This window comes from Streptomyces sp. NPDC050625 (assembly GCF_040654755.1).
GTDB lineage: Bacteria > Actinomycetota > Actinomycetes > Streptomycetales > Streptomycetaceae > Streptomyces.
In genome coordinates this window covers 177672-233709 of sequence record NZ_JBFAIQ010000010.1, presented here as the reverse complement: position 1 = coordinate 233709, position 56038 = coordinate 177672, and the positions used below count along the sequence as shown (strand labels likewise).

At 72.0% G+C, this 56038-nt stretch carries 52 protein-coding genes (1 of these 52 running past the window's edge); 25 read left to right on the top strand and 27 right to left on the bottom strand.

Features of this window, described 5'->3' with window-relative positions:
- The 4 genes from AB0I54_RS24075 to AB0I54_RS24060 all read left to right on the top strand — a co-directional run.
- On the top strand, window positions 1–2987 hold the 3' portion of the coding sequence (locus AB0I54_RS24075) for a bifunctional nitrate reductase/sulfite reductase flavoprotein subunit alpha (RefSeq protein WP_363298180.1). The gene continues 1102 nt to the left of window position 1, outside the view; 2987 of the gene's 4089 nt are visible here — the last part of the coding sequence; its start codon lies off the left edge, out of view; the stop codon is at window positions 2985–2987.
- Window positions 2988–3196: 209 nt separating this feature from the next.
- Window positions 3197–5308 carry a molybdopterin cofactor-binding domain-containing protein gene (locus tag AB0I54_RS24070; RefSeq protein ID WP_363298179.1) on the top strand — a complete coding sequence of 704 codons (2112 nt, stop codon included), beginning with the start codon at window positions 3197–3199 and terminating at the stop codon, window positions 5306–5308.
- Window positions 5309–5339: 31 nt separating this feature from the next.
- Entirely contained in the window at window positions 5340–5810 is a 471-nt protein-coding gene (locus AB0I54_RS24065) for a (2Fe-2S)-binding protein (RefSeq protein WP_363298178.1), read from the top strand.
- 125 nt (window positions 5811–5935) lie between these two features.
- On the top strand, window positions 5936–6817 hold the full coding sequence (locus AB0I54_RS24060; RefSeq protein WP_363298177.1) for an LLM class F420-dependent oxidoreductase: 882 nt from the start codon (window positions 5936–5938) through the stop codon (window positions 6815–6817).
- A 65-nt stretch (window positions 6818–6882) separates the two neighbouring features.
- On the opposite strand, the gene AB0I54_RS24055 is transcribed toward AB0I54_RS24060, so the two are convergent.
- On the bottom strand, window positions 6883–7440 hold the full coding sequence (locus tag AB0I54_RS24055; RefSeq protein ID WP_363298176.1) for an NAD(P)H-dependent oxidoreductase: 558 nt from the start codon (window positions 7438–7440) through the stop codon (window positions 6883–6885).
- Window positions 7441–7540: 100 nt separating this feature from the next.
- On the opposite strand from AB0I54_RS24055, the gene AB0I54_RS24050 reads away from it, so the two are divergent.
- Window positions 7541–8245, top strand: coding sequence for a TetR/AcrR family transcriptional regulator (locus AB0I54_RS24050; RefSeq protein ID WP_363298175.1), 705 nt, complete (start codon window positions 7541–7543; stop codon window positions 8243–8245).
- An 89-nt stretch (window positions 8246–8334) separates the two neighbouring features.
- On the opposite strand, the gene AB0I54_RS24045 is transcribed toward AB0I54_RS24050, so the two are convergent.
- Window positions 8335–9471: an NAD(P)/FAD-dependent oxidoreductase gene (locus AB0I54_RS24045; RefSeq protein WP_363298174.1), complete on the bottom strand. Its 1137-nt coding sequence runs from the start codon at window positions 9469–9471 to the stop codon at window positions 8335–8337.
- Window positions 9472–9491: 20 nt separating this feature from the next.
- Window positions 9492–10175, bottom strand: a complete 684-nt coding sequence (locus AB0I54_RS24040) for a TetR/AcrR family transcriptional regulator (RefSeq protein WP_363298173.1) — start codon at window positions 10173–10175, stop codon at window positions 9492–9494.
- A 144-nt stretch (window positions 10176–10319) separates the two neighbouring features.
- On the opposite strand from AB0I54_RS24040, the gene AB0I54_RS24035 reads away from it, so the two are divergent.
- Window positions 10320–11366: a LacI family DNA-binding transcriptional regulator gene (locus AB0I54_RS24035; protein ID WP_363298209.1), complete on the top strand. Its 1047-nt coding sequence runs from the start codon at window positions 10320–10322 to the stop codon at window positions 11364–11366.
- 105 nt (window positions 11367–11471) lie between these two features.
- On the opposite strand, the gene trxA is transcribed toward AB0I54_RS24035, so the two are convergent.
- On the bottom strand, window positions 11472–11852 hold the full coding sequence (gene trxA / locus AB0I54_RS24030) for a thioredoxin (protein WP_363298172.1): 381 nt from the start codon (window positions 11850–11852) through the stop codon (window positions 11472–11474).
- A 119-nt stretch (window positions 11853–11971) separates the two neighbouring features.
- Here trxA and AB0I54_RS24025 point away from each other — a divergent pair, with 119 nt between their 5' ends.
- Window positions 11972–13402 carry an NAD(P)/FAD-dependent oxidoreductase gene (locus AB0I54_RS24025; protein ID WP_363298171.1) on the top strand — a complete coding sequence of 477 codons (1431 nt, stop codon included), beginning with the start codon at window positions 11972–11974 and terminating at the stop codon, window positions 13400–13402.
- Window positions 13403–13412: 10 nt separating this feature from the next.
- On the opposite strand, the gene AB0I54_RS24020 is transcribed toward AB0I54_RS24025, so the two are convergent.
- The 6 genes from AB0I54_RS24020 to AB0I54_RS23995 form a co-directional block, all read right to left on the bottom strand.
- Window positions 13413–14066 carry a peptide deformylase gene (locus tag AB0I54_RS24020; RefSeq protein WP_363298170.1) on the bottom strand — a complete coding sequence of 218 codons (654 nt, stop codon included), beginning with the start codon at window positions 14064–14066 and terminating at the stop codon, window positions 13413–13415.
- A 136-nt stretch (window positions 14067–14202) separates the two neighbouring features.
- On the bottom strand, window positions 14203–14550 hold the full coding sequence (locus AB0I54_RS24015) for a tetratricopeptide repeat protein (RefSeq protein ID WP_363298208.1): 348 nt from the start codon (window positions 14548–14550) through the stop codon (window positions 14203–14205).
- Window positions 14551–14633: 83 nt separating this feature from the next.
- Window positions 14634–15080, bottom strand: a complete 447-nt coding sequence (locus tag AB0I54_RS24010; protein ID WP_363298169.1) for a MarR family winged helix-turn-helix transcriptional regulator — start codon at window positions 15078–15080, stop codon at window positions 14634–14636.
- The gene (locus AB0I54_RS24005) at window positions 15077–15571 is read right to left on the bottom strand and encodes a MarR family transcriptional regulator (protein ID WP_363298168.1); all 495 of its coding nucleotides are present in this window, start codon (window positions 15569–15571) and stop codon (window positions 15077–15079) included. The genes AB0I54_RS24010 and AB0I54_RS24005 overlap by 4 nt, the downstream gene beginning before the upstream one ends.
- 92 nt (window positions 15572–15663) lie before the next feature.
- A complete protein-coding gene (locus AB0I54_RS24000) occupies window positions 15664–16629 on the bottom strand; it encodes a pirin family protein (RefSeq protein ID WP_363298167.1) in 966 nt (321 codons plus the stop codon).
- 142 nt (window positions 16630–16771) lie between these two features.
- On the bottom strand, window positions 16772–17101 hold the full coding sequence (locus AB0I54_RS23995; protein WP_363298166.1) for a TfoX/Sxy family protein: 330 nt from the start codon (window positions 17099–17101) through the stop codon (window positions 16772–16774).
- 164 nt (window positions 17102–17265) lie between these two features.
- Here AB0I54_RS23995 and AB0I54_RS23990 point away from each other — a divergent pair, with 164 nt between their 5' ends.
- Window positions 17266–18171, top strand: coding sequence for a LysR family transcriptional regulator (locus AB0I54_RS23990; RefSeq protein WP_363298165.1), 906 nt, complete (start codon window positions 17266–17268; stop codon window positions 18169–18171).
- A gap of 9 nt (window positions 18172–18180) precedes the next feature.
- Here AB0I54_RS23990 and AB0I54_RS23985 read toward each other — a convergent pair whose 3' ends face one another.
- A complete protein-coding gene (locus AB0I54_RS23985) occupies window positions 18181–18726 on the bottom strand; it encodes a GNAT family protein (RefSeq protein WP_363298164.1) in 546 nt (181 codons plus the stop codon).
- A 2-nt stretch (window positions 18727–18728) separates the two neighbouring features.
- Complete coding sequence (locus AB0I54_RS23980; RefSeq protein ID WP_363298163.1) at window positions 18729–19256, bottom strand: HD domain-containing protein; 528 nt, start codon at window positions 19254–19256, stop codon at window positions 18729–18731.
- A gap of 56 nt (window positions 19257–19312) precedes the next feature.
- Between AB0I54_RS23980 and AB0I54_RS23975 the strand changes: the two genes are divergently transcribed.
- Window positions 19313–19987, top strand: a complete 675-nt coding sequence (locus AB0I54_RS23975; protein WP_363298162.1) for a hypothetical protein — start codon at window positions 19313–19315, stop codon at window positions 19985–19987.
- A 7-nt stretch (window positions 19988–19994) separates the two neighbouring features.
- Here AB0I54_RS23975 and AB0I54_RS23970 read toward each other — a convergent pair whose 3' ends face one another.
- A complete protein-coding gene (locus AB0I54_RS23970; protein WP_363298161.1) occupies window positions 19995–21878 on the bottom strand; it encodes a glycoside hydrolase family 47 protein in 1884 nt (627 codons plus the stop codon).
- 401 nt (window positions 21879–22279) lie between these two features.
- Between AB0I54_RS23970 and AB0I54_RS23965 the strand changes: the two genes are divergently transcribed.
- On the top strand, window positions 22280–22645 hold the full coding sequence (locus AB0I54_RS23965; RefSeq protein WP_363298160.1) for a cupin domain-containing protein: 366 nt from the start codon (window positions 22280–22282) through the stop codon (window positions 22643–22645).
- 66 nt (window positions 22646–22711) lie between these two features.
- Here the strand turns inward: AB0I54_RS23965 and AB0I54_RS23960 are convergent, their stop codons facing one another.
- A complete protein-coding gene (locus AB0I54_RS23960) occupies window positions 22712–23683 on the bottom strand; it encodes an NAD(P)-dependent alcohol dehydrogenase (RefSeq protein WP_363298159.1) in 972 nt (323 codons plus the stop codon).
- A 129-nt stretch (window positions 23684–23812) separates the two neighbouring features.
- Between AB0I54_RS23960 and AB0I54_RS23955 the strand changes: the two genes are divergently transcribed.
- Window positions 23813–24112 (top strand): hypothetical protein, encoded by a 300-nt coding sequence (locus AB0I54_RS23955; RefSeq protein ID WP_363298158.1) that lies wholly within the window; start codon window positions 23813–23815, stop codon window positions 24110–24112.
- A 442-nt stretch (window positions 24113–24554) separates the two neighbouring features.
- Here AB0I54_RS23955 and AB0I54_RS23950 read toward each other — a convergent pair whose 3' ends face one another.
- The 3 genes from AB0I54_RS23950 to AB0I54_RS23940 form a co-directional block, all read right to left on the bottom strand.
- A complete protein-coding gene (locus AB0I54_RS23950; RefSeq protein ID WP_363298157.1) occupies window positions 24555–25529 on the bottom strand; it encodes a D-cysteine desulfhydrase family protein in 975 nt (324 codons plus the stop codon).
- Between the two features lie 84 nt (window positions 25530–25613).
- The gene (locus AB0I54_RS23945) at window positions 25614–26972 is read right to left on the bottom strand and encodes a VWA domain-containing protein (RefSeq protein ID WP_363298156.1); all 1359 of its coding nucleotides are present in this window, start codon (window positions 26970–26972) and stop codon (window positions 25614–25616) included.
- Window positions 26969–27826: a MoxR family ATPase gene (locus tag AB0I54_RS23940; protein ID WP_363298155.1), complete on the bottom strand. Its 858-nt coding sequence runs from the start codon at window positions 27824–27826 to the stop codon at window positions 26969–26971. The genes AB0I54_RS23945 and AB0I54_RS23940 overlap by 4 nt, the downstream gene beginning before the upstream one ends.
- 220 nt (window positions 27827–28046) lie before the next feature.
- On the opposite strand from AB0I54_RS23940, the gene AB0I54_RS23935 reads away from it, so the two are divergent.
- On the top strand, window positions 28047–28949 hold the full coding sequence (locus AB0I54_RS23935) for a hypothetical protein (RefSeq protein ID WP_363298154.1): 903 nt from the start codon (window positions 28047–28049) through the stop codon (window positions 28947–28949).
- A 40-nt stretch (window positions 28950–28989) separates the two neighbouring features.
- Here AB0I54_RS23935 and AB0I54_RS23930 read toward each other — a convergent pair whose 3' ends face one another.
- From AB0I54_RS23930 to rhaI, 6 genes are all read right to left on the bottom strand, one after another.
- Entirely contained in the window at window positions 28990–29631 is a 642-nt protein-coding gene (locus AB0I54_RS23930; protein ID WP_363298153.1) for a lactate utilization protein C, read from the bottom strand.
- Window positions 29628–31124: a LutB/LldF family L-lactate oxidation iron-sulfur protein gene (locus AB0I54_RS23925; protein ID WP_363298152.1), complete on the bottom strand. Its 1497-nt coding sequence runs from the start codon at window positions 31122–31124 to the stop codon at window positions 29628–29630. The genes AB0I54_RS23930 and AB0I54_RS23925 overlap by 4 nt, the downstream gene beginning before the upstream one ends.
- On the bottom strand, window positions 31121–31876 hold the full coding sequence (locus tag AB0I54_RS23920) for a (Fe-S)-binding protein (RefSeq protein ID WP_363298151.1): 756 nt from the start codon (window positions 31874–31876) through the stop codon (window positions 31121–31123). The genes AB0I54_RS23925 and AB0I54_RS23920 overlap by 4 nt, the downstream gene beginning before the upstream one ends.
- A 72-nt stretch (window positions 31877–31948) precedes the next feature.
- A complete protein-coding gene (locus AB0I54_RS23915) occupies window positions 31949–33397 on the bottom strand; it encodes an FGGY-family carbohydrate kinase (RefSeq protein ID WP_363298150.1) in 1449 nt (482 codons plus the stop codon).
- The gene (locus AB0I54_RS23910; protein WP_363298149.1) at window positions 33394–35433 is read right to left on the bottom strand and encodes a bifunctional aldolase/short-chain dehydrogenase; all 2040 of its coding nucleotides are present in this window, start codon (window positions 35431–35433) and stop codon (window positions 33394–33396) included. Before AB0I54_RS23910 ends, AB0I54_RS23915 begins: the two co-directional genes overlap by 4 nt.
- Before the next feature lie 113 nt (window positions 35434–35546).
- Window positions 35547–36707 carry an L-rhamnose isomerase gene (gene rhaI, locus AB0I54_RS23905; RefSeq protein ID WP_363298148.1) on the bottom strand — a complete coding sequence of 387 codons (1161 nt, stop codon included), beginning with the start codon at window positions 36705–36707 and terminating at the stop codon, window positions 35547–35549.
- 261 nt (window positions 36708–36968) lie between these two features.
- Here rhaI and AB0I54_RS23900 point away from each other — a divergent pair, with 261 nt between their 5' ends.
- The 10 genes from AB0I54_RS23900 to AB0I54_RS23855 all read left to right on the top strand — a co-directional run bounded on the left by AB0I54_RS23900 (window position 36969) and on the right by AB0I54_RS23855 (window position 47727).
- Window positions 36969–38486: a sugar ABC transporter ATP-binding protein gene (locus AB0I54_RS23900; protein WP_363298147.1), complete on the top strand. Its 1518-nt coding sequence runs from the start codon at window positions 36969–36971 to the stop codon at window positions 38484–38486.
- Window positions 38483–39523, top strand: coding sequence for an ABC transporter permease (locus tag AB0I54_RS23895; protein WP_363298145.1), 1041 nt, complete (start codon window positions 38483–38485; stop codon window positions 39521–39523). The genes AB0I54_RS23900 and AB0I54_RS23895 overlap by 4 nt, the downstream gene beginning before the upstream one ends.
- Window positions 39516–40505, top strand: coding sequence for an ABC transporter permease (locus tag AB0I54_RS23890; RefSeq protein ID WP_363298144.1), 990 nt, complete (start codon window positions 39516–39518; stop codon window positions 40503–40505). The genes AB0I54_RS23895 and AB0I54_RS23890 overlap by 8 nt, the downstream gene beginning before the upstream one ends.
- Window positions 40506–40535: 30 nt before the next feature.
- Window positions 40536–41618, top strand: a complete 1083-nt coding sequence (gene rhaS, locus AB0I54_RS23885; protein WP_363298143.1) for a rhamnose ABC transporter substrate-binding protein — start codon at window positions 40536–40538, stop codon at window positions 41616–41618.
- Window positions 41619–41635: 17 nt separating this feature from the next.
- Window positions 41636–41956: an L-rhamnose mutarotase gene (locus AB0I54_RS23880; protein ID WP_363298142.1), complete on the top strand. Its 321-nt coding sequence runs from the start codon at window positions 41636–41638 to the stop codon at window positions 41954–41956.
- A 17-nt stretch (window positions 41957–41973) separates the two neighbouring features.
- Entirely contained in the window at window positions 41974–43317 is a 1344-nt protein-coding gene (locus tag AB0I54_RS23875) for a BNR repeat-containing protein (RefSeq protein WP_363298141.1), read from the top strand.
- Window positions 43318–43395: 78 nt separating this feature from the next.
- Window positions 43396–44421 (top strand): LacI family DNA-binding transcriptional regulator, encoded by a 1026-nt coding sequence (locus AB0I54_RS23870; protein WP_363298140.1) that lies wholly within the window; start codon window positions 43396–43398, stop codon window positions 44419–44421.
- A gap of 97 nt (window positions 44422–44518) precedes the next feature.
- Entirely contained in the window at window positions 44519–45820 is a 1302-nt protein-coding gene (locus AB0I54_RS23865) for an alpha/beta fold hydrolase (protein ID WP_363298139.1), read from the top strand.
- Between the two features lie 127 nt (window positions 45821–45947).
- Window positions 45948–46841, top strand: coding sequence for an RNA polymerase sigma factor SigJ (gene sigJ / locus AB0I54_RS23860; protein ID WP_363298207.1), 894 nt, complete (start codon window positions 45948–45950; stop codon window positions 46839–46841).
- A gap of 55 nt (window positions 46842–46896) precedes the next feature.
- Window positions 46897–47727, top strand: a complete 831-nt coding sequence (locus AB0I54_RS23855) for a pentapeptide repeat-containing protein (RefSeq protein ID WP_363298138.1) — start codon at window positions 46897–46899, stop codon at window positions 47725–47727.
- Here the strand turns inward: AB0I54_RS23855 and AB0I54_RS23850 are convergent.
- The gene (locus AB0I54_RS23850) at window positions 47689–49233 is read right to left on the bottom strand and encodes a cytochrome P450 (RefSeq protein WP_363298137.1); all 1545 of its coding nucleotides are present in this window, start codon (window positions 49231–49233) and stop codon (window positions 47689–47691) included. The genes AB0I54_RS23855 and AB0I54_RS23850 overlap by 39 nt on opposite strands.
- A 118-nt stretch (window positions 49234–49351) precedes the next feature.
- On the opposite strand from AB0I54_RS23850, the gene AB0I54_RS23845 reads away from it, so the two are divergent.
- Together AB0I54_RS23845 and AB0I54_RS23840 are read left to right on the top strand one after the other, a co-directional pair.
- Window positions 49352–49957 carry a TetR/AcrR family transcriptional regulator gene (locus AB0I54_RS23845; RefSeq protein WP_363298136.1) on the top strand — a complete coding sequence of 202 codons (606 nt, stop codon included), beginning with the start codon at window positions 49352–49354 and terminating at the stop codon, window positions 49955–49957.
- A gap of 81 nt (window positions 49958–50038) precedes the next feature.
- Window positions 50039–50764 (top strand): DUF2470 domain-containing protein, encoded by a 726-nt coding sequence (locus AB0I54_RS23840; RefSeq protein ID WP_363298135.1) that lies wholly within the window; start codon window positions 50039–50041, stop codon window positions 50762–50764.
- Here the strand turns inward: AB0I54_RS23840 and AB0I54_RS23835 are convergent.
- The 3 genes from AB0I54_RS23835 to AB0I54_RS23825 all read right to left on the bottom strand — a co-directional run bounded on the left by AB0I54_RS23835 (window position 50732) and on the right by AB0I54_RS23825 (window position 54470).
- Window positions 50732–51976, bottom strand: coding sequence for a lactonase family protein (locus AB0I54_RS23835; protein WP_363298133.1), 1245 nt, complete (start codon window positions 51974–51976; stop codon window positions 50732–50734). The two genes, AB0I54_RS23840 and AB0I54_RS23835, sit on opposite strands and share 33 nt — an antisense overlap.
- 115 nt (window positions 51977–52091) lie before the next feature.
- Entirely contained in the window at window positions 52092–53156 is a 1065-nt protein-coding gene (locus AB0I54_RS23830; RefSeq protein ID WP_363298132.1) for a hypothetical protein, read from the bottom strand.
- Between the two features lie 60 nt (window positions 53157–53216).
- On the bottom strand, window positions 53217–54470 hold the full coding sequence (locus tag AB0I54_RS23825) for an FUSC family protein (protein ID WP_363298131.1): 1254 nt from the start codon (window positions 54468–54470) through the stop codon (window positions 53217–53219).
- Window positions 54471–54668: 198 nt separating this feature from the next.
- On the opposite strand from AB0I54_RS23825, the gene AB0I54_RS23820 reads away from it, so the two are divergent.
- Window positions 54669–55958: an ROK family protein gene (locus AB0I54_RS23820; RefSeq protein WP_363298130.1), complete on the top strand. Its 1290-nt coding sequence runs from the start codon at window positions 54669–54671 to the stop codon at window positions 55956–55958.
- Window positions 55959–56038 lie beyond the last annotated feature (80 nt).

Genomic DNA, 56038 nt, shown 5'->3' with positions numbered 1-56038 from the left:
CCGTCCTCGTCGACGACGAGCGCGCCTTCGCCGAGGAGCTGTGGGAGCTGCCCCCGGGCACGATCCGCGCGGACGGCGTAGGCAAGGGCACCGTCGAACTGTTCCGGAAGATGGCCGACGGGGACATCAAGGCCTGCTGGATCATCTGCACCAACCCGGTCGCCTCCGTCGCCAACCGCAAGACGGTCATCGAGGGCCTGGAGGCCGCCGAGTTCGTCGTCACCCAGGACGTCTTCACCGACACCGAGACCAACGCGTACGCCGACGTCGTGCTGCCCGGCGCGCTGTGGACCGAGACCGAGGGCGTCCTCGTCAACAGCGAACGCAACCTCACCCTCGCCAGGCCCGCCGCCGACCCGCCCGGCGAGGCCATGGCGGACTGGCGGATCATCGCGGCCGTCGCCCGCGCGATGGGCTACGAGAAGGGGTTCGCGTACGACAGCGCCGAGCAGGTCTTCGAGGAGATCAAACGCGCCCGGAACCCGAAGACCGGCTACGACCTGCGGGGCGTCACCTACGAGCGGCTGCGCTCCACCCCCGTCCAGTGGCCCGCTCCGACCCCCGACGGCCCCGACCGCAACCCCGTCCGGTACCTCGCCCCGGACGGCACCCTCACCTTCCCCACCGCCACCGGCCGGGCCGTCTTCCACGCCCGCCCGCACCTCCCGCCCGCCGAGCTGCCGGACGACGACTACCCGTACGTCCTCAACACCGGCCGCCTCCAGCATCAGTGGCACACCCTGACCAAGACGGCGAAGGTGGCAAAGCTCAGCAAGCTCAACCCCGGGCCCTTCGTGGAACTGCACCCCGAGGACGCGGCCGGACTCGGCATCGAGGACGGCGACTCGGTGGAGGTCGCCTCCCGGCGCGGCAGGGCCGTGCTGCCCGCGGTCGTCACCGACCGGGTACGGCCGGGCTGCTGCTTCGCGCCCTTCCACTGGAACGACCTGTTCGGCGAGTATCTGAGCGTCAACGCGGTGACCAGCGACGCGGTCGACCCGCTGTCCTTCCAGCCGGAGCTGAAGGTGTGCGCGGTGTCGCTGACCAAGGTGTCGACGGCGGTCGCCGTGCAGACGCCGGGGACCGAGGAGACGCCGGCCGGTGCTCTCACGCCCACGGCCGTGCTGCCCCCCGCCGCCTCCGTCTTCGGCCTGGAGCCCACCCCGCCGCCGGTCCTCACCGACCGCGAACGGCAGTACCTGGTCGGCTTCCTCGCCGGCATCCCGGTCGGCGCCCCCGGCGTTCCCGTCCTGCCGCCGGACGCGCCCTTCAGCCCCGAACACGCGCTGTGGGTGAACGGCACGCTCGCCGGCATGTACTCCCGCACCGCCGCCGCCCCGGCCGCCGAACCGGCCGTCGGCCGCCGGGTCGTGATCCTGTGGGCGTCCCAGACCGGCAACGCCGAGGAGTTCGCCGCCGCCACCGCAGAGCGGCTCACCGCCGAGGGCCACGCCCCGTCCCTCGTCGCCATGGACGAGACCGACCCGGCCGCCCTGCCCTCCGACGCCGATCTGCTGCTCATCACCAGCACCTTCGGCGACGGCGACGCCCCCGACAACGGCACCGGCTTCTGGGACAGCCTCGCCGCGCCCGGCGTCGACCGCCTGGAGGGGCGCCGCTATGCGGTGCTCGCACTCGGCGACTCGTCGTACGACGACTTCTGCGGCCACGGCCGGCGTCTGGACCGGCGGATGGACGAGCTCGGCGCGGTACGGCTCGCGCCGCGCACGGACTGCGAACCGGACTACGAGAAGGCCGCACACGGCTGGCTCGACCAGGTGCTCACGGCCCTCACCGGCACCTCGAAACCGACACCAGCATCGGCATCGGCACCGGCACCGGCGCCGGTGACCGCCCGCCCCAAGCGCCCCGCCCCGATCACCGCGCGCCTCATGGGCAACCGGCTGCTGAGCCTGCCGGGCGCTGGCAAGGAGGTCCGCCGGTTCACCTTCGACACCCGCGACAGCGAGACCCCGCTGGTCTACGAGACGGGTGACGCGCTGGGCGTCCGCCCCCTCAACTCCCTTGATCTGGTGGAGGAATGGCTGACCGGCACCGGACTCGACGCCGAAACCGGCGTGGCGATCGACGGAGTCGGTGAAGTTCCCTTCTCCGCGGCCCTTTTGCGGCATCTGGACATCACCCGGATCACCCCGGACCTGCTCCGCTTCGTCGCCGAACGCGCCTGCGACCCGCGCGAGTTGCGCAAGCTCCTGCGCCCCGACAACAAGGACGAGCTGGCCAAGTGGTCCTGGGGGCGGCAGGCGATCGACGTCGTCGCCGAGTTCGGGATCCGCGCCGAGGCCAAGGAGTGGGCCGGCGTACTCGGCAAGCTGCAACCGCGCCTGTACTCCATATCCTCCAGCCCGCTCACCGACCCCCACCGGGTGTCCCTCACCGTCTCGGTCGTGCGCTACGAGAACCTGCACGGCAAGCCGCGTCAGGGCGTCTGCTCCCCGTTCCTCGCCGACGCCGGGCCGGACACGGCCGTACCGGTGCACGTCCAGCGCTCGCCGCACTTCCGGCCGCCCGCCGACCCGGGGACACCCATGGTGATGGTCGGCCCCGGCACCGGCGTCGCGCCCTTCCTCGGCTTCCTGGAGGAGCGCCGGGCCCGCGGCCACCGCGCCCCCAACTGGCTGTTCTTCGGCGAACAGCACCGGGCCACCGACTTCTACTACGAGGAGGAGCTGACCGCCTTCCTGGCCGACGGCACCCTGGACCGCCTCGACACCGCCTTCTCCCGTGACCAGCGGGCCAAGGTCTATGTCCAGGACCGGATGCGCGAACACGGACCCCTGCTGTGGTCCTGGCTCCGTGACGGCGCGCACTTCTACGTGTGCGGCGACGCCTCCCGCATGGCCAAGGACGTGGAACGGGCACTGCGGGACATCGCCGTGGTGCACGGCGGGCTGACGGAGGAGGACGCGACGGCGTACGTCAAACAACTCGGTACCGACCGCCGATACGTCCGGGACGTCTACTGACCGCGGCGGTCGCCGCCCGTGGACGGCGGCGACCCGCGGAGGGCGGCCCCGGCACGCAACCAAGGGCGCGGTCCGTCCCTCATATCTGTCGAGACGAGTCGTGACGCACCGGTAGTCGTGACGCACCGACAATCGACAGGAGCCCTCGTTTGGACGCCAACGAGTCCTTGCGGCCCCGTCAGGCCGACGGGTTTTCCCGTCGGAGATTCATGGTCTACACACTGGCGGCGACCACATTGACCGTCGCCGCCCCGCTCGGCTGCGACACACCGTCCGCGGAAGGCGCCGAACCCACCGCGGAGGGCGCGCGCCGGGCCTCCGACGTCCTGGTGACCGGCATCGACGAGGAGATGCTGGTCCTGGAGGTCACCGCGGCGAACCGGATCGTCGTGCGGCTGCCGCGCCTGGAGGTCGGCCAGGGCATCACCACCGCGGTCGCCATGATGATCGCCGAGGAACTGGACGCCCGCCTGGCCGATGTCTCCATCCCGCTCGCCGACGCCCGCGCCAAGGGCAACCAGTACACCGGCGGTTCGAGTTCGGTCAGTTCGCTGTACGGACCGGCCCGGCAGCTCGCCGCCACCGCACGCGCCCGACTGGTGACCGCGGCCGCCCGGCGGTGGCATCTGCCCGCGCGGCTGCTGCGGACCCGCGACACCATGGTCGTCGCGCCGGACGGGCGCACCGCCACCTTCGGGTCGCTCACCGAGAGCGCCGCGCGCATCCGCCGCCCGGACGTGCCCGACCGGCCCAAGCCGGCCTCCCGGCACCGGGTGATCGGACGGCCGGCGAACCGGATCGACGCCCGGGACATCGTCACCGGCCGGGCCGAGTACGCGGGCGACCTGTCGGCTGCCGGAGCGAAGCCGACCGTGGTGGCCAGGCCGCCGACGGTCAGGGGAAAGCTCGTCTCGGTCGACGACGCGGCGGCCCGGGCCATGCCGGGGGTCCTCGCCGTGGTCAAGGCGGCCGGTGGGGTCGCCGTCGTCGCGGAGACCTTCCACCATGCCCTCAAGGCTCGGGACGCGTTGCGCATCACCTGGGCCGCGGGCCCGCTCGCCCCGCTCTCGGACGCGGGCATCCGCACCCGGCTCAAGGGCGCGGTCCCCCGCCTCTCCACCCCGCCGCGCGGATCGACGCAGGTCCAGGGCGAGTTCGAGTTCGCCTTCGTCAGCCATGCCCCGATGGAGGTGCTGACCGCCGTGGCCGACGTACACGCCGACCACGCGGAGTTCTGGTTCTCCTCGCAGACACCGATGGACGCCCGGGACACCCTGGCCGATCTGCTCCGGCTGCCGAAGTCCAAGGTCCGGGTCCATGTGGTGCGCGGCGGCGGCTCGTTCGGGCGGCGGCTGAACTTCGACGCCGCGATCGAGGCGGCCCTGATCTCCAAGGCGGCCCGCCGCCCGGTGAAGCTGATGTGGACCCGCAACGACGACATCCGGCACGGCCGGATGCGCCCGGCCAGCCACCACCGGATCCGCGCCAGCGTCGTGCGCGGCCGGGTGGTCGCCTTCGAGCACGCGATGGCCTCGGTGGGCGAGTCGTCCCAGGGCAAGGGACCGACCGCGCAGGGCGGGGCGGCTCCCGCCGCGCTCGGCACCCGTCGTACACCCGCTGCCGGCCCGCTGCCCAGCGACAGCGGTCTGTACAACTTCGGCCGGGTGTCCGGGAATTCGGGCGGTATCGAGCTGCCGATACCGCTCGGTGCCTGGCGGTCCGTGGACTCCGGCACGATGCGGACCGCGGAGGAGGTCGTCGTCGACGAGGTCGCCCGCAGTCTGGGCAAGGACCCGGTCGCGTTCCGGCGCACCACTCTGCGGAGCAAGGCCGTGAAGGCCGTGCTCGACAAGGTCGCGGCCGCCGGGCACTGGGGCCGCGCCATGCCGGCCGGCACGGCCCAGGGTGTGGCCGTCCACGAGGAGTACGGCTCCTGCGTGGCCTGCCTCGCCGAGATCGACGTCACCGACCCGAAGCAGCCCAGGGTGACCAAGGTGGTGATGGCGGCGGACGTCGGGACCGCCGTCAACCCGCGCGGTCTTCAGGCCCAGCTCATGGGCACCGCGATGGACGGGATCTCCACCGTGCTCCAGGCCGGTCTGCACATCGACCGGGGCGCCGTCCGCGAGGGCAGCTTCGCCGACTTCCGCTATGCCCGCCAGGCGCAGGCCCCGCTGCACTTCGAGGCGTACGTCATGCCCTCCCGCGGGGAGCCGGGCGGGGCGGGTGAACTCGGCGTGCCGGCCGCTTCCGGCGCCGTCGCCAACGCCTACGCCCGGGCGACCGGCACCAAGCCCCGCCGCTTCCCCCTCGACTTCTGATCAGCCGCCGATCGACTCCGAGAAGGCTCCGATGCGTTCGTACTCCTTCGTCCTCAACGGGAAACCGGTCACCGTGGAGGCACCCGCCGACATGCCGCTGCTGTGGGTGCTGCGCGACATGCTCGGGGTGACCGGCCCCAAGTACGGCTGCGGGGTGGGCATCTGCCGCGCCTGCACCAGCCATCTCGACGGCGCGGAGATCCAGCCCTGCGTCGTACCGGTCGCGGACTGCGCGGACCGCAGCGTCACCACGATCGAGGGCCTGGCCGACGGTGACACCCTCCACCCCGTGCAACAGGCCTGGATCGACTGCGACGTGGCACAGTGCGGCTTCTGCCAGCCGGGCCAGATCATGGCCGCGGCGGCCCTGCTGAAGAAGACGCCCCACCCGACGGACGCCGACATCGACCGCATCGAGAACGTCTGCCGCTGCGGCACGTACTTCCGCGTCCGGGAAGCGATCAAGAAGGCGTCGGCCGCCGGCCCACCGAAGGAGCACTGACGAAGGTGCCGTGACGCTGCCGCTCGTGCCCGGATCGAGGACTGCTGAAGGGCCTTGGCCCGGTCGGCCGTCCAAGTCCTAATCTCGCTCCTGTCGTTGCGGGCCCGGGCGGAACGGAGACGGACATGCGGGTGGGCGTGCACATCAACCGGTTCAACCATTCCGAGGGTGCTCCCGCGCTCGCCGCCGAACTGGCCGCGGCGGGCAGCGCGGCCGAGGCGGCGGGCGTGAGCTGGCTCTCGGTGATGGACCACTACTTCCAGATGGAGATCAACGGCGGCGCCGAGGACCCCATGCTGGAGGCATACTCGACCCTCGGCTACCTTGCGGGCCGGACCTCGACCGTCCGGCTCGGCGCGCTGGTCACCGGGGTGACGTACCGTCACCCCGGCCTGCTCGCCAAGATCGTCACCACCCTCGACGTCCTGTCAGGCGGCCGGGCCACGCTGGGCATCGGAGCGGCCTGGTACGACCGTGAGCACCACGGCCTCGGCGTGCCGTACCCGCCGCTCGCGGAGCGGTTCGAGCGGCTGGAGGAGACCCTGCGGATCTGCCTGCAGATGTGGGACCCGCAGAACAACGGCCCGTTCGAGGGGGAGCACTACCGGCTCGCCGAGACGCTGTGCGTGCCGGGGCCGGTCAGCGCCCCGCACCCGGAGATCATGATCGGCGGCACGGGCGAGAAGAAGACGCTGCGTCTGGTCGCCCAGTACGCGGATGCCTGCAATCTGATCGCCACGTCCCCGGAGCAGCTCCGCCACAAGCTCGACGTGCTGCGCGGGCACTGCGACGCCCTCGGCCGTGACTACGACGCGATCCGCAAGACCATCGGTTACATGGGCGAGTCGGCCACCGCCGAGGACCTCGACGCGTTCCTGACCGACATCAGCGGCTACACCAAGCTCGGCATCGACACCGTCGTCCTCTTCCCGTTCCTGGGCGAGCCCGCCGGATGGATCGAGCGCTTCGCCGCCCCGGTGGCCGAGCGGCTGGCCGAGCTGGAGTGACGGGGATGCGGCAGGGGCCGGAGCTCCTGGAGCTCCGGCCCCTGCGGGACTCGCGACGGCCCGGCTCAGGCAGCCGCGCCCACGGTGCCGTGCAGCTGCGCCACGACGTCGGTCAGCGCGGCGGCGACCTCGGCGTCGTCGGCCGGGTGGGTCTCGGCGAAGCGGGTCAGCGAGCCGGGGATGGACAGCTTGGCGTCCTCCAGCACCTTGCCGCCGGCGATGCCCACGGCCTTGCGGGCCTCGTCCTGGGCCCACACACCGCCGTACTGGCCGAAGGCGGTGCCGACCACGGCGACCGGCTTGCCCCCGAAGGCGCCGGCGCCGTACGGGCGGGACAGCCAGTCGATGGCGTTCTTCAGGACGGCCGGGATGGTGCCGTTGTACTCGGGGGAGAACAGCAGGAACGCGTCGGCGGCCTGCGCGGCCGCGCGCAGCTCGGCGGCGGCCTCGGGGACGCTGCCCTCGACGTCGATGTCCTCGTTGTAGAAGGGGATGTCGGCCAGGCCCTCGAACAGAGCGATCTCGGCGCCCTCGGGAGCGTGCTTGACGGCGGCCTCGGCGAGCTGGCGGTTGGTCGAACCGGCGCGAAGGCTGCCGACGAGCGCGAGGATACGGACGGACATGGGGAACTCCAGGGGGCTGAAACAGTGCGGTCACGATCCGGACCGGGGTCCGCTTATTGTTGTAACACCATAACCGGACCGCGGTCCAGTTTTCTTCCCGGTGCTTTACGCTGTCGTCATGTCCAGCGCCCTGCCGCCCTTCCCGAAGCCACAGGAGCCCTTCGACGCGCCTCAACTTCTGGAGGTCGGCTTGGGGCCCGATGAGCCGTGCCTGCGCGCCGACGCGGCCCGCAACCGCGCCCGGCTGCTGGAGGCCGCCGCCCGGCTGATCGCCGAGCACGGGGTGGCCGGGGTCACGATGGAGGCGGTGGCCGCGGCCGCCGAGGTGGGCAAGGGGACCGTCTTCCGGCGCTTCGGCGACCGCACCGGCCTGCTGACGGCGCTGCTCGACCACTCGTCGCGGCAACTCCAGGCCGACTTCCTCGGCGGCCCGCCGCCGCTGGGTCCCGGGGCGCCGCCGGTCGAGCGGCTGCGCGCGTTCGGCATCGCGGTGCTGTACCGCGCGGCGGAACAGCTGGACCTGCAACTGGCCGCCCAGCCGGAGCCGACCCGCCGCTTCTCCCACCCTTCGGTGCAGGCGCTGCGCACGCACGTCACGATGCTGCTGCGGCAGATTCTGCCGGACGCCGACTGCGAGCTCCTCTCGCAGACGCTGCTGGCGTATCTCGACCCGGCCCTGATCAACCATCTGACCAGGCAGTGCGGGATGCCCATGGAGCGACTGGAGGCCGGCTGGACCGACCTCGTCGCCCGGGTGACCGGTACCGGAACCGCCCGCGTGAGCGTTACGGAACCGCCCGCGTGAGCGGTACGGAACCGCCCGCATGAGCGGTACGGAACCGCCCGCGTGACCCCGAGACCGGCTCGGCCGAGCCGGTTCGACCCGGTCGCGGCTCAGCCGAGCGCGGCGAACTGCTCCAGCAGACCGCGCGGCGCGTCCTCCCGGAACAGCAGCACCGCGCTGCGGGCCGAGTCGGCCGCGGACGCCTCGCTGCGCGGGAACAGCCGTTCCTCGTAGGCGGCCAGCGCGGCCTCGACGTCGCCCGGGTGCGCGGCGATCGCCAGGCCCAGTTCGGCGCCGTCGAGCAGGGCGAGGTTGGCGCCCTCGCCCGCGAACGGCGACATCAGGTGGGCGGCGTCACCGAGCAGCGTGACACCGGGGACCCGGTCCCAGCGGTGCCCGACGGGAAGGGCGTGGATCCGCCGCGGCACCAGTGCGCCGTCCGCGTCCGCGACCAGCGCCCGCAGGCGCTCGTCCCAGTCCGCGAAGTGTTCCAGGACGGCCGACTTGGCCGCCTCGGTGTCGCCGAAGTCGATGCCGTCCAGCCAGTCCTCGGGGGCCTCCAGGGCGACGTACACATGCAGGCTGCCGTCGCTCTCGCGATGGGCGAGGAAGCCGCGGCCCGCGTCGAGCGCGAACAGCATGCCGCCGCCGACCACCTGCGCGCTCACCGGGTGGCGGGTGTCCGCCTCCATCAGGTCCGCCTCGACGAACGACACGCCCATGTAGGCGGGTCGGCCGGTGGACAGCAGCGGTCGGACGCGCGACCAGGCGCCGTCGGCGCCGATCAGCAGGTCCGTGGTGAAGCGTCCCCCGTCCGCGAGGGTCACCTCGTGCCGGCCGTCGCCGAGCGGGCGGGCCCCGGTGACCTTCGTGCCCCAGCGGACCGTGCCCTCGGGCAGCGACCGCAGCAGCAGGCCGCGCAGATCGCCGCGGTCGATCTCGGGCCGCCCGCCGGTGCCGTCGTCGGACTCGTCCAGGTGGACCACGCCGTCCTTGTCGAGGATCCTCATCCGCTGTCCGCCCGGGTGGACGAGTGTCAGGAACTCCTCGTGCAGTTCGGCCGCGCGCAGGGCCTGCTGGCCGGAGTCGTCGTGGATGTCGAGCATCCCGCCCTGGGTGCGGGCGGCGGGGGAGTCGTCCAGGTCGAAGACGGCCGCCTCGATGCCGTGCACCCGCAGGACACGGGCGAGGACGAGCCCCCCGAGACCGGCCCCGACGACGGCTATGGGGTGGTGGGCGATGGACATGGTGGCCTCCTGAGGGATGGTCAGTCGGGTACGGCGGTCCGCTCGATGCCCTTGATCAGTGCCTGGAACGCCCACGACAGACGGGCCTCGGGCGCCCCCGACATCAGCTCGCCGGCGGTGGCGGCGATGTGCGGACGGGTGCGCTCGGACGCGTCGCCCAGGGCCCGGTTCAGGGCGTCCCAGTCGCCCCGCGCGGTGGGCGAGGCGTCCTGCCCGGCGTGCTCGGCGGCGGTCGCCGTGGCGTGCTGGAGCAGCAGGTCCACGCCCCATGCGGCCCGGGCGGACGGCACACCGCCCTCGTCGAGCAGCGCCAGCACGGTCTCGATGAGGTCGAGGTAGTGCGGGCCGCTCGGACGGGCCGTCAGTGCGGAACGGGCCAGGCTGGGGTGTTCGAGGAGCATCTCGGTGTACGCGGTGAGCACCCGCTCCAGACGCTCCCGCCAGGTGCCGTCGGCCGGGGCGGGCCCCACCGTGCCGAGCAACTCGTCAAGCACGGCCGCGTGCAGTTCGTCGGTGTTGCGCACGTAGACGTACAGCGAGGCCGGGCCGGTGTCGAGCTCCTGGGCCAGGCGCCGCATGGTGACCTTCCGCAGTCCTTCGGCGCGGAGCACGGCGACCGCGGCGGCCACGATTCCCTCCCGCGTCAGGGCGGGCTTGGCGGGGCGCTCCCGGCGGCTGCGGGGGGTGTCGGGTCGGGCTGTCATGCCCTCACGATAACGAACATGTTCGCCACGAACAAGTTCGCTACGAACATGTTCGTCACAGTCACGCGCCCGCTACCTCCCCGCTTTGGTGCAACCGTGAATCACGTTCCCCCGCCGCGACCGTCGCTCGGCGCTTCTGCCAAGATGCGGTACGTCATGGTGCAGATACCGAACACGCCCTCGTCCGCGTCGCCCGCACCGCGCTCCGTCCCCACGAGCGCCGATGTGGCCCGCCTGGCCGGCGTCTCGCGCGCGACCGTCTCCTACGTCCTCAACAACACCAGTGCCGTACGGATCAGCGAGCCCACGCGCCGCCGCGTCCACGAGGCCGCGAAGGAACTCGGGTACGTGCCCCACGCGGCCGCCCGCAGCCTGCGCGCCGGGCACAGCCGCATGGTCCTGATGCCCGCCCCGGCCATCCCGGTGGGCCCGCTCTACGGCCAGTTCCTCAACGAGCTCCAGTGGGCCCTCGGCCGCCTCGACTACACGGTCGTGCAGTACGGCACCGTAGGACTGCAGGGCGACGAAGCCGCCCGCGCCTGGGCCGAGTTGCGACCGGTCGCCGTCCTGGTGCCCGGCGCCGGACTCGGCCCCCAGGGAGTCGCCGTCCTCAAACGCGCCGGCGCCCGCGCGGTGGTCACCCTCGGCCCCGAGGGCGTCGAGGGGGCCCATGCCCTGCTGATGGACCACGACGGTGTCGGCCACTGTGCCGGCACCCATCTGTATGCCCGTGGCCGCCGCCGTATCGGCGTGGTCGTCCCCGAGGAACCCGGCCTGGAGGCCTTCTCCCGGCCCCGCCTCAAGGGTCTGCGCGATGCGCTGCACGGCACGGATGCCACGGTGACCGAACTGTCCCTCGCCCACGACGAACGGGCCGCCTCCGAACTCGCCGCCCGCTGGCGGGACTTCGGCTTGGACTCGGTGTTCGCGTACAACGACGAGTACGCGATGCTCCTGATGCGCGCCCTTCAGGACGAGGGCGTCCGCATACCCGAGGACACCGCCGTGATCGGCGCCGACGACCTGATGCTGGGGCGGCTGCTGCGGCCCCGGCTCAGCACGGTCCACATCGAACTGCCCTCCGGCCGCGACCTGGCCGAACTGGTCGACCGCGCGGTACGCGACCCCGGCGCGGCACCCGAGACGCACAAGGTTCTGGGCGCGTCGATGGTCCACCGCGACTCCAGCTGACGGCGGCCGCCGGTGCGCCCCTGACAGGCGTCGTACTCCTTCCGGCCGGACCCCGTCCGGCCGTGCCGCTTCCAGGCGGCACGGCCGTTCCCCGGGAAGCGCGGACTACTCGCCCTGCGGGCCGCCCTCCTGCTCGGCGATGTTCTTGCGGACCTCGTCCATGTCCAGCTTCCGGGCCTGCCCGATGACGTCGGTCAGGGCGGCCTCGGGCAGCGCGCCCGGCTGTGCGAACACCGCCACCTGGTCACGGACGATCATCAGCGTCGGGATCGACTGGATACCGAAGGCCTGCGCCAGCTCCGGCTGCGCCTCGGTGTCCACCTTGCCGAACACCAGGTCGGGGTTCTCCTGCGCGGCCTTCTCGTAGACCGGGGCGAACGAACGGCACGGCCCGCACCAGGACGCCCAGAAGTCGATCAGGACGAACTCGTTCTCCGTGACCGTCTGGTCGAAGTTCTCCTTGGTGAGCTCCACGGTGCTGCTCATGCGTAATCCCTACTTCCTGCTGCGGGGGCGAAACCGTTCGGACAACACGGCGGCCCGGGTACCTATTCCGCGCGCTTACCCATGTGGCCACCGTGCACACCACCCACCAGACTGACCCCATGACGGAAACGGAATCCATCGCGTACGACGTCGTGGTGCTCGGGGCCGGACCAGTGGGGGAGAACGTCGCCGACCGCACCCGCGCGGCCGGACTGTCCACCGCGGTCGTGGAGAGCGAACTGGTCGGCGGCGAGTGCTCGTACTGGGCGTGCATGCCCAGCAAGGCTCTGCTGCGCCCGGTCATCGCCCGCGCCGACGCCCGCCGCCTGCCCGGCTTGAGCCAGGCCGTCCAGGGCCCCCTCGACACGGCCGCCGTCCTGGCCCGACGCAACGAATACACCTCGCACTGGAAGGACGACGGCCAGGTGGGCTGGCTGGACGGCATCGGCGCCGACCTGCACCGCGGCCACGGCCGTCTCGCCGGACCCCGCACGGTCACCGTGACCGGCCCCGACGGCGCGACGAAGACCCTCACCGCACGGCACGCCGTCGTCGTCTGCACCGGCACCCGCGCCCAGCTGCCCGGCCTGCCCGGGCTCGCCGACGTGAAGCCCTGGACCAGCCGCGAGGCCACCGCCGCACAGGCCACCCCCGACCGGCTGATCGTGGTGGGCGGCGGGGTGGTCGCCACCGAGATGGCCACCGCCTGGCAGGCCCTCGGATCCCGGGTCACCCTGCTGGTCCGCGGCAAGGGCCTGCTGTCCCGCATGGAGCCCTTCGCCGGCGAACTGGTCGCCGAGTCCCTCACCGAGGCCGGCGTCGATGTCCGCACCGGCACCTCCGTGGCATCCGTGACCAGGCAGGACGGCACCGTCGTCGCGATCACCGACGCCGGCGACCGCATCGAGGCCGACGAGATCCTCTACGCCACCGGCCGCGCCCCGCGCACCGACGACATCGGCCTCGACACGATCGGCCTGGAGCCGGGCTCCTGGCTGCCGGTCGACGACAGCCTCCGCGTCACCGGCAGCGACTGGCTCTACGCGGTCGGCGACGTCAACCACCGCGCCCTGCTCACCCACCAGGGCAAGTACCAGGCCCGTATCGCGGGCGCCGCCATCGCCGCCCGCGCCTCGCGAGTCCCGATCCTGGAGACGGACCCCTGGGGCGCCCACGCCGCCACCGCCGACCACCACGCCGTACCGCAGGTCGTCTTCACCGACCCGGAGGCCGCCGCCGTAGGCCTCTCCCTGGCGGAGGCGGAACAGGCCGGACACCGCGTCCGCGCCGTCGACGTGGAGTTCTCCTCGGTGGCCGGAGCGGGCCTGTACGCCGACGGCTACCGCGGAAGTGCCCGCATGATCGTCGACCTGGACGAAGAGATCCTGCGCGGCGTCACCTTCGTCGGCCCGGGCGTCGGCGAGCTGATCCACTCGGCGACGATCGCGGTCGCCGGCCGGGTCCCGGTCAACCGCCTGTGGCATGCGGTGCCGTCGTATCCGACGATCAGCGAGGTGTGGCTGCGGCTGCTGGAGGCGTACCGGGGCTGACCCTGCCGGATCACGGCAGCCGGAAGCCCAGCTCCTCGGCCGCCCTGTGCGGTGTCGGCTGCGTCCAGCGCTCCGCCATCGCCTCGTTCGACGACAGCGAGCGCAGTTCCGCGCGGTCGAGGTAGAGCATGCCGTCGAGGTGGTCCGTCTCGTGCTGGACGATCCGGGCGGGCCAGCCGGTGAAGAGCTCGTCGAGTGTGCGGCCGTGCTCGTCCTGGGCGCGGAGCCGCACCTCGGCGTGCCGGACCACCACCGCCTGCCAGCCCGGGACGCTCAGACAGCCCTCGAAGAACGCCGCCGTGGCGGTGCCGACCGGCTGATACGACGGGTTGACCAGGACGCGGTACGGCTGCGGCACCCGGCCCCGCGCCAGCCGTACCTCTTCCGGGACCGGCGCCGGATCCTCGATGACCGCGATCCGCAGTTCCACCCCGACCTGCGGCGCGGCGAGGCCGACGCCCGGGGCCGCGCGCATGGTGGCGCGCAGGGCTTCGACGAAGCGCGTCAGCAGGGCGGGCTCCAGCTGCCCGTCGAACGGCTCGGCGCCGCGCCGCAGCACCGGGTCGCCGGCCGCGACGATGGGCAACGGACCGTTGACGGCGAGGAGTTGCTCGACCCGCTCGGCCAGGGGCGCACGAGGGGCACGGTCATGGGGAGTCGGCATCGCGTCAGCATGACATGGCACACCGGTGTCATGTCCGGGTTCGTCAACCAGATCGCCACCGCGCGGACCACCGCATGACGAAAGGGGGCCCGGTTCCTGGTCGGTGAACCGAGCCCCCGTGTGCCGGATTTCCTTCTCAGTCGCGGTCGAAGTCGCCCGCGAGCGCCGAGGCGATCCGCAGGTGCTGCTCCGCCTCCTCGTGCCGCGCCTGCCGCTGGAGCGTGCGGCCCAGCATCAGCCGGGCGTAGTGCTCCACCGGGTCGCGCTCGACGATGACGCGCAACTCGGCCTCGGCGCGGCGCAGTTGGGCCGAGTGGTAGTAGGCGCGCGCCAGCAGCAGCCGGGGTCCGGTCTGCTCCGGCGCCTCCTCGACCAGCCCGGTCAGGACGCGTGCCGCTCCCGCGTAGTCCTTGGCGTCGAAGAACTGCTGCGCCCGCTCCCAGCGCTCCGCAGCGGTTCCGTGGTCGTAGTACGTCGTGTCCACCTGGGTCTCCACTCGTGACCTCCTTCGAGGCCGACAACGGAACCAGGTGGTTCAATATTCCACTACTTGTGCGGGGTGGCCGGCTACTGGCTCAGGGCGGCCAGCTCCGCGTTGGCCCGCTCCGTGACCAGCGTCAGCACCCGGCCCGCAACGGCCCGGTCCTCCTCCGAGATCCCGTCGTAGATCCGGGCGGCGACCGCCGCGGTCTCGGCGGAGCCCTTGGCGTACAACTCCCGCCCGGCGCCGGTGATCCGCACACGGGACGGCCCCTCCTCGGTCAGCAGCCCCGCGGTGATCAGCTCGTCGACCGTGACGTACACATCGGACGCGTCGACCTTCACGGCGCCGGTGACGCCGTCGATGAGTGCGTCGCGCTCGACCGGGCCGTCCGCCACGGCGGCCAGGCGCAGGGTGATGAACTGCTGGAAGCTGACGTCGTAAGGGGAAAGGACACGTTCCAGGACGGCGCGCGCGGCGTAGTGGGCCAGTGCGACGACGCGGCCGTCGACGACGGGTGCGCTGGTGGTCATGATTGCTCCGTCTCGTTGTCGGACGTGCTGAACGGGTCGAGTGGTGCGTCGAGCAGGGTTGCCAGGTCCCGGGTGAACTCCCGGGTCCGCGGGCTGTCGAGTCCGCCGAGCGGCTCCAGCAGCTGCTTCAGGAGTCCGTGGACGACACCGATCGCCCGCCGGGTGGTCTCGCGGCCCTCCTCGGTGAGTGCCAGCTGTACGGCACGGGGGTCGTGCGGATCCCTGGTGCGTTCCACGAGGCCGGCCGACTCCAGGCTGCGGGCCAGCTTGGACACGTACAGGGCCTCCAGGCCGGTGTGGTCGGCGAGTCGGCGCTGGCTGGGCCGCAGTCCGGAGCGCTGCATGCCGTACAGGGACGCGACGAGCGAGTACTGCGCGTGGGTGAGTCCGAGCGGAGCCACCGCGCGGTCGACCGCGACCCGCCACTTCATCGACAGCCGCCACACCAGGAAGCCGGGCGTGGCTCCTGCGGAACCGGAACCGTTGCTCATGGCAGATACGGTACATGGCTACTATGTCCATGGCTACTATTTACGGGCGCCTGAACGGTTCAGAGCGACCCCACCGCGGCCCCGGAGGCTTGCTAGCGCGCGCGGCCCCGCGGCTTCAAGGGCGTCGGCGGCAGGCCGGGCGCCGGCAGCGGAGCGCCGTCGTACCCCTTGACCTCACCGAAGCGGGAGCCCATCATCCAGTCCGCGCGGGCCTGCTCGATCTCCGCCTGGGTACGCCCGACGAAGTTCCACCACATGACCAGCTCTTCCTCGAAGGGCTCGCCGCCGAGCAGCATCAGCCCCGCGTCGGACTCGGCACGCAGGGGCAGTTCGGTGCGTCCGCAGCCGAGGTAGAGCATCGAGCCCGGCAGCACGGGCACCCCGTCGACGCGCACCTCGCCGGACATCGCCAGGACGCCGTACTCGAAGTCGGGGTCGAGGGGCAGCCGGACGTCGGCGCCGTGGTCGAGCGCGAGGTCGGCGCCGACGATCGGTGTGTACGCCGTACCGGGCGAGGCCGAGCCGTCGAGGGCGCCCAGGACGACCGTCGCCGTGAGACCGGGGGCGGTGACCGTGGGCAGGTCGGGGTGGTGCTCGAAGCGGGGGTCGGTGTCGCGGTGCGCGTCGGGCAGCGCGACCCACAGCTGTGCGCCGTGCAGGAAGCGGGCGTGCGGCCGCGGGCTCTCCTCGGAGTGGCTGATGGCCCGGCCCGAGGTCATCAGCCCGAGCTCCTTCGGTCTGATCGTCTGCAGGCTGCCGGTCGAGTCGCGGTGCAGCACCTCGCCCTCGTGCAGCCAGCTCACCGTCTGCAGCCCCATGTGCGGATGCGGCGGGACCTGCATGCCCGGCTCGTCGGCGATGTCGTCCGGGCCGTAGTGGTCGACGAAGCACCAGGCGCCGATCATGCGGCGTCCCAGGTTGGGCAGCAGCCGCCGCACCTCGGTCGACTCGCCCAGCCGGACCTGACGAGGGCTCAGCAGTTCCCGGACGGGTTCCGCGACGACGAACCCCCGGCCGCCGCACACACTGGGGACCGCATGACGGTCAAGATTGCTCATGCCGCACAACCTAGCCCCGGCGTGGCCCCACCGGCAGACCAACGCCTCGGTACGGCCGCCCGTTCGGCCGGTCGCGGAGCCGGCGAGGTCGCCCCGGCGGCCCGTGGCCATGCCGTCGCGGTCCTCGCCCGGGACGCGTGCCTCACTTGGGCGGCAGGCCCGCCGCGAAGCCGTGTCCCTCGTCGATCCACACGCCCAGCACCGCGTCCTCGGTCAGGGCCGGGCCGGCGACCAGGATCCAGCCGCGCATCGGGCGGCCGGACCGGTCGAAGAGGCGGGCACCCGGGCGCGCCAGGGCCGCATCCGTGGCATCGGGGGCGATGCGCACGATCAGGTCGTCACCGCTCACGCCCACGGCCATGTTGCCGCGGCACAGGAAGCCGATCCCGCCGAACATCCGCTTCTCCACGATGTCCGGATCCCCGCCCAGCCGCTCCCGGATCCGCTGGGCCAGTCCTTCGTCGTACGCCATGAGGAACCTCGCTTCCGGCCGGGCCACCGGTGGATGACGTCCAGCCGGCCGGTCGTGACTCCAGGATCCGCGATCGCCGGCCCGGCGGCGAGCCATAGGCAATCGCCGAGGCAGTCGCTGTCCGGCATTGGAAGATCTATGGGTCGCGGACCATACTCGGACGGGTGGACAGCTCCTCCCTCGACCTGAACCTGCTGCGCACCTTCCTGGCCGTGTACCGGTCGGGTTCCTTCACCGGTGCCGGGCAGTTGCTCGGGCTGTCGCAGCCCACGGTGACCACCCAGATGCGCACCCTGGAGCGGCAGGCCGGGCGGGAGCTGTTCGAACGGCTGCCCAGGGGCGTCGCGCCGACGGCCGTCGCCGACGAGCTGGCGGCTCGGATCGCCGCACCGCTCGACGAACTCGCCGCCGTGGCCGGCCCGCACCCCGTGCCGGGCGGCCGCACCGATCCGGTCCATCTGGCCGGGCCCGCGGAGTTGCTGTGCGTCAGCGTGCTGCCCGCCCTGGCACCGCTGGTGGCGGAGGGCGTACGGCTGCGTGTGGCGACGGGGCTCACGGACGCGCTGCTGGACGAACTGCGCGCGGGCCGCCACGACCTGGTGATCTCCACGACCCGTCCGCGCGGCCGCAGCCTGAACGCGGTCCCGCTCGCGGACGAGGAGTTCGTGCTGGTCGCCGCCCCCGGGTGGGCCGAGCGGCTGAAGCGGCAACTGGCCGTCGAGGGCCCCGCCGTACTGCACTCGGTGCCCCTGATCACCTACGCCGAGGACCTTCCGATCGCCCGCCGCTACTGGCGCCATGTCTTCGGCCGGCGGCTCTCCTGCCCCGCCGCCGTGACCGTGCCCGATCTGCGCGGTGTCCTGGCGGCGGTGACCGCGGGCGCGGGCTTCACCGTGCTGCCCCGCTACCTCTGCCTCGACCAGCTGGCCTCCGGCGCCCTCGTACCGCTCCACGAGCCCGACGATCTGCCGATCAACACGGCCTTCCTGGTCCAGCGCCCCGGCCGGTCAGAGAACGCCGACGTGGCCCGCGTCCGCGACCACCTGCTGCACATCGCGCGGTCCTGGTAGCGAGCGCCGTCAGCGGAGCCAGTCCGGTGCCAGCACCGACCAGATCTCCTCGTCGTGCCGCTTCCCCCGATAGAGGTAACTCTCCCGCAGGACACCGTCCTTGCTCATCCCGAGCCGACGGGCCACGGCGATGCTCGGCTCGTTCTCCGGGGACACCCACCACTCGACGCGGTGGATTCCGCGTTCCCTGACCGCCCAGTCGATGAGCACGCGCGCGGCGCGGGTCACCAGCCCCCTGCCCACCGCCGACGGCTCCAGCCAGCAGCCCGCCTCGGCGATCCCCTGCCCGACGTCCAGCCTGCGCAGCACGACCGCGCCGACCAGTCCGCCGTCCACCCGGATGCCGGCGATCCGCCCGGTGTCCGACGCGGTCCTCTCCGCGTACGCGCGCAGGAACGCCCGGCTCGACTCCAGGTCCGTGACGACGTCCGGCAGTCCGTTGAACCGGCCGATGAACTCGCGCCCCCGGTCCACATGGGCCAGGAACTCCCCGGCCCGACCCGGTTCCAGGGGGCTGAGTTCGGCGCCGTCGTCGCCGAGGGATGTCGGGTACATCGTCACCTTCGTGTCACGGGATGGGACATCTGGTACGCCAGCCTACGGTCGGCGTCCTCACCGATGGCCGTGAGGACCTCGTCCAGCACCAGGAACTCCTCCCAGTCCGGCCGCCCGCCGGCCCTGGAGAGCCGTGCCACGACCAGGTCCTCCAGGGCGTCCCAGGACGCGTGCGTACCGGCGAACCGGGCCAGTGCCGCGTCGACGCCGTGCGCCAGCAGGAGTTCACGCCCGGCCTCCTCGTGCCGCGCGCCGGGGCCGGTGAGTTCGCCGGGGTGCAGGGTCTTGCCGATGTCATGGGTGGCGGCCCCGAAGAGCACCGCGTCCCGGTCGAACTCCATTGCCGGGCAGTGTTCCTGGGCCCAGTCGGCCAGCCGCGCCGCGACATCGTGCACCGCGCGGAGGTGGGCGACCAGCCGGGGCGGGGCATCAAGTCGGTGCAGCAGTTCGGCGGCCCTCGGCGGAAGCGGTCTCAGCGGCGGGTCCCAGGTTTCGTCCACGGCGATCGAGAGCACGTTCGTGAGGGTCACCGTGCCAGGGTAGTCACCGGCGCGAGCCGGACCGGGGCGGCTTACGGAGGGCATCCATGCATACCGTGCACACGGCGTTTCTCCTGGGGACGGGAGTCTTCTGGACCATCGCCTACGTGCTGCTGATCCGGACCGGAGTGCGGGAGCGGACGTTCGGCATGCCGGTCGTGGCGTTCGCCACCAACATCAGCTGGGAGTTCATGTTCGCCTTCGTGCGGCCGCCGTCCGGTCTCGGGCATGTCATCAACATCGTGTGGTTCTGCTTCGACGTGGCCGTCGGCTACACCGTCGTCCGCTTCGGCCGGGCCGAATTCCCCTATCTGCCCGACCGGTTGTTCCTGCCGGCGCTGGGCGGGCTGCTGCTCCTGGCCTATCCGGGCATGAACTACGTCTCGGAGGAGTTCGACGCGGGCGACGGCGTCCTCACCGCGTTCGGCAGCAACCTGGCGATGTCCGGGATGTTCCTGGCGATGCTGGCCGCGCGCCGTGGGACGCGCGGCCAGTCCGTGGGCATCGCGCTGGCCAAACTCCTGGGAACCGCCTGTGCCTCCCTGACGATGCTCACCGACCCCGACGGGGACCCGCGCTACGACAACGCCCTGATGTACTACCTCTACCTCGGCTGCCTCGTCGTCGACCTCGCCTATGTGTACGCGGTGTTCGCCGTACACCGTGCCGAAGGCGCCGCCGTTCAGGGTGAGTTGGCCGCGCCGGGTGCCGTCCGGCGCTGACGCGCCCTCACACCCGCTCCAGCCGCCACTGCTGCGAGGCCGCGTCACCGGCCGTCCGCTGCACCACCGCCGCGCCGTTGGCGGTGCCGTCGACGTCCAGCGCCTTGCCGCTGTTGCGGTTGACGATGCGCTGGTAGCCGCCGCCCATCGACTGGAGCGTCCACTGCTGCGTGGCGGTGCCGTTGTGCGCCCACTGGTTCAGGGCCGTGCCGTCCGCGGTGGAGAAGCGCGGCACCTCCAGCACCTTGCCGCTGTTGAGGCCGGTCAGCTTGGTGAGCCCGCCCGAAGTGGTCGTGATCCAGCGCTGGTTGGCGCCGGAGTGCGGGGTCCACGTGATCACCGCGCCACCGTCCGCCGTCGATGCGCCGCTCACGTCCATCGCCCGCCCGGTCGCCCGGTTGACCAGCCGGAAGGTGCCGCTCGGCGCGGGTGCGGCGACCCGGTTGGCGCCGCGCAGCACATTGCCCTCGGTGGTCAGGTAGTTGGTGGTGTAGTCGAAGCGCGGCGCACCGGACCACAGCAGATAGAAGTACTTCATGTTCTCCGAGAACCAGTACCCCGGTGTCAGATCCCCCTTGGTCGTCGGGTTCGTCGTCATGTCCGACACGATCGTGTAGCCGTTCGCGACCTTGCAGTGGCTCTTCTGCGCGTTCCAGAGCCATTTGGCGCGGTCCCGGTAGACCTCCTTGCCGGTCAGCAGCCACAGGAACAGCGCGGAGTCCACGTACTCCGGGCGCAGCTGGTACTGCGTGCTGGTCGCCGAGAGCGTCGAGTAGTCGATCCCCTCCGGCGGCAGCCGGAACGACCCGAGCGCGGCCGTCCACGAGGAGTGGTAGGACTCGCCCTCGTTCAGGTTGCCGCCCTGGGCGAGCAACCCGGCGTAGAACGCGCTGAGTTCGGACTGTCTCCGGTTGACCAGCGCCCCGCTGTTCATGTTCACGGACCTGAACCAGAGCCGCCCGTCGTAGGTCTCCCCGAGCCGTTGCAGGACGGCCGAGGTCAGGGTCTGGTACCAGCCGCGGATCTCGGTGTCGCCGAAGAACTGGTAGGCGTCCCACAGATACTCGAAGTAGGAGTCCACGGGCGGGTCCACCCGGGCGGTGGCGTCGGTCCAGGCGCCGGTGTCGACGTCGAGCGTCGTCCCGACCAGGTTCAGCGAGGAGCGCCGGTCGTACGGTGCCTTCAGCGCCTTCTTGGCCGCGTCGAAGTACTTCTGGTCGCCGGTCAGCCGGGACAGCCACCCCAGTTCGGTGATGTTGCTGCCGATCTCGGCGAGCGGCACCTGGTTGCCGCTGACCGCGCCCGTGCGCAGATTGACGTACCGGTACGGCGCTCCGGTCGGCGAGGACGTGAACGCCGGCAGCAGCCGGTCGGCCAGATCGCGGGCCCTGGTCAGCAGGAGCGTGTCGCCGGTGCAGTGGTAGCCGGAGAGGAGGCCCCCGACCAGTCGGATGATCGTCTCGAATACCTGCACGCTGGCGTTGCGGTCGAAGTCCAGGTTCCCGCCGATCCAGGAGACGGCCGTGTCGAGTTCGCCGTCCAGCTCCATCAGATACAGCGTGTCCAGCGACTCCACGACGGTCAGCCCCAGCGGCACCCCGCTGATGAAGAACTCGGAGCCGGTGCCGGACACCGGGCGCAGCTCGTCGCGGCCCCAGGTCAGCCGCCGGTAGGCGGTCCAGGAGGTGAGGAACTCCTGGCGCACGTCCTCGGCGAGTGCGAGGTCGGCCGGTCCGGCCGCGGCCGCCTCGGCCGAAGCGGCGGCTGCTCCGGGTCCGCCGAGCGCGGCGAGCGCGGCCGCGGCCCCGGCTGCCGTGCGCAGCAGGGAGCGGCGCGTGAGCCGGGCGCCCGGCGGTCCGAGCGGGAAGCTGCTGGTGGGGGGTGTTGCCATGAGAGGCCTCCGTCCGGGGCATTGACAACGTTGTCTCGACAGGGTTCCTGGCTCAGCATGCGGGGATGGCACGGGAATTTCGGTGAACGGACCGCGCGTCGCGGGGAGTCGGGCGTACGTGCGCGGGTCGGCCGAGCGAGGGGAGCGGTGCGCGGACGGCCGAGTCCGGGGTGAATTAGATGAGAAGTGCATGGGCATGTCAATCCTGCGGGCGAAACGAATTCGGCGCCCCGGGAGCCCCGCCGCACTCCGCCGTTCCCCCGAATGGCGGCCCCGAGTTGACGGGCAGACGATGGAGTGGTGGGGCACGGCCGCCGTCCGAGCGCCGGTGCCGCCCGGGGCCGCCGGGAGACGGAGACCTGCCCCGGCCGTGGTGAGCGGCCGGAAGGGAGGACACCGTCATGTTGGAAGTGAAGACGGTCGACAAGCCTGACGAGCGGCGCGACTTCCCCCGCGGCCACCTCGAAGCGGTCCATCTGACCGGACTCGACTTCGCCGTGGCCACGTTCGAGCCGGGCTGGCGCTGGTCGGAGTCCGTGGGCCCGATCGTGGGCACCGAGACCTGCCAGATCCACCACAACGGCTATGTGGTCCAAGGGCGGATGCATCTGCGCATGGACGACGGCGGCGAGGGCGAGGTCGGCCCCGGCGACGTCTTCGTGTGCCCGCCCGGCCACGACGCCTGGGTCGTGGGCGACGAGCAGTGCGTGGTGTACGACTTCGCGGGCGCCATGGCACAGGACTACGCGAAGGCTCCGGGGACCTGAGGGGATCACGATGTGCCCCGCGGTGCGGGCCGCGCCGCGGGGCACCGGCATGGACGGGCCGGCCCGTCACACCGTGACGACGACCTTCCCCCGGGCGTGCACGTCCTCCAGATACCGGATGGCCTCGGGCGCCTCCGCGAGCGCGTACGTCCGGTCGATCACCGGGGCCAGCTTCCCGGAGTCGGCAAGCTCCCGCAGCTCCGCCAGCACCGCCTTGCTGGGCGCCGGGCCGATGAGCGGGCGCAGCCGCTGGCGTACGAAGGGGGAGAGCACGAGCCCCTTGAGGATGAGGACAGGGGCTCCGAGGACCTGACCCGGGCTGCCCCCGCTGCCGAGGACCAGCGTCCCGGTGGGCGTCAGGGCGCGCCGGAGGCCGAAGATGCCGTGGCTCGCCGCGAGGTCGAGGACGACGTCGTACCGTCGCCCGCCGCGTGTGAAGTCCTCGCGCGTGTAGTCGACGACGTGGTCCGCGCCCAGCGAGCGGACCAGCTCGGCGTTGCGCGCGCTGCACACGCCGGTCACCTCGGCGCCGAGCGCCTTGGCGATCTGCACGGCGAACGTGCCGACCCCGCCGGAGGCTCCGTTGACCAGCACATGCTGGCCCGGCCGCACCCCTGCCACGTCACGCAGTCCGCGCAGGGCGGTGTTCCCGGCCAGCGGCAGGGCCGCCGCCTGCTCGAAGGTGAGGGCGGCGGGCTTGCGCTCCACCCAGGCGTCCGGGACGCACACATACTCCGCGAAGGTGCCGTCGACCTCGCCGAACACCTCGTCGCCCGGCCGGAGATCCGCTACGTTCCGGCCGACCGCCGCCACCTCGCCCGCGAAGTCCCGGCCCCGGATCCGGGCACGGGGCGCGCGTGGCCCCAGTGCCAGCCGGGCCACGTACGGGTCACCGCGCATCAGGTGCCAGTCGTACGCGTTCAGCCCGGCGGCCCGCACCCGCACCAGCACCTCGTCGTCGCCGGGCACGGGCCTGTCCACGTCCCTGAGCTCCAGCACGTCCGGTGAGCCGTACCGTTCCTGGACGACCGCCTTCATGTCATCGCCCCCCTCGCCGCGTACCAGCAGGTTAGAGCCAGGCCCGTCGGCCGGGCATCGGGGAAGTGCCGTAGTCCCGGGGGAGGAGAAGCGCGGGTGCGTGTAAGGGCCCGGGTGCCGTCAGGCCTCGTGGGCGATGATCCCCTCCTCGGTGTACGCGATTGCCTGGGCGTGTCCGAACAGGCCGGGCAGGCCGCCGGTGTGGAGGAACACGGTCTGTTCGGGGGGCTGGATGTCGCCGTGCCGGACGGCGGCGGTCAGGTCGGCCGTGGCCCGGCCGGTGTGGACGGGGTCGAGGGCGAGTCCGTCGGTGCGGGCGGTGCGCCGGTGGGCCTCAGCCGCGGGGGTGGTGAGCGTTGTGTGCCGTCAGGCCTCGTGGGCGACGATTCCCTCCTCGGCGTGCGCGATTGCCTGCGTGTGTCCGAATAGGCCGGGCAGGCCGCCGGTGTGGAGGAACACGGTTTGTTCGCCGGGTCGGATGTCGCCGTGCCGGACGGCGGCGGTCAGGCCGGCCGTGGCCCGGCCGGTGTGGACGGGGTCGAGGGCGAGTCCGTCGGTGCGGGCGGTGCGCCGGTGGGCCTCAGCCGCGGGGGTGGTGAGCGTTGTGTGCCGTCAGGCCTCGTGGGCGACGATTCCCTCCTCGGCGTGCGCGATTGCCTGCGTGTGTCCGAATAGGCCGGGCAGGCCGCCGGTGTGGACGAAGACGGTTTGTTCGCCGGGTCGGATGTCGCCGTGCCGGACGGCGGCGGTCAGCCCGGCCAGGGCCCGGCCGGTGTGGACGGGGTCGAGGGCGAGTCCGTCGGTGCGGGCGGTGCGCCGGGGGGGCTCGGTCGCGGGGGTGGTGAGCGTTGTGTGCCGGGGCCGGGTGCCGTCAGGCCTCGTGGGCGACGATCCCCTCCTCGGCGTACGCGATTGCCTGGGCGTGTCCGAACAGGCCGGGCAGGCCGCCGGTGTGGAGGAACACGGTCTGTTCGCCGGGCCGGATGTCGCCGTCCCGGACGGCGGCGGTCAGCCCGGCCAGGGCCCGGCTCGTGTAGATCGGGTCGAGGACGAGTCCCTCGGTGCGGGCGGCTAGCCGCAGCGCCTCGGCCGCGGGGGCGGTGAGCGTCGCGTACCCGTCGCCCACCTGGTCGCGGCGTACCCGCAGCCGGTCCGGGGTGACCGCCTCCGTGGTGAGCGGCGCCGCGAACTCCGTGACGGCGGCGGCCGGGTCGGGCAGCGCGCCCACGTCGACCCCCAGCACCGTCTCCGTCCCGAGCGAGGCGACGAGTCCCGCCATGGTGCCGCCGGATCCGAGCGCGACGACCACGGTCCGCGGGTCCGGGACCTGCCGGCGCAGTTCCTCGCCGCACCGCACATAGCCGCGCGCCCCCAGCGCGCTCGATCCGCCGAACGGGACGAGCGCGGGCCGGGAGCCGTTCTTCCGCAGCCGTTCGCACACCTCCGCGGCCATCGCGTCCAGGCCCGCCCGGTCGATGTCGCCCGCCCAGACCAGCCGCGCCCCGAACAACCCGTCGAGCGCGAGGTTCCCGGAGCGTGACACACCCGGCGAGCCGCGCAGCACCAGGACGACGTCCAGGCCCAGCCGGGCGCCCGCGGCCGCCGTCAGCCGGGCATGGTTGCTCTGCGGCGCGCCGGTGGTCACCAGGGTGTCGGCCTCTTCCGCGAGCGCCGAGCCCAGCGTCCACTCCAGCTTGCGGATCTTGTTCCCGCCACCGCCGAGACCGGTCAGGTCGTCACGCTTGATCCACAGGTCGTCCGGACCGAGCCCGAGCGCGGCGGCCAGCCGGGGCGCCGGTTCCACGGGAGTGGGGAAGGTGCCGAGTTCCACGGGTGGATGGGCCATGTCGAACGTCCTCGTCTGCGGGCTGCGGGCTGCGTGCTGCGGGCGGATGTGCGGCAAGTCGACCACACATCGGCCCCGGCCGCCTCACACCGGCAGCAGCCTCGTGACCAGGTGGCCGAGCTGCCGCGCCGTACGGCACTCGTGCATCTCCACCAGCTCCGCGTAGGCGGGCGCGGCGGAGTCGCCGGTGCCCCACTGGGAGCGCTGCTCGGGGTTCAACCAGTAGACGCGGCGGGCCCGTTCGGCGATACGGCGGACCGCGGGCAGATTCGGGTCGCTCATGTTCGTACGGGCGTCACCGAGGACGAACACCGTCGTGCGCGGGCCGACCGCGTCGCCGTAGCGCTCCGCGAACTCGCCCAGGGCCACGCCGTAGTCGCTGCTGCCGTGCCAGCCGGTCAGCGTCGCCTCCGCGCGGATGCGGGCACTCAGGCCCTCGGGGTCGGCCCTGCCGTGGTCGAGCAGGTCGGTCACCTCGTCGATCCGGTTGACGAAGGCGAACACCCGCACCTTGCTGAACTGGTCGTGCAGCGCCTGCACCAGCAGCATCGTGAAGTCGGAGAAGCCCGACACCGAGCCCGACACATCGCACAGCAGGACCAGTTCGGGCCGGACCGGACGGCGCCTGCGCAGCACCGGCCGCATCGGCACGCCGCCCGTCGACAGCGACCCGCGCAGGGTGCGGCGCAGATCGATCGTGCCGCGCGCGGCCCGGCGGCGCCGGGCGGCCAGCCGGGTGGCCAGTTTCCGGGCGATCGGCTGAACTGTCCTGCGCAGTTCGGCCAGTTGGTCCCGCCCGGCGAACAGGAAATCCACCCGGTCGGCGGTGGGGCGCACCGCCCGCCGGGCGATCATGTCCCGGTCGCGCCGCTCGGCGACCCGCCGCCGTGCCTCGGCCGCGACCATCGCGCGGAACGTCTCGATACGGCGCCGGATCTCGTCGTCGAGCAGCCGGTCGGCGAAGCCCGCGCCCCCGTCCCGCTGCCGGACGTCCGTCCGCACCCGGGCCAGCAACGTCTGCGGGCGGAGCCGGTCGAGGGTCTGGTACGACGACCAGCCGTCCGACCCCGGTGAACTCCCGTATCCGCCCAGCCCGTCGACGGCCTCCGCCGCCAGCCGCGCCATCATGTCCCGGTCGTCCGCCGCCAGCGCCGCCGCGAGCCGGTCGCGCAGTTCCTCCCGGTCCGTGGACCGCGTATCGGGCGCGCCGACGCGCCGCGGGAAGTAGAGGTCGAAGACCGGGTCGAACACGGCCCGCTGGCCCGTCCCGTGCAGCAGCGTCGCCGCCAGGCCCTCCCGCAGCAGCTCCCGGTCGGCGAACCCGAGCGCCGCCACCGCGCGGGCCGCGTCCACGGTCTCACCGGTGCCGACCCGCACGCCGTGCGCGCGCAACGCCCCGACCAGGCCCGTCAGCCGCTCGGTGACACCGACGGGGGTGCTCACAGGTTGTCCAGGTCCAGCTTGGCGGCCGCCTTGAGGACATCGTCCTGGTGCTTGAGGATCACGCCCAGGCTGTCCCGTACGACGCTCTCGTCGAGCGTGTCGGCGCCCAGCGCCAGCAGGGTGCGCGCCCAGTCGATCGTCTCGGCGACCGACGGCACCTTCCGCAGGTCCATCGCGCGCAGCGCGCCGATCACCCGCACCACGGACTCGGCCAGCGCCTCGCCGAGGCCGGGCACCTTCAGCCGTACGATCCGCCGCTCCAGCTCCTCGTCCGGGAAGCCGATGTGCAGGAACAGACAGCGCCGGCGCAGGGCCTCTGACAGCTCACGGCTGGCGTTGGAGGTGAGCACGACGAACGGGCGGCGGGTGGCCGCGATGGTGCCCAGCTCGGGGACGGTCACCTGGAAGTCGCTGAGCACCTCCAGGAGCAGCCCCTCCACCTCGACGTCGGCCTTGTCGGTCTCGTCGATCAGCAGCACCTTGGGGTCGTCGCCGCGGATGGCGGTCAGCAGCGGACGCGCGAGCAGGAACTCCTCGCTGAAGATGTCCGTGCGCGTCTCGTCCCAGGTCTCGTCGCGGCCGGCGGTGATCCGCAGCAGCTGCTTGGCGTGGTTCCACTCGTACAGCGCGCGGGACTCGTCGACGCCCTCGTAGCACTGCAGCCGTACCAGCCGGGCGTCCGCGACCTGGGCGACGGCCTTGGCCAGCTCCGTCTTGCCGACCCCGGCGGGGCCCTCCACCAGCAGCGGCTTGCCCAGCCGGTCGGCCAGGAAGACGGTCGTGGCGACCGCGGGCGACGCCAGATAGCCGGTCTCGGCGAGGCGTGCGGAGACGTCGTCTACGGAAGTGAACAACGGGGCCTCCGGCTGGTTCGGGTTCGGTGTCCAGGTCTCTATCTAAGCGCTTGTTCAGCGCCTCTGTCACGTGGGTACCGCGGTGGTGACCGCTCCGTGACGACGGTGACCGTACTGGTGCCGTGGCCGCCTTCCCGCCGGGCGGCGGTGCCGGTACAGGTTGTCCATGACGAGCAACGGGGGCTGCCGCCGATCGAGGTGGCGGAGATTACGCGACGCGGTGCTGGGCGCCCGCACCGACACGAAGGCCGACGGACTGGCCAACCTGGTGGAACCGGGCCGCGAGGCGGCGTACGAGCGGTTCATCGCCGGCTATCCCGGCCAGCACATGAACCTCCAGCTGATCCACGGCGAGGCACAGCGGTCGTTCGAGTACGAGACCCGGCAGTCGCTGCGGATCACCGTGGGCTGTGTCCTGGGCAATGTGCTGCACGACCCGCGACTGGCCACCGGGGAGTGCGACAGGCATCTGAAGGAGTACCTCAACAAGGAGATCGCGGGCCTGCGGGCCCGGATCGACCAGGACTGCGCGCTCGCCGTGAGCCGCGGCATCAACGTCGGACTCAGCCTCGGCGCGCTGATCAGCGTGGTACTGCTGAGCGCGCCGCTGGTGGTGGGGGCCGCGGGGCTGCTCGACGTCCTGCGCGTCGACATCGGCTGCAGCGACCGCTGGAGCCTGATGGGCGCCTTCGTGTGCGGCGGGGTGGGCGCGTTCGGCGCGGTGCTCAGCGTGCTGGTGCGGCTGCGCAGGAACGGTGAGGCGCTCGTCCGCCGCCGCACCAACGGCGACCGGGGCACCGTGGCCCCGGGACAGCTGGCGCGCGGCATGCGCCACGAGGGCGTGTACCGGGTCTTCGTCGGCTGGATCCTGGCCCTCGCGGTGTACTTCCTGCTCAACGCGGACATCGTGCAGGTGATCGACACGCCCGCGACCACCGGCGAGATCTGCGCCGCCCACACGGACGGGGCGGGCACCGCGTTCTGGGGCTTCTGGTGTGCGGTCGGCTTCCTGGCCGGCTTCAACGAGCGCTGGGCCTTCGGCCTGCTGGACCGCTCCCGGACCGACCGCCGCGACCAGCCCCCGCGCCAGGCGCCGACCACCGATTCCCCCAGCGACAGCTGACCACACGCCGACGCCGGGCCCAACGGCCAAGGCCCCGGCGTCAGTTCACCAGCACGACCTCCAGGGTCCGCGGCCCGTGCACCCCTTCCACCCGGTCCAGCTCGATGTCGCTGGTCGCGGACGGCCCGGAGATCCAGGTCAACGGGCGGGTCGGGTCGAGGCGTTCGAGGGCCTGCGGGACGGAGGAGACGACCTGGTCGGGCACGCGGACCACGCAGATGTGGTGGTCGGGGATCAGCGTGATACGGCGGCGGCCCTGGTCGGGCGAGCCGTCGAGGACGATGGTGCCGGTCTCGGCGATGGCTACCGCGCATCCCGTGACCACGCTGTCCACCCTGTCCAGTTCGCGGGCCGTGCTCACCGCACGGTCATGGACGCGCGTCGGATCGGCGGCCGACATCCACTCCGGCGGGAGCCCCGGGGGCACCAGCACGTACCGGGGTCCCCGCTGGGCCAGCAACCGCATGATGTCGTAAGGCAGTTCGTCCTCGGTGGTGCGGTGCACGATCGCCCGGTAGTCGGCGAGGTTCTCCGCGAGGAGATCCACCGTCTCGGCGACACTCCGGGCGCCGTGCTCGCGCAGATAGTCCCGCGGGACGGCCTGCTCGTACGGCGTGTCGTGGCGCGGGACGTCCGCGAGAGCACGCTCCACCCGGCCCAGGATGCGTTCCCTGCTGCTCACTTGGCGGCTCCCTTCTCGCCGTTCTCGCCGTTCTCGCCGCTCGTGCGCCGCCACCAGTCACGGAAGGGCTCGGGAGGCACGGTCGGCAGGTCGCGGGTGCCGGTCCACGCCCGGCCGGGGCCCGGGAGCGTACGGGGATGCAGACGCCGGGTGCGGGAGGCGAGCCGCTGGCCGGTGCGCAGGGCGCCCGGGTGGGTGAAGGCCCAGCGTGCCGCGCGCATGGCGGCCCGCTCGGCGGCATGCCCCTTCGCGGGTTGCAGCACCACCTTGTTGCCCTCCCGGATCACCTGCCCGCCCTCCACGACCCGCTCGCGCAGATGCACCAGCACCTCGGGGATGTCGATGGCCACCGGGCACACCTCGTAGCAGGCCCCACAGAGCGAGGAGGCATAGGGCAGGGAGGCGTCGATCTCGCTTGCCGTGCCCCGGAGTTGGGGGCTGAGGATGGCGCCGATCGGGCCGGGGTAGACCGAGCCGTACGCATGGCCGCCCGCCCGCTCGTACACCGGGCACACATTGAGACACGCCGAGCAGCGGATACAGCGCAGCGCCTGGCGGCCGACCTGGTCGGCGAGCGTGTCGGTGCGGCCGTTGTCGAGCAGGACCAGATGGAAGGTGCTGGGGCCGTCCTCGTCCGTGGTGCCCGTCCACATGCTCGTGTACGGGTTCATGCGCTCTGCTGTGGAGGAGCGGGGGAGGGTCTGCAGGAACACCTCCAGGTCCCGCCAGGCCGGCACGGTCTTCTCGATGCCCACGACGGAGATCAGGGTCTCGGGCAGGGTCAGGCACATCCGGCCGTTGCCCTCCGACTCGACCACGACCAGTGTGCCGGTCTCGGCGACCATGAAGTTGGCGCCGGAGATGCCGACCTTGGCGCGCAGGAACTTCTCGCGCAGATGCAGGCGGGCGGCCTCGGCCAGTTCGGCGGGCGCGTCGGTCAGGTCCTCGGGGGCCGGGCGGCCCCACTCGCCCATCTCGGCGCGGAAGATGTCCCGGATCTCGCCCCGGTTGCGATGGATCGCCGGGACCAGGATGTGCGAGGGCCGGTCCTTGCCCAACTGCACGATCAGCTCGGCGAGATCGGTCTCGTAGGCGCGGATGCCCTCCGCCTCCAGCGCCTCGTTGAGCCCGATCTCCTGCGTGGCCATCGACTTGACCTTGACGACCTCCGACTCGCCGGTCTCCTTGACCAGTCGAGTCACGATCCGATTGGCCTCCGCGGCGTCCACGGCCCAGTGGACGGTGCCACCGGCCGCCGTCACCGACTCCTCCAACTGCACCAGGTAGCAGTCGAGATGACGGAGCGTATGGTCCTTGATCCGCCTGCCGGCCTCCCGCAGCGCCGCCCAGTCGGACACCTCCGCCACCGCCTTCGCCCGCTTGGCGCGGATGGTGTGGGTGGCGTGCCGCAGATTGCCGCGCAGGGTCTGATTGTGCACGGCCTCGTGCGCGGCCTCCGGAAAGGCCGGCATCCCTACGAACGTTCCGCTCATACGGCCGGCTCCTCCTCCGCGCTCGCCAGGATCTCAGCGATGTGCACCGGCCGCAGATCGGTCCCGAGCCGGGCCATGGTGCCGCCGATGTGCATCAGACAGGAGTTGTCGGCCGCGCACAGCACCTCCGCGCCCGTCGACTCGGCGTTGCGCACCTTGTCGGCGCCCATCGCCGCCGAGACGTCGGGGTTCTTCACCGCGAAGGTCCCGCCGAACCCGCAGCACTCCTCGGCCCCGGGCAACTCGACCAACTCCAGCCCCTTCACGGCCTTGAGCAGTCGCCGCGGCCGGTCACCGAGCCCCAGACTCCGCAGTCCGTGGCAGGTCGGGTGGTACGTCACCCGGTGCGGGTAGTACGCCCCGACGTCCGTCACCCCCAGCACGTCCACCAGGAACTCCGTGAGCTCGTACGTCTTGGGGACCACCGGCGCCAGGGTGGTCGCGAGCGCGTCCCCGCGCCCCTCCGCCCGCGCCCGTTCACCCATCCGTGGATACAGCTCCCGCACCATCGCCCCGCACGAGCCGGACGGAGTGACGATCGCCTCGTACTCCCCGAAGACATCGGAGAAATGCCGGGCGAGCGGCTCCGTCTCATGCCGGTAACCGGTGTTGTAGTGCGCCTGCCCGCAACAGGTCTGCGCCATCGGGAAGTCGATGTCGACGCCCAGTCTGGTCAGCAGTTTCACCACCGCGCGGCCGGTGTCCGGATAGAGCGTGTCGTTGACGCAGGTCAGGAACAGGGCGACACGCATCGCGGCTCCTTGGGGTCGATCATCGGATGAGTGCAGGGTAATGGGCGGGGACGGGCGCGGGGAGACCCCGGCTCACCGCGCGGCGAGTCGGGCCTCGGCCTCCCGCCAGCGCGCCGTCGTGCCGAGCGGCTCGTACCGGGTGAGCGGCTGGGTGCGGGCGACCAGCCGGCGCAGGTCGGTGTGATCGCCGGACAGACCGTGGGCGCGCGCCTGGACCAGGACGTTGCCGAGGGCCGCGGCCTCCGTCGGGCCCGCCACGACCGGCAGCCCGCAGGCGTCGGCGGTGAGTTGGCACAGCAGCGCGTTGCGGGTGCCGCCGCCGACCACATGCACGACGTCCACCGGATGACCGGCCAGTCGCTGGGCGTCCGCCACGGCCCGGCGATGGGCCAGGGCGAGGGAGTCGAGGATGCACCGCGTGACCTCGCCGGGGGTGAGCGGCACCGGCTGCCCGGTCGTCCGGCAGGCCTCGGCGATCCGTTCCGGCATATGGCCGGGCGCCAGGAACGCCGGGTCCCCCGCGTCCACGACCGACCGCAGCGCCGGAACCCCGGCCGCCGCGCGCAGCAGCGCGTCGAGATCCGGGTCGTCCCAGGCCCGTACGCACTCCTGCAGCAGCCACAGCCCCATGATGTTGCGGAGGTACCGGACCGTGCCGTCCAGCCCCAGCTCGTTGGTGAAGTTGGCGACGCGGCTCTCCTCGGTGAGCACCGGCGCGTCCAGCTCAAGGCCCGCCAGGGACCAGGTGCCGGTGCAGATGTAGGCGAAGCGCTCGCCGACGGCCGGGACCGCGGCCACCGCCGACGCGGTGTCGTGCGAGCCGACCGCCGTCACCGGCACGGGACCGGCGAGCCCCGTCCCCTCCAGCACCTCGGCCCGCAGCACACCCGCCGGGTCGCCCGGCTGCCGCAGCGGCGCGAAGAGGCCCAGGTCGATGCCCAGGCGGGCGGCGACGTCGTACGACCACCGGCGCGTGCGGGGGTCGATGAGCTGGGTGGTGGAGGCGTTGGTGAGCTCGGTGCCCTGCTCGCCCGTCAGCCAGTAGGCGATCAGGTCGGGGATGAGCAACAGGCGTTCGGCATGGGCGAGTTGCCGGGTCTCGCGGGCGGCCGTCAGCTGGTACAGGGTGTTGATGGGCGCGTACTGCAGTCCGGTCGCCGCGTAGAGCTCGGCGGCGGGCACGGTCGCCCACACCTTCTCCGCGGCGCCCTCGGTACGGGCGTCCCGGTAGTGCACGGGGTTGCCGAGCAGGGCTCCGTCGGCGTCGAGCAGCCCGTAGTCCACGCCCCACCCGTCGATGCCGACGGAATCCACCTGCCCGGCCGCCCCCAGCCCCTCCAACACCCCGGCGTACAGCGCGAGGACGTCCCAGCGCAGCCCCTCCGGCACCCGGACGGGCCGGTTGGGGAAGCGGTGTGCCTCGGCCAGCTCCAGGCTGTCGGGGCCGGCACGGCCGACCATCACACGCCCGCTGGAGGCACCGAGGTCGACCGCCGCGTACGACTTCACGGCGGCGCTCACCGCAGGAACGCGGCCGCCACACCCGCGTCGACCGGGACGTGCAGTCCTGTGGTGTGCGTCAGGTCCCCGCCCGTGAGCGCGAACACGGCGTTCGCGACATGCTCCGGCAGCACCTCCCGCTTGAGGATGGTCCGCTGCGCGTAGAACTCGCCCAGCTTCTCCTCCTCGACCCCGTACACCGCCGCCCGCTGTGCGCCCCAGCCACCGGCGAAGATCCCGGAGCCGCGCACCACACCGTCCGGGTTGACCCCGTTGACGCGGATCCCGTGCTCGCCCAGTTCGGCGGCCAGCAGCCGTACCTGATGGGCCTGGTCGGCCTTGGTGGCGGAGTAGGCGATGTTGTTCGGCCCGGCGAAGACGGCGTTCTTCGAGGCGATGTAGACGATGTCGCCGCCCAGCCCCTGCGCGATCATCGCCCGGGCCGCCTCCCGCGACACCAGGAACGAACCGCGGGCCATGATGTCGTGCTGGAGGTCCCAGTCCTCGGTGGAGGTCTCCAGCAGCGGCTTGGAGATGGAGATCCCCGCGTTGTTGACCACGAGGTCGACCCCGCCGAAGGCGAGCAGCGCCGCCTTGAAGGCCGCGGCGATCTGCGCCTCGTCCGTCACGTCCACGGTCACCGCCACGGCCCTGTCCTGTCCGCCCAGCTCCTCGGCGACCTTCCCGGCGTTCTCGGCGTCGAGGTCGGCGACGACGACACACGCCCCCTCGGCGACCAGCCGGTGTGCGATCGCCCTCCCGATCCCGCTGCCCGCGCCCGTCACCAGCGCCACCCGGGTCGCCAGGGCCTTCGGCCTCGGCATCCGCCGGAGCTTGGCCTCCTCCAGCGCCCAGTACTCGATGCGGAACTTCTCCGACTCCTCGATCGGCGCGTACCTCGACACCGCCTCGGCCCCGCGCATCACATTGATCGCGTTGACGTAGAACTCGCCGGCCACACGCGCCGTCTGCCTGTCCTTGCCGAAGCTGAACATCCCCACGCCGGGGACCAGCACGATCGCCGGGTCGGCGCCGCGCATGGCGGGGGAGTCCGGGAGGCTGTGCCGCCGGTAGTAGGCCGCGTATTCCTCGCGGTACTCGGCGTGCAGTTCCTTGAGCCGCGCGACGGCTTCCTCCACCGGCACGGTCGGCGGCAGGTCCAGGACGAGGGGCCGTACCTTCGTCCGCAGGAAGTGGTCGGGGCACGACGTGCCCAGCGCGGCGAGCCGCGGGTGCTCGGCCCGCGCGAGGAAGTCGAGGACGACGTCGGAGTCGTCGAAGTGCCCGACCTGCGCCTTGTCCTGAGAGGCGACGGCGCGCACATACGGCGCGAGCGCGGCCGCCCGCTCCCGCCGCTCGTCCGCCGGCAGCGCCTCGTATCCCTCGATCACGGGCCCGAACGGCTCCGCCTTCCCGCGCTCGGCCAGGAAGGCCTCGGCGCTGCGGATGATGTGCAGCGAGTTCCGCTCGCACTCCTCGGAGCTGTCGCCCCACGCGGTGATCCCGTGTCCGCCGAGGACGCACCCGACGGCCTGCGGGTTGGCCTCCTTGATCGCGGCGATGTCCAGCCCGAGCTGGAACCCGGGCCGCCGCCACGGCACCCACACCACGGTGTCGCCGAAGCACTCGACGGTCAGCTTCTCCCCGTCGGCGGCGCACGCGAGCGCGATGCCGGAGTCGGGGTGCAGATGGTCCACGTGCGGGGCGTCCACCAGCCCGTGCATGGCGGTGTCGATGGACGGAGCCGCTCCGCCCTTCCCGTGCAGGCAGTAGTCGAACGCGGCGACCATCTCGTCCTCGCGCTCGACGCCCGGGTAGACGTCCGCGAGCGCCCGAAGCCGATCGAGCCGCAGCACGGCGAGCCCGCCCTCGGTGAGCGTCCCGAGATCGCCCCCGGACCCCTTCACCCACATCAGCTCGACATCGTGGCCGGTCACGGGATCGGTGTCGGTGCCTTTGGCGGACGTGTTGCCGCCGGCGTAGTTGGTATTGCGCGGATCGGCGCCGAGCCGACGGGAACGGGCGAGAAGAGCGGCGGCTTCGGGGTGGGGTGCCATGAACCTTCAGTCCTTTGCAGAAGAGAGTGGTGAAGTGCCCTCAGGGGCGTGGGGAACTGCGCGATCAACCACATACGACCCGTAGCCGGCAGCGAACAGATCCCGGCAGACGCTCACGCCCCCCAACCGGCCTGCCGACCACCAACCCGCTCAGCAACAATCCGCTCGCCCCACCCGGACAGGGCATACGCACGAACGGGGTCGCGATCCAGCCCCATCTCTTCCCGTACGTCACCCAGCAACGGCCGCACGTCCGTGTTGTACGCGTCCATCAACACGGCATTGGCTTCCAGCACGTCACCGGAGGCCTGCGCCGCAGCCAGCGCCGACCGGTCGACCAGCAGCGCCTTCGCCGTAGCCTCCTGCACATTCATCACCGAACGGATGATCGCCGGAATCTTCGCCTCGATGTTGTGACACTGATCGAGCATGAACGCGACCTCCGGCCCGAGCCCGCCGCCACGCACGACCTCGTACATGATCCGGAACAGCTGGAAGGGATCAGCGGCTCCCACCATCAGGTCGTCGTCCGCGTAGAACCGCGAATTGAAGTCGAACCCCCCGAGCTTCCCCTCCCGCAGCAGCGTGGCGACGATGAACTCGATGTTGGTCCCCGGCGCATGGTGCCCCGTGTCCACCACGACCTGCGCCTTGGGCCCGAGCTTCAGACAGTGGGCGTACGCCGTGCCCCAGTCAGGGACGTCCGTCGTATAGAACGCGGGCTCGAAGAGCTTGTACTCCAGCAGCATCCGCTGCCCCTCGCCGAGCCGCCCGTACACCTCGGCCAGTCCCTCGGCCAGCCGGTCCTGCCGTGCCCGTACGTCGTCCTGCCCCGGATAGTTCGTACCGTCCGCGAACCACAGCTTGAGGTCCTTCGACCCGGTGGCGTCCATGATGTCGACGCACTCCAGCAGATGGTCGACGGCCTTGCGCCGCACCGCGGCATCCGGATGGCAGATGCTGCCGAGCCGGTAGTCGTCGTCCTGGAAGGTGTTGGAGTTGATCGCGCCGAGCTTCAGGCCGCGTTCCTCGGCGAACTTCGCCAGGGCGGCGTAGTCCTCCACCGTGTCCCACGGAATGTGCAGGGCGACGGTCGGCGCGACGCCGGTGAGCGCGTGCACCCGTGCCGCGTCCTCCAGCTTCTCCCATGGATTGCGTGGCACGCCCTGCTGGGCGAACACCTTGAACCGGGTGCCCGAGTTCCCGTACGCCCACGAGGGCGTCTCGATGGCCTGGGTCTTCAGCGCGGCCTTCACGGCGGCGAGGTCGGTCACTTCAGGGCTCCTGTGGTGTCGGTCGGAACGACTGAGCGTGTGAAACGATTCAGAACCGCAAGTTATGAGCCCTCCCGAGGGGTGTCAAGCCATCCGGCCGTCCGTGTTTTCCGTTACCCGTCCGCGACCTTCGGCTATCGAAATATTTTCGACATGACCCATTGACGCGACATGGCTGCCGTGCCTAACGTCCCGGCCATCCAGTTGAAACCTTTCACGGCGTGAGGGCCGTCCCGCCGCCCGCGTCGTCGAGGAGCTCCCATGACCCACCCGTCCGACACGGGACCGCCCCCGGTGCTGGCGCTGAAGGACGTCTCCAAGTCCTTCGGCGCCGTACGCGCCCTGCGGGACGTCTCCCTGGAGCTGTTTCCCGGCGAGGTGCACGCCCTCGCCGGTGAGAACGGTGCGGGCAAGTCGACCCTGATCAAGACCCTCGCCGGGGTGCACCGACCGGACGCCGGTCATGTGCTGCTCGACGGCCGGCCCGTGGTCCTGCACGGCCCCGGCGACGCCCGCGACGCCGGAATCGCCGTCATCTACCAGGAGCCCACGCTCTTCCCCGACCTGTCGATCGCCGAGAACATCTTCATGGGCCGTCAGCCCCGCCGCGCCCTCGGCCGCATCGACCACAAGGCCACCCATGCGGCGACCGCCGCCCTGATGAAGCGGCTCGGCGTCGAACTCGACCCCGAACGGCCCGCCCGCGGTCTGTCCATCGCCGACCAGCAGATCGTCGAGATCGCCAAGGCGCTCTCCTTCGACGCCCGGGTCCTGATCATGGACGAGCCCACGGCAGCCCTGACCGGCAGCGAGGTCTCCCGGCTCTTCGGCGTCGTACGCACCCTGCGCGAACAGGGTGCCGCGGTGCTGTTCATCTCGCACCGGCTGGAGGAGATCTTCCGGACCTGCCGGCGTGTGACGACGCTCCGGGACGGCGCCCTGATCGCCAGTGAGCTGCTCGCCGGCATGACCGAGGAGGACCTGGTCCGCCGTATGGTCGGCCGCGATCTCGACGAGCTCTACCCCAAGCAGGACGTCGTGCCCGGTGAAGTCGCGCTGAGCGTACGGCGGCTGACTCGCGAGGGTGTCTTCACCGACGTCTCCTTCGAGGTGCGGCACGGCGAGATCGTAGGCCTCGCCGGGCTGGTCGGTGCGGGGCGCACCGAGGTGGCCCGGGCCGTGTTCGGCGTCGACCGGTGGGACGCGGGGGAGGTCGAGGTCCGGGGCAGGAAGCTGACCAACGGCGCCCCCTCCACCGCGATGGCCGCCGGGCTCGCCCTCGTCCCCGAGGACCGGCGCGCCCAGGGCCTGGTGATGGACATGTCCATCGAGCGGAACATCGGTCTGACCGGACTCCGTACGACCGTGAAGGCCGGGCTGATGGACCGGGGCGCCGAGCGCAGCCGCTCCCTCGACTGGGCGGTCAGGCTCCAGGTGAAGTACGCCCGGATCGCCGACGCCGTCTCCACGCTCTCCGGCGGCAACCAGCAGAAGGTCGTCCTCGCCAAGTGGCTGGCCACCGGCCCGAAGGTGCTGATCGTCGACGAGCCGACCCGCGGTATCGACGTCGGCACGAAGGCCGAGGTGCACCGGCTGCTCAGCGAGCTGGCCGCCGACGGGGTGGCCGTCCTGATGATCTCCTCCGACCTGCCCGAGATCCTCGGCATGGCCGACCGAGTGCTCGTGATGCACGAGGGCCGGATCACCGCCGAGATCCCGCGCGCCGAAGCCACCGAGGAAACCGTGATGGCCGCAGCCACCGGGAGGGCCGCCGCATGACGGTGACCGCCCCGAACGAGACACCGCTCGCCGACGTGCCCGAATCCAGCGGCACCCGGCTGGTCGACCGGGTCTTCAAGATGCGCGAACTCGCCATCCTGGTCGTCTTCCTGGTGATGATCGCCGTCACCCAGGCGGGCAACAGCGAGTTCCTGTCCGAGCAGGGCATCAAGGACCTGCTGCTCAACGCGACCATCCTGGTGCTGGTCGCCACCGGCCAGTCCCTGGTGGTGATCTCGCGGAACGTCGATCTGTCGGTCGGCTCCACCCTCGGCATCAGCGCCTTCGCCGCCGGCGCTTATCTGCAGGGCGGCGGGAACGCGGTCGTCGCCGTCGCCCTGGCCGTCCTGCTCGGCATCGGCTTCGGGCTCCTCAACGGCCTGCTGGTCAGCCTCGGTCAGGTGCCCGCGCTGGTCGTCACGCTCGGCACGCTGTACATCGTCCGCGGCATCGACTCCATCTGGGTCGGCTCCCGGCAGATCACCGCGGCCGATCTCCCGTCCGGATTCGTCGACTTCGGCTCCGGCGGCATCTCGGCGGTGCCCTGGCTCGCCCTGATCGCTCTGGCGGTGCTGGTCGCCACCGCCTACTACCTCAAGCACTTCGGCAGCGGACGCGAGCTGTACGCGCTCGGCTCCAACCCCGAGGCCGCCCGGCTCGCCGGCATCCCCGTGCGCAAGCGGATCCTGACCGCTTACACCTTCTGCGGCGGCCTGGCCGGACTCGCCGGAGCCATGTACCTCGCCCGCTTCGGCAACGTCGACTCCGGCACCGGCAGCGGCTACGAACTCACCGTGGTCAGCGCGGTCGTGGTCGGCGGCATCGCCTTCACCGGCGGCTCCGGCAGCGTGTACGGCGCGGCCCTCGGCGCGCTCCTGCTCACCTCGGTCAACAGTGTGCTGCCCGCCCTCGGCGTCAGCTCCGTCTGGGTGCTCGCCATCAACGGCATCCTGCTCCTCCTCGCCATCGCGGTCGACCGCATCGTCGCGCTGCGGGTGGCCCGGGCCCTGAAGAAGAGGAACGCCCGCCATGCCTGACTCCCTGACGCGCGCGATCCGCTGGGACACCGTCGTCGGCGCGCTCCTCCTCGTCCTCCTGCTGCTGTCGTTCTCCTTCGTGGACGGCTTCGGCAACGCCCTCAACCTGTCCTTCCTGATCGGCAACACGCTCCCGATCGCACTGATCGCCCTGCCGATGACCCTGCTCGTGGTCGCGGGCGAGATCGACCTCTCCGTCGCGTCCACCGCCGGACTGTCCGGGGCCGTGCTGGGCAAGCTCTGGAACGAAGGCATGGCCATCGAGACGATCATCCCGCTGTGCCTGCTCCTCGGCGTGGTGTGCGGCATGGTCAACGGTCTGCTCGTGACCCGCCTCGGGCTGCCGTCCCTCGCCGTCACCATCGGCACCCTCGCCGCCTACCGGGGCATCGCACAGATCGTGCTCGGCTCGGACGCGGTGACCGACTTCCCCACGCAGTACCAGGACTTCGCGGCCGGACGCGTCGGGGACAGTTTCGTGCCCCAGGCCTTCCTGCCTTTCCTGGTGCTGCTCGTGATCGCCGTGGTCGTGCTGCACGCCACCCCCTTCGGCCGGTCGCTGTTCGCGGTCGGCGCGAGCGAGGAGGCGGCCCGGTTCGCGGGCATCCGCGTCAAGCGCCACAAGCTGATCCTGTTCACCGCCACCGGTTTCATGGCCTCCCTGACCGGCGTCTTCTGGGCGCTGCACTACTCCAGCGCCCGCTACGACAACGCCACCGGACTCGAACTCTCCGTCGTCGCGGCCGTGTTGCTCGGCGGCATCGACTTCGACGGCGGCAAGGGCACGCTCGGCGGTGCGATCGCGGGAGTCTTCCTGCTCGGCGCGCTGCAGAACGTGATGAGCCTGCTGAATGTCTCCGCCCAGTCGCAGATCGTCGTCACCGGCGTGCTGCTCGTGGTCTCGGTGCTCGGTCCCCGGGTCGTTCGCCAGATCTCGGTGGCGAGGGCGGGCCGCAGAGCCGCCTCGACTCCGATCTCGTAACCCCGCTCACCCTCGTAAAGGACCTTCCTCATGCGCAAGTCATCCCTCCGCCGTGCCTGCGCGGCCCTCGCCGCCGTCTCCTCCCTCGCCCTCGCCGCCACCGCCTGCGGCGGCACCACCAAGAACGACGTCAAGAACGAGAGCACCGGCTCGGCCGCCCCGGCCGGCAAGGCGGACCCGGGCGCCGCTCTCAAGAAGGGCCTCACCGTCGGCTTCCTGCCCAAGCAGGTCAACAACCCGTACTTCACCTCCGCCGACAAGGGCGGCGAGCAGGCCCTGACCGAACTGGGCTCGAAGTACAAGGAGGTCGGCCCGTCCAGCGCCACCGACACCGCCGGCCAGGTGAGTTACGTCAACACGCTCACCCAGCAGCAGGTGAACGCGATGGCCGTGTCCGCGCAGGACCCGGGCGCCCTGTGCACCGCGCTCAAGCAGGCCATGAAGAACGGCATCAAGGTCGTCACCTACGACTCCGACACCAACCCTGGGTGCCGCAACGCCTTCGTCTCACAGGCCGGCGCGGAGGACCTGGGCCGTACCGAGGTGCAGCTGCTCGCCGAACAGATCGGCTACAAGGGCGAGATCGCGATCCTGTCGGCCGCGCAGACCGCGACGAACCAGAACACCTGGATCGGCTATATGGAGGACGAGCTGAAGGACCCCAAGTACAAGAACGTCAAGCTGGTCAAGATCGCCTACGGCAACGACGACGCCCAGCAGTCCTTCCAGCAGACCCAGGGTCTGCTCCAGGAGCACCCGAACCTGAAGGGGATCATCTCCCCGACCACGGTCGGCATCAAGGCCGCCGCCCAGTACCTGTCCGGCTCCAAGTACAAGGGCAAGGTCAAGCTCACCGGCCTCGGCACCCCCAACGACATGCGCAAGTACATCAAGAACGGCACCGTCGACGCCTTCGAGCTGTGGGACCCGGCCAAGCTCGGCGACCTGGCCGCCCGTACCGCCGTCGCCCTGGTGTCCGGACAGATCACCGGCAAGGAGGGCGAGACCTTCAAGGCCGGCTCCACGACGTACACCATCGGCAAGGACGGCGTGATCAGCCTCGGCAAGCCGACGGTCTTCGACAGCAAGAACATCGACCAGTTCAACTTCTGACGATCCAAGGGGTGTTGATGCAGCGCGTGTGCTTCCTGCTGAAGGTCCGGGCGGAGCGTCTCGACGAGTACCGCGAGCGGCACGCCGCCGTCTGGCCGGAGATGCTCGACGCGCTCTCCGCCACCGGCTGGCACAACTACTCGCTCTTCCTGCGCGAGGACGGCCTGCTCGTCGGCTATCTGGAGACCGAGGACTTCGAGGCCGCGCGGGCCGGCATGGCGGCCACCGAGGTCAACGCCCGCTGGCAGACGGAGATGGCGCCGTTCTTCGAGTCGCTGGACGGCGCCGGACCCGACGAGGCCATGAAGCCCCTCACCGAAGTCTTCCACCTCGCCTGAACCGGAGGGTTCCGCTCATGACAGGACGCCCCTCGGTGGTCATGCAGGGCATCAGCCAACTGGACGCCCGGGCCGTCTACTTCGTTTCCTACGACGGCCTGGTCAACAACAACTCCTTCCAGAAGAACGGCCTGCTGACCCACGGAGGCCATCAGTACGCCGCCTGGTACACCGCCACCCGCCACGCCGTCGTCGCCCGCCGGGTCCTCGGCGGCTCCGGCTGGTCCACCGTCGCGCTTCCGCACACCCTCAAGAGCGACGACTCCCACAACGTGATCTCCATGGGCGTCTCGCACACCGACGGCCGGCTCCACCTCGTCATGGACGCGCACAGCGACGGCTTCTTCTACGTCAAGTCGGTCGCCGGACTCCTCGACGACCCCGCGTCCACCTCCTGGAACCGGTCCGTCTTCGGCGCCGTACGGACGACCCTGGACGGGCTCGCCCTCACGTCGCGGTTCACCTACCCCCAGTTCGTCGCCACGCCCGAGGGCAGGTTGCAGCTCAGCTACCGTGTCGGCATCTCCGGCAACGGCCGCAACGCCCTCGCCGAGTACGACGGCTCGGCCTGGACCGCGCTGGGGGAGTGGAGCAGCTCCACCGGCACCTACACCAGCGCGCACGGCTCCAGCGGCGCCCGGAACATGTATCTGCACGGCCTCGACTACGACTCGGCCGGCCGGCTGCACGCCTTCTTCACCTGGCGTGAGCAGAACACCGCCGTGACGGGCTCCGGCGGGGGGCTCACCAATCACGACACCGGCTATGTCCACTCCATCGACCGTGGCCGTACCTGGCGCACCGACGCGGGCACCCTGGTGGGCACCACGGGCACCCCGGACACCGTCGCGGTCACCGACTCCGGCCTGGTCGTCGACTCCCTCGGCCCCGACCACGCCCTGATGAACCAGGAGAGCCAGGCCGTCGACTCTACCGGCCTGCCGCACGCGATCATCAGCCATGTCCCCGGCCGCCTCGGCCCGTGCACCACGGACTACGTCGCCGACCGCACGGCGAACGGCCGGGCCTTCCACGTCCGCAAGGACTCCTCCGGCACCTGGCACAAGACCGAGATCCCCGTCGTACCGGACTCCAGCCAGCGCACCGGACTGGTCCTGGACCGCTACGACAACGCCTATGCGATCCTCCCCTACGGCCGGATCGCGGGTGCCTCGAAGTCCTCCGGGTACACGGACTGGGCGCCGCTGTACGACGGCAGTGACCTGAACGCGTTCGGGGAGGTCGTGATCGACGGGACAAGGGTCGCGGCGGACAACGTGCTGTCGTTCATGTACCAGGAGAAGTCGGTCGGCACGACCCCCTCGGCACTCCATGTCGTGGACTTCGCACTCCCTGCCTGACCGATCCGTTCCGGGCAGCGGTGACGGTAATGTGAAGGCCTCCCCGCCGCCCCTCGTTCACCAGGAGGTCCCTGCCCGATGGCCCAGTCGGTGGGTATCAAGGACGTCGCCCGCGCCGCCGGAGTGTCGGTGGGCACGGTCTCGAACGTCATCAACCGCCCGGACTCCGTCGCCAGTGAGACCCGGGCGCGCGTGCAGTCGGCGATCGACCGGCTCGGCTACGTCCGCAGCGAGTCCGCGCGCCAGCTGCGCGCGGGCCGCAGCCGGATCATGGGCCTGCTCGTCCTCGACATGGGCAACCCGTTCTTCGTCGACGTGGCACGCGGCGCCGAACGGGCGGCGCGGGAGGCCGGGCTCGGTGTGATGGTCTGCAACAGCGCGCAGAACGCGGGCGAGGAGGCCGAGTATCTGTCGCTCTTCGCCGAGCAGCGGGTGCGCGGGGTGCTGCTCACCCCGGCCGACGCGACCGGGCGCAACATCGAGTCGTTCCGCCGGCACGGCATCCCGTTCGTGCTGGTCGACCGGGTCTCCGAGGCCACCACCGAGTGCTCGGTCTCCGTCGACGACGTGGCGGGCGGCGCCCTGGCCGTGCGCCACCTGGTCGACGCCGGGCACCGCTCCATCGCGTACGTCAGCGGCCCGCCCGGACTGAACCAGGTCCGTGACCGCCGCACCGGCGCCCTTAACGCGCTCGCGGAGGCCGGGCTCGGTCCAAAAGCCCTGCGCGAGTTGCCCACCGAGCGCCTCGATGTCGCGGCCGGCCGGGACGCCGGCGCCCGGCTCCTCGGTCTCGCCGAGCGCCCGACCGCCGTCTTCTGCGCCAACGACCTGCTCGCCCTCGGCGTCCTGCAGGCCATGTACGCGGCCGGGGTCACCGTGCCCGACGACCTCGCCATCGTCGGCTACGACGACATCGAGTTCGCGGCCGCGGCCGCCGTGCCGCTCACCTCGGTACGGCAGCCGGCGGTCACCATGGGCGCCCTGGCCGCCGAGCTCCTGCTGGAGGAGACCGAGACGCAGAACGGGCCGGGCGCGCACGAGCACCGGCGGGTGGTGCTCCAGCCGGAGCTCGTGGTGCGCCGCTCCAGTCTCGCCGCCCGCTGATCTCCGGTTCAGTAAGAAACCATGATCCCGGGGGTCGGACGGCGGACGGGCATGTGTTGAACTGGGACGCGACCATCCGTCCGTCCCGGGAGACCTGTTGAGCCTCAGCTACCGCCAGCCCGGCGTCGTCCTCACCGACCGCCACTTCACCGTGCCCCTGGACCACGCCGACCCGCGGGGCGAGACGATCGAGCTCTACGCCCGTGAGGTCGTCGCCAGTGACAAGGCACGGCAGGAGCTGCCGTGGCTGGTCTATCTCCAGGGCGGTCCCGGCTACGGGGCGAACCGTTTCATCGGGCGGCAGGCCTGGCTCGACCGCGCCCTGGAGGAGTACCGCGTCCTGCTCCTCGACCAGCGTGGCACCGGCCATTCCACGCCCGCCAACCGGCAGACCCTCCCGCTGCGCGGCGGCCCCGCCGAGCAGGCCGACTACCTCGCCCACTTCCGCGCCGACTCGATCGTCCGCGACTGCGAGCTGATCCGCGCCGGGCTCACCGGCGGCGCCCCCTGGACCGTCCTCGGCCAGAGCTTCGGCGGCTTCTGCACGGTCAGCTATCTGTCCCTGGCCCCGGAGGGCCTGGCCACCGCCGTGATCACCGGCGGCCTGCCCTCCCTCGACGCCCACGCCGACGACGTCTACCGGGCCGCCTACCCCCGTATCGAGCGCAAGGTCACCGCGCACTACGCCCGCTACCCGCAGGACGTCGAGCGCGCCCGCCGGATCGCCGACCACCTGCTGACCCACGACGTCGTGCTGCCGAACGGCTACCCCCTCACGGTCGAGGCCTTCCAGTCCCTGGGCCTCATGCTCGGCGCGAGCGACGGCAGCCACCGCCTCCACTACCTGCTGGAGAACGCCTTCGTCCGCACCCCGCACGGCACGGAGCTGTCCGACGCCTTCCAGGAAGAGGCCCAGGGCCTCCTCTCCTACGCGGACCATCCGCTCTTCGCCCTCCTCCACGAGCCGATCTACGGCCAGGACAACCGCCCCACCGCCTGGGCCGCCGAACGGATCCGCGCCGAGTTCCCGCAGTTCGACGCGCCCAAGGCCCTCGCCGGCGACGCACCGGTGCTGTTCACCGGCGAGAACATCTACCCCTGGATGTTCGACAGCGACCCGGCCCTGCGCCCCCTGCGCGACACGGCCGACGCGCTGGCCGCCCGCACCGACTGGCAGCCCCTGTACGACCCGGCCCGCCTCGCGGCCAACGAGGTCCCGGTCGCCGCGGCCGTCTACCACGACGACATGTACGTCGACACCGCCCACTCCCTGCGGACCGCCCGCGCGATCCGCGGGCTGCGCACCTGGGTGACCGACGAGTTCGAGCACGACGGCCTGCGGGCCGGCGCGCCGCGCGTCCTGGACCGGCTGCTCGCGCTGACCCGTGACGAGGCCTGAGACCGGACTCAAAAGCGGTTGCGGGCACGGGAGATCGGCATAGTCTGCGCCCATGACCGAGCCGAGGATCAGTCGGCTTCAGCCCACGCCTGCAGCGGGCGAGCGCGGCCGACCGAACGGGGACGGAATGAACGACGAGGAACTCCTGGCCGACCGCTTCGAGGAACACCGCGGGCATCTGCGCGCGGTGGCCTACCGGATGCTGGGCTCGCTCGCGGAGGCCGAGGACGCGGTCCAGGAGGCCTGGTTCAGACTCGGCCGCACCGACCCGGACGAGATCAGGAATCTCGGCGGCTGGCTGACCACCGTGGTCGGGCGGGTCTGCCTCGACATGCTGCGCTCGCGCGGCGCCCGCCGCGAGGAGCCGATGGACGACACGTTCGTCCCGGACCCGGTGATCCGGCCGCTGTCGCAGATCGACCCCGAGCAGGAGGTGCTCCAGGCCGACTCGGTCGGCGTGGCCCTGCTGGTCGTCCTGGAGACGCTGGAACCCGCCGAGCGCCTGGCGTTCGTCCTGCACGACATGTTCGCGGTGCCGTTCGACGACATCGCGCCCGTCGTGGAACGCACCTCGGCCGCGACCCGGCAGCTGGCCAGCCGGGCCCGTCGCCGGGTCCAGGGCGCCACCCCGCCGGCCGATCCGGACCTCGGGCGGCAGCGCGAGGTGGTCGAGGCCTTCCTCGCCGCCTCCCGCGGCGGCGACTTCGAGGCGCTCGTCGCCGTGCTCCACCCGGACGTGGTCCTGCGCGCCGACGCGGGCGCCCTGGTGCGCGGAGCGGCCGCGTCCAAGGTCGTGCACGGGGCCAGGGCGGTGGCCGAACAGGCGGCCATGTTCTCGCAGTTCGCCGGATTCACCCGGCTCGCACTGGTCAACGGCTCCCTGGGACTCGTCACCGCACCGGAGGGCAAGCCGCTGGCGGTCGCCTCCCTCACCGTCGCCGACGGGAAGATCACCGGGATGTACATCCTGGCCGACCCCGACCGACTGGCCCGGCTCGAACTGCCCGCACCGCAGGAGTGAGGCTCGGGCGGCCACGACCGGCGGGCCCGGTTCCGCAGGTCAGTAGGCTGGGCGCATGCCAGACGAGATAGCCGGCCGGCCCGAACTGCGCGGCGACTGCGCGCGTTGCTTCGGGCTGTGCTGTGTCGCCCTGCCCTTCGCCGCCTCGGCGGACTTCGCGGTCGACAAGCCCGCCGGGAAGCCCTGCCGGAACCTCCGGGACGACCACCGGTGCGGCATTCATGCCGACCTGAGGAAGAAGGGCTTCGCCGGCTGCACGGTCTACGACTGCTTCGGCGCCGGTCAGCAGGTCTCGCAGGTCGTCTTCGGCGGACGGGACTGGCGTGGCGGTTCCAAGGAGCACGCCCGGCAGATGTTCGAGGTGTTCCCCGTCGTACGGCAGCTCCATGAACTGCTCTGGTATCTCACCGAGGCGCTGGGCCTGCCCGCGGCCCGCCCCGTCCACGCCGAGTTGGGCGCGGCCCTGGAGAAGACCGAGCGGCTCACCGGGCAGGGCCCCGGGGAACTGGCCGTGTTCGACATGGCTGCCCACCGGCAGGAGGTCAACGTCCTGCTGCTGCGCACCAGCGAACTGGTGCGGGCGGGGGTCCGCGGCAAGAAGAAGGACCGCCGGGGCGCCGACCTCATGGGCGCCCGCCTCAGGGGGGCCGATCTGCGCGGCGCCGGCCTGCGCGGTGCCTACCTCATCGCGGCCGACCTCACCGGCGCCGATCTGCGCTGCGCGGACCTGATCGGCGCCGACCTGCGCGACGCCGACCTCACCGACGCCGATCTGACCGGCGCGTTCTTCCTGACCCAGCTGCAGCTCAACGCGGCCCGGGGAAGCGCCGGGACCCGACTGCCGACGTCAGTCACCCGTCCCGTGCACTGGACAGCGCGGCTCTGACGCCGGGGCCTCGGGGACGGTCACCGGTGCGGCCGGTGCGGCCGGCGCCGGCGCGGGGCGGCGCTCCAGACGCAGTCGCAGCCCCTGCGGCATCAGCGTCAGCCGCTCGATGACCCGCAGCCGGTAGTCCGGGTCGGACACGAGGTCGTAGCGGCGCAGCAGCAGACCGAGGACCAGGGTCGCCTCGTGCAGCGCGAACTGCCGGCCGATGCAGGCCCGCGCCCCGGTGCCGAACGGTTTGAAGGTGTGCGGGGCCCGCCCGCGTACGGCCTTCGCGTCGAACCGGTCCGGATCGAACTCCTCGGCATCCGCGCCCCACACCTCGGGATCGCGGTGCAGCATCGGTGTCAGCACCAGCGCCCACGCGCCCCGCCGCATCGGATGCTCCCCGGCCAGCACCGTGTCCTGCCGTGCCTCACGGGCGTAGGCGGGCGCGGTCGGCCACAGCCGCAGCGATTCGTCGAGCACCCGGCGCACATACCGCAACTTGGCGACCTGGTCGTAACCGGGCGCCGGGGTGTCGCCCCAGACCCGGTCCACCTCGGCGCGGGCCCGGGCGGCGACGTCCGGGTGCCGGGAGAGGTAGTGCAGGGCGAAGGACAGCGCGCCGGAGGTGGTCTCGTGCCCGGCCACCAGGAAGGTGATCACCTGGCGCCGGACGTTCTCCGGCGACAGCCGCTCCCCGCTGTCCGGATGCGCGGTGTCGAGCATCCGGTCGAGCAGGTCCCCGTCCCCGCTGCCGGATCGGCGCCGGGCCCGTACGAGGTCGTCGACGGTGCGGTTGAGGTAGGCGATGTCGGCGGCGTTGTGCCGGCCGGCCCGCCGCAGCAGCAGCCCGGCCAGCGGCGCGGGTACGGTGTTCAGCCGCTGGGCGTGGGTGAGCGTGCCCACCATCGCGGTCACGAAGGGATGCAGCCGGTCACGCTCGAACGACCCGAAGTCGTGCCCGAAGCCGGTGCGGGCGATCGTCTCCAGGGTCAGCTTGGTCATGTCGCCGGGCACGTCCACGGCGCGGCCCGCGGCCAGCTCCCGGTCCCAGTGCTCGGTCAGCCGCCCGGCCACGGCCAGCATCATGGGGTGGTAGCCCTCCATGGCCTCGCGGCTGAAGGCGGGGGCCAGGACGTCGTGCGCCAGCTGCCAGTTGGGCTCGTGGTTGTACGCCGTGAACAGCCCGTCCCCGGCGACCGGGCGGAGATTGGCGACCCCGAGGCCCACATGCTTGGCGAACCGCGCTTCGTCCGAGATGTCTGCCGTGAGGCGGGCACCCCACACGAACACGAACTCCTTGCCGAACGCCTTGCGCCGGAAGACCGGGCCCAGCTCACGGGCGCAACGCACGGAATCCTGCACGGGAGTGCGCCGGTCGACACCGAGCACATCGCCCAGCAGCGGGACCCGGCGCGGCGGATGCGGAATGCGGTGCAGCTCGGGCCAGCCCTGCTCGGCGCCGCGGAAGCCCCTGGGCAGTGCTTTCCCGGCCGTCGTCGACATGTCCGTCTCCGCCATGACGCGATCTCCCTCGATCCAGCGGCAGGTTGAGCTGCGGTGCCCGTGTTGTACGTGGGTTCAATAGCGGTTCTCAGTCTGATCCCGTTGTTGAACCTGCGTCAAGTACAGTGCGGACATGGCCGCGAACCAGGGCGAGCGCACCCGCCGCAGACTCAGCAGCGGGGAGCGCCGGGAGCAGCTCCTGTCGGTCGGGGCCAGACTGTTCTCCGAGAGCCCCTACGACGACGTGTGGATCGAGCAGGTCGCCGAGATCGCCGGGGTCTCCCGGGGGCTGCTGTACCACTACTTCCCGACGAAACGGGACTTCTTCGCGGCGGTCGTCGAGCGCGAGAGCGAGCGGATGCTGCGTATGACGGCGGCGGTGCCCGGGGTGCCGGTGCGCGAGCAGCTCACCGCCGGTCTCGACACCTATCTGCAGTACGTCGAGGCACACGCCCACGGCTACCGGGCCTTCCATCGCGCCGACGCGGCCGGCGACCAGGCGGTACGGCGGGTCTATCAGCGGGCACTGGCCGCCCAGGAGCAGCAGATCCTGGCGGCCCTGTCCGCGGACCCGGAGTTCGGGCCGCTGTTCGAGGCGCGCCCCGAGGTGCGGCTCGCGGTCCGCGGCTGGCTGGCCTTCACCACGGCCGTGTGCCTGGAGTGGCTGCGCGGCCCGGACCTGACCCGGGACCAGGTCCGGGATCTGTGCGCACGGGCGCTGCTGGGAGTCATCGCCTGACGGTGCGGGCCCGAGCGGCCCGGTTGGCGTGCGCCCCGATCTTCGGTAGGTTAGGCAAGGCTTACCTAAGGAGGTTTCGGGATGGGTGACAGCCAGGCCTGGACGGCCGCGCCCGGGGCGGCACAGCAGGCGCGTTCGGTGCTCGCCGCCGCGTGGTCCTGCGCGGTGACCGCGGAGGGCGGCCGGGAGGAGTTTGTCGGCGCGCACACGGTGACCGTGGACGGCCGGGTGGTCCTGCACGTCCCCGAGGACAGCGCCCTGCTCACGGCCGCGATCTGCGCACCACGCGGGAAGCCCTCGGCCGTGCTGGAGTTCGCCGACGTCGCGCCCGTCCCGGTGCGCAGCCGGATCCGCGCACGGCTCTGGCTCGCCGGCTGGTTCGCCGTCGAGGACGGCCGGCTCGCCTTCCGGCCCACCCGGGTCGTCCTGCGCCGGCCCTCCGGCTCCGTGGTCGTCGGCCTCGACGAGTTCACCGCCGCCGCGCCCGACCCGCTGGCCGCCGCCGAGGCCCAGCTGCTTACCCACCTCGCCGACGCCCATCCGGACGCCGTCGAGCGCCTCACCCGCCTGGTCGAGCCCGACAGTCTGCACGCGGCGGTCCGCGTCCAGCCCCTTGCCGTGGACCGGCACGGGCTGACGCTGCGCATCGAGCGCGTCCGCACCCACGGCGACGTACGCCTGCCGTTCCACGCGCCCGCCGATGACGTGGGGCAGCTGAGCGAACGCATGCACGTCCTGCTGGCGCAGGCGAGCGCGGCCTCCTGCCCCCGCCCGCTACAGCGGCAGCGCGCAGACGGCGACCGGTGAGGGGAACGGCTCGCCCGCGAGCCGCAGTTCACCGCTGTCCGTGTCCACCTGGAAGACGCTGACCGTGCCGGAGCGCTGGTTCGCCGCGAACAGCAGCCGCTCGTCCGGCGAGAAGGCGATCTGCCGCGGGAAGTCGCCGGACACCGGCACGGTGTCGAGCAGCCGGAGCCGGGCCCCGTCCGCCTCGACGGCGTAGCGCGTGAGGCTGTTGTGACCGCGGTTGGCGAGATAGGCGTACGAGCCGTTCGCGGTCACCAGGATCTGCGCCGGGTGGCTGGTGCCCTCGCCGGTGCCCGTGGACTGCGCCTCGCCGATCGTCAGGCGGCCGGTGCCGGGGTCGTAGCCACACACCGCGACCGTGTTGTCCACCTCGTTGGCCAGATAGGCGTACCGGCCGCCCGGGTGGAAGGTGAGGTGGCGCGGGCCCGCGCCCGGCCGGGTTCCGGCCCGGGCGACCTCGGTGAGCGTGCCCTTCGCCGTATCGAGACGGTAGCTGTAGACGGTGTCGGTACCCAGGTCGACGGCGAGGACATGACCCCCGTCGGGGCTGGTGACGATCTGGTGCGCGTGGGGCCCCTGTTGCCCGGGACCGGGCGCCGGGCTGGAGTGCGTGACCACGTCGGTGCGCTCCCCGAGCGCGTCCGAGGAGTCGATCGGGTGCACGGCCACGCTGCCCGACTGGTAGTTGGCGCTCAGCAGCCACCGCCCGGAAGGGTGGACGGACAGATGACAGGGCGCCGCGCCGCCGGTGCTCCGGCTGCCGAGGATCCGCCGGTCGGCCGGCCGGACCGCGGTCACGCCCCCGTCCGCGCGCTCGTTCACCGCGTACAGGGTGCGGCCGTTCGGATGCACGGCGAGATACGACGGGTCGGCGACGCCGGTGAGCGTGCCGGCGCCGGTGATCGCGCCCGTCGCCGGGTCGTACGTGGCCAGGCCGATGCCGGTGCCGCCGCCCTGTGCCGAGGTGTAGGTGCCCAGGTAGAGGGGGCGCGGGCGGGACGGTGTCCGGGAGGCCTCGGCGGGCGCCGGTTGATGTGCCTGCGGCGCGCCCGTCCGAGAAGCGTCGGACGCGCCGGTCCCCGCAGCCTCGGGTGCGCTCGCCCGCGGAGCCGCCGGTGCCGGGACGGCGACCACCACCGCGGTTCCCGCCAGGGCCCCGACGAACCGGCGGCGGCTCCAGCCGCCGCCCGCCGCTTGCGCACCACTGTCCATGCCCGCACCCTCAGGTCGTCGGCTGCCTCGGTCGTGACAGCCACCTTGGCGTGGACCCGCGGTCAAACGCAAGAAAGGCAATGAGCGTTGCGCAGGGTGCAATGAGGGGCGGTGGCTACCACTCCCCGTCCTCCACCGGCTCGCCCGGCGCGTCCTTCAGCGGCTTCACCTGGCCGGGGGCGGGCTCCTGCCAGGGCTCCAGATCGTCCCCGAGCCAGTCGCCGACCGGCTTGACCGCGCCGAGGGCATCCGTGGGGGCGAGGTCCTCGCCGTCCTGGTCGTAGTAGTCGTACCAGGGGAGTCCCGCGCGGGTGTACGCCGCCCGGTCCACCGGCGACGGCGGCGGGGCCTCGCCCGTGATGCGGCGCCACTCGGGGGGCGTCACCAGATGCACGAACACCCGCCCGGCCGGCTTCTCGGCCCACTCCTTGAGCTTCCGGTCGTCCTGGTAGACCTCCTGGCGCATCGAACCCCCGACGCCGAGCCCCATGGCGGCGGCCATGGGAGCACGCGGTGCGGCGGCGGGCGCCGGTACCGCGCCGGGGGCGGGCGGCGCGCCGGGCGCCGGTGCCGACATGGGCATGGCGGCGCCGTACCCGCCGGCCGCGGTGACCCTGCTCAGCCGCTCCCGGCGGATCCGCTCCTGCCTGCGCCACTCGGCGAGCGGCTCGTCCCGCAGCGGGAACGACTGCAGCTGGACACCGCCCCACACCTCCTCGCCCGTGACCTGCCCCTCCACCGTCGCACCAAGCCCGAGCGGCACGGCCACGAACTGGCGGACCGTGCCCTTGCCGGAGTTGATGCCGTCCAGCCAGGGCTGCCGGGGCAGTACGACATAGTTCTGCGGCCTGCGGGACAGCCGGTCGCTCCACCGCTTGCCGGACACGGCGCACACCTTGCCGACCCCGACCTGCAGCGCGGCCGGTTCCGTCGTGCCCGCGAAACTCAGCCACATCGCCTCGCGCAGATACACCGGCAGCATCACGCCGCCCCGGGCCCGCCACTCGGCCGGCACCGTGTCCGGGAAGTCGGCCACCCGCCGGACGGGGAACTCACCCAGACCCGGCGGCAGCGGATGCGTACCCGTCTCGGGCAGCCGCAGCGTGCGCACGAACCGCACCGCCACACCGCCCGGCAGCCGCAGCGTGTTCCCGTCGATCCGTACGGCCGTGTCGCTCATCCGCGTGTCCCCCTTCGCTGCCCCCGGGCGTCCCGTCGGTTCGACGGCCCGGGTGTCCCGTCAGAGAGAACGCCCGTCGGCACCCGGCCGGTTCCGGCGCAGCTTCTCGGGCACGCCCACCCGCTCCCGCAGCCAGGTCAGCCGGGGCAGCTTCGCGCGCTGCTCACCGGAGACACGGTCCAGTTCCTCCAGCAGACGGCGTGAGCGGTGCTCGGTGTCGAGTTCGTCGATCATCCGGTTCACCTCGGTCAGGACGGCGCCGTGCAACTGCCAGTGCCGGCTGTCGCGCTCGACCTCGTCCCGCAGCAGCAGGGCCAGTTTGTCGCGGGTGGCCGCCGCCGCGTGCAGCTCCGCGCTCAGCCGCGACTCCGCCGCGTCCGCGTTGCGGCTGAGGTCGGTGGTGACCAGCACCGCGAAGCTGACCACGGCGTCGCCGATCTCGGACAGCAGCTCCTCGACGGTCGCGCCCGCCTCCGACGCGAACAGCGGCTCGGGGCCGCGGGCCTTGGTCAGATCGGTGAAGGTACGGGCCAGCACCCGCAACACGACCGTGCAGATCTCCAGCGTGTCCAGGCCGGTGCGCAGCACCACCCGGCGCAGCAGGCCCTCCTTGACGCGCGGATTGAGCCGCAGACTGTCCTCGGCCTGCCGCAGGGCCGCGTCCACCTCGACGATGTCGTGGTCGAGCCGGCGCGCCTCGTGCAGCCGGGCCGCCGCCACCTCCACCGGAGTGCGGCCGGCGGCCTCCTCGCCCATGCGCAGCATCAGCTGCCGCACCCGCCGCGCCAGGCCCTCGATCGACTCCCCGGCCTCGTCCACCCACACCGGGGGTGGCAGCAGCAGATTGCAGGCCATGCCCACGGCCGCCCCGATCAGTGTCTCCACCACCCGGGCCCACGCCGTGTTCCCGACGGTCGTGACCCCGAGCACCAGCATGGCGCTGATGGCCACCTCGGGCACGTACTCGTCGACGCGCACCAGATGGCCCACGGCCAGCGAGGCCACGATCAGCAGCGCGAGACTCCACCAGGTCAGCCCCACCAGCAGGCTGAAGGCGATGGCGACGAGGACGCCCGCCACCACCGAGTTCACCCGGCGGATGCCGTTCTTGAGCGTGGCGTACAGGGTGACCTGGACGACCAGCAGGGCGGTCAGGGGCGCGGTGAGCGGCGCGGGCTCGGGGCTCAGCCGCAGCGCGAGGACATACGCGATGGTCGCCGCGGCGGCCGAGCGCAGCGTCTGTACGACCACGGGGTCCCGGTGACGCCTCAGCAGCCGCGCCGTCCCCGCCGTCCACTTCCGTTCCTCTTGCATCCCTTGGCCTGTTCCCGTTCGCCGGAGGCGTCGAACGTACCGCCGTGAGGCCTTCCGTACCCTGTACGGATACGTCGAGCGACGGTTGGGGCACCCGACCCGCTTAGCTCATAGCGTGAACTAAGGGTTGGACGAATGTCGCGCCGAGCCCACGAGCAGAGGTATGTTGCAGGTCGGGCAGGGTACGAAGGGGGCCACATGGCGGGGCGGAACGGGCGCACGGTACGCGACCTCAGGCGGGGCAACCGCACGGCCGTGCTGCAACGGCTGTACTTCGACGGGCCGCTCAGCCGCTTCGAGCTCGGCCCGGCGACCGGCCTGAGCTCCGGCTCGGTGAGCAACGTCGTCGCGGATCTGATCGCCGACGGACTGGTCGAGGAGGCCGGCAGCGTCGACTCCGACGGCGGCCGCCCCCGCACCCTGCTGCGGGTCGCTCCGCACAGCGGGCACATGATCGGCGTGGACGTCGGCGAGACCCGGGTCCGCGTCGAGCTGTTCGACCTCACCCTCACCGAACTCGCTCGCGTCGAAAGGCCGTTGGAGGCGCAGCGGTACGACGTCGAGGTCATCGTCGGCCACATCCGCGACGGCGTCACCGAGGTCCTCGCCGAGGCCGGAACCGATCCCGAACGGCTGCTCGGCGTCGGCGTCGGCGTCCCCGGCATCGTCGAGCACACCGCGGACCGGGGTGCCGTCGTGCACGGGCAGACGATCGGCTGGGACGCCGTACCGCTGGAGGAACTGCTCCGCTCGGGCTCCCAACTCCCCGGTACCGTCCGGTACTTCATCGACAACGGCGCCAAGACCCTCGGCCAGGCGGAGATGTGGTTCGGCGCGGGCCGCGGCGCCCGCAACGCGGTCGTGGTGCTCTTCGGCTCCGGCGTCGGCGCCTGCCTCGTCACCCCCGAGGTGGAGCACGGGCGGGCCGTCGAGTGGGGGCATCTGACGGTACGGGTCCGGGGCCGGCGCTGCCGCTGCGGCGCGCTCGGCTGTCTGGAGGCCTACGCGGGCGCCGAGTCCCTCCTCGAACGGTGGGAGGAGGAGGGTGGGCGCCCGCCGGAGGGCACCGACGAGGAGACCGCGCTCACCGCGATGCTGGCCGCCGCGTATCCGCCCGAGGGCACGGCCGAGGATCCGGTGGCGCTCGCCGTCCTCGAAGAGACCGCCGAGTACCTCGGGGCCGGCCTCTCCGACCTGATCAACCTGTTCCAGCCCGAGCGGATCCTGATCGGCGGCTGGGCCGGACTCCAGCTCGGCGCCCGCTTCCTGCCCGCCGTACGCCGCCACGCGACCACGTACGCGCTGCGTCACCCGGCCGAGAAGGTGACCATCGACCTGGGGCGCCTGGGCCCCGACGCGGTCACCGTCGGCGCGGCGATCCTGCCCCTGGCCGACTTCTTCGCCCGCGGCGGCCACCGCGCACGGCCGGCGACCGAGGACCGCCTCCCGGCCTGGCGAACGGCACTCCAGGAACGCGCGCCGCACTGACCCTCCGGGGGAGCAGCCGATCCGGGCCGGCAACCGCCCGCGGTCTGTCGGCCGCCGAGGCCCCGTGGACTGGGCTGGGC

What these genes read in the sequence shown, in the direction of transcription:
- AB0I54_RS23850 (WP_363298137.1), bottom strand. Translation starts at nt 49,233, where the DNA reads ATGGCGGAGACGGACATGTCGACGACGGCCGGGAAAGCACTGCCCAGG.
- AB0I54_RS24025 (WP_363298171.1), top strand. Translation starts at nt 11,972, where the DNA reads ATGACGGAAACGGAATCCATCGCGTACGACGTCGTGGTGCTCGGGGCC.
- AB0I54_RS23840 (WP_363298135.1), top strand. Translation starts at nt 50,039, where the DNA reads ATGGGTGACAGCCAGGCCTGGACGGCCGCGCCCGGGGCGGCACAGCAG.
- AB0I54_RS23895 (WP_363298145.1), top strand. Translation starts at nt 38,483, where the DNA reads ATGACGGTGACCGCCCCGAACGAGACACCGCTCGCCGACGTGCCCGAA.
- AB0I54_RS23890 (WP_363298144.1), top strand. Translation starts at nt 39,516, where the DNA reads ATGCCTGACTCCCTGACGCGCGCGATCCGCTGGGACACCGTCGTCGGC.
- AB0I54_RS23975 (WP_363298162.1), top strand. Translation starts at nt 19,313, where the DNA reads ATGCATACCGTGCACACGGCGTTTCTCCTGGGGACGGGAGTCTTCTGG.
- AB0I54_RS24005 (WP_363298168.1), bottom strand. Translation starts at nt 15,571, where the DNA reads ATGAGCAACGGTTCCGGTTCCGCAGGAGCCACGCCCGGCTTCCTGGTG.
- AB0I54_RS24065 (WP_363298178.1), top strand. Translation starts at nt 5,340, where the DNA reads ATGCGTTCGTACTCCTTCGTCCTCAACGGGAAACCGGTCACCGTGGAG.
- AB0I54_RS24000 (WP_363298167.1), bottom strand. Translation starts at nt 16,629, where the DNA reads ATGAGCAATCTTGACCGTCATGCGGTCCCCAGTGTGTGCGGCGGCCGG.
- AB0I54_RS23825 (WP_363298131.1), bottom strand. Translation starts at nt 54,470, where the DNA reads ATGCAAGAGGAACGGAAGTGGACGGCGGGGACGGCGCGGCTGCTGAGG.
- AB0I54_RS24045 (WP_363298174.1), bottom strand. Translation starts at nt 9,471, where the DNA reads ATGTCCATCGCCCACCACCCCATAGCCGTCGTCGGGGCCGGTCTCGGG.
- AB0I54_RS23855 (WP_363298138.1), top strand. Translation starts at nt 46,897, where the DNA reads ATGCCAGACGAGATAGCCGGCCGGCCCGAACTGCGCGGCGACTGCGCG.
- AB0I54_RS23970 (WP_363298161.1), bottom strand. Translation starts at nt 21,878, where the DNA reads ATGGCAACACCCCCCACCAGCAGCTTCCCGCTCGGACCGCCGGGCGCC.
- rhaS (WP_363298143.1), top strand. Translation starts at nt 40,536, where the DNA reads ATGCGCAAGTCATCCCTCCGCCGTGCCTGCGCGGCCCTCGCCGCCGTC.
- AB0I54_RS23965 (WP_363298160.1), top strand. Translation starts at nt 22,280, where the DNA reads ATGTTGGAAGTGAAGACGGTCGACAAGCCTGACGAGCGGCGCGACTTC.
- AB0I54_RS23985 (WP_363298164.1), bottom strand. Translation starts at nt 18,726, where the DNA reads ATGTACCCGACATCCCTCGGCGACGACGGCGCCGAACTCAGCCCCCTG.
- AB0I54_RS24070 (WP_363298179.1), top strand. Translation starts at nt 3,197, where the DNA reads ATGGTCTACACACTGGCGGCGACCACATTGACCGTCGCCGCCCCGCTC.
- AB0I54_RS23995 (WP_363298166.1), bottom strand. Translation starts at nt 17,101, where the DNA reads ATGGCGTACGACGAAGGACTGGCCCAGCGGATCCGGGAGCGGCTGGGC.
- AB0I54_RS24035 (WP_363298209.1), top strand. Translation starts at nt 10,320, where the DNA reads ATGCGGTACGTCATGGTGCAGATACCGAACACGCCCTCGTCCGCGTCG.
- AB0I54_RS23950 (WP_363298157.1), bottom strand. Translation starts at nt 25,529, where the DNA reads ATGGCCCATCCACCCGTGGAACTCGGCACCTTCCCCACTCCCGTGGAA.
- AB0I54_RS24060 (WP_363298177.1), top strand. Translation starts at nt 5,936, where the DNA reads ATGCGGGTGGGCGTGCACATCAACCGGTTCAACCATTCCGAGGGTGCT.
- AB0I54_RS24020 (WP_363298170.1), bottom strand. Translation starts at nt 14,066, where the DNA reads ATGCCGACTCCCCATGACCGTGCCCCTCGTGCGCCCCTGGCCGAGCGG.
- AB0I54_RS23900 (WP_363298147.1), top strand. Translation starts at nt 36,969, where the DNA reads ATGACCCACCCGTCCGACACGGGACCGCCCCCGGTGCTGGCGCTGAAG.
- AB0I54_RS23830 (WP_363298132.1), bottom strand. Translation starts at nt 53,156, where the DNA reads ATGAGCGACACGGCCGTACGGATCGACGGGAACACGCTGCGGCTGCCG.
- AB0I54_RS24010 (WP_363298169.1), bottom strand. Translation starts at nt 15,080, where the DNA reads ATGACCACCAGCGCACCCGTCGTCGACGGCCGCGTCGTCGCACTGGCC.
- AB0I54_RS23870 (WP_363298140.1), top strand. Translation starts at nt 43,396, where the DNA reads ATGGCCCAGTCGGTGGGTATCAAGGACGTCGCCCGCGCCGCCGGAGTG.
- AB0I54_RS23925 (WP_363298152.1), bottom strand. Translation starts at nt 31,124, where the DNA reads ATGAGCGGAACGTTCGTAGGGATGCCGGCCTTTCCGGAGGCCGCGCAC.
- AB0I54_RS23875 (WP_363298141.1), top strand. Translation starts at nt 41,974, where the DNA reads ATGACAGGACGCCCCTCGGTGGTCATGCAGGGCATCAGCCAACTGGAC.
- AB0I54_RS23845 (WP_363298136.1), top strand. Translation starts at nt 49,352, where the DNA reads ATGGCCGCGAACCAGGGCGAGCGCACCCGCCGCAGACTCAGCAGCGGG.
- AB0I54_RS23820 (WP_363298130.1), top strand. Translation starts at nt 54,669, where the DNA reads ATGGCGGGGCGGAACGGGCGCACGGTACGCGACCTCAGGCGGGGCAAC.
- AB0I54_RS24055 (WP_363298176.1), bottom strand. Translation starts at nt 7,440, where the DNA reads ATGTCCGTCCGTATCCTCGCGCTCGTCGGCAGCCTTCGCGCCGGTTCG.
- sigJ (WP_363298207.1), top strand. Translation starts at nt 45,948, where the DNA reads ATGAACGACGAGGAACTCCTGGCCGACCGCTTCGAGGAACACCGCGGG.
- AB0I54_RS23880 (WP_363298142.1), top strand. Translation starts at nt 41,636, where the DNA reads ATGCAGCGCGTGTGCTTCCTGCTGAAGGTCCGGGCGGAGCGTCTCGAC.
- trxA (WP_363298172.1), bottom strand. Translation starts at nt 11,852, where the DNA reads ATGAGCAGCACCGTGGAGCTCACCAAGGAGAACTTCGACCAGACGGTC.
- AB0I54_RS23910 (WP_363298149.1), bottom strand. Translation starts at nt 35,433, where the DNA reads ATGGCACCCCACCCCGAAGCCGCCGCTCTTCTCGCCCGTTCCCGTCGG.
- AB0I54_RS23960 (WP_363298159.1), bottom strand. Translation starts at nt 23,683, where the DNA reads ATGAAGGCGGTCGTCCAGGAACGGTACGGCTCACCGGACGTGCTGGAG.
- AB0I54_RS24040 (WP_363298173.1), bottom strand. Translation starts at nt 10,175, where the DNA reads ATGACAGCCCGACCCGACACCCCCCGCAGCCGCCGGGAGCGCCCCGCC.
- AB0I54_RS23920 (WP_363298151.1), bottom strand. Translation starts at nt 31,876, where the DNA reads ATGCGTGTCGCCCTGTTCCTGACCTGCGTCAACGACACGCTCTATCCG.
- AB0I54_RS23835 (WP_363298133.1), bottom strand. Translation starts at nt 51,976, where the DNA reads ATGGACAGTGGTGCGCAAGCGGCGGGCGGCGGCTGGAGCCGCCGCCGG.